Source organism: Streptomyces sp. NPDC059861 (assembly GCF_042731435.1).
GTDB lineage: Bacteria > Actinomycetota > Actinomycetes > Streptomycetales > Streptomycetaceae > Streptomyces.
The window spans coordinates 1-56,575 of record NZ_JBHWJQ010000009.1 but is presented as its reverse complement, the minus strand read 5'-3'; the positions used below and the strand labels follow the sequence as shown (position 1 = coordinate 56,575).

At 71.1% G+C, this 56,575-nt stretch carries 53 protein-coding genes (1 of these 53 cut by a window edge); 33 read left to right on the top strand and 20 right to left on the bottom strand.

Going from position 1 to position 56,575, the window contains the following annotated elements:
- The 3 genes in view from ACFV6X_RS10645 to ACFV6X_RS10635 are tightly spaced (at most 57 nt apart) and all read left to right on the top strand, a layout consistent with a single transcriptional unit that may run on beyond the window.
- On the top strand, positions 1-1,209 hold the 3' portion of the coding sequence (locus tag ACFV6X_RS10645; RefSeq protein WP_385380606.1) for a cytidylyltransferase domain-containing protein. 72 nt of this gene lie to the left of the window's left edge; only the last 1,209 of its 1,281 coding nucleotides appear in the window; its start codon lies off the left edge, out of view; its stop codon occupies positions 1,207-1,209.
- A 14-nt stretch (positions 1,210-1,223) separates the two neighbouring features.
- A complete protein-coding gene (locus tag ACFV6X_RS10640) occupies positions 1,224-2,162 on the top strand; it encodes an N-acetylneuraminate synthase family protein (protein ID WP_365449376.1) in 939 nt (312 codons plus the stop codon).
- A gap of 57 nt (positions 2,163-2,219) precedes the next feature.
- Complete coding sequence (locus tag ACFV6X_RS10635; RefSeq protein WP_385380603.1) at positions 2,220-3,284, top strand: hypothetical protein; 1,065 nt, start codon at positions 2,220-2,222, stop codon at positions 3,282-3,284.
- 25 nt (positions 3,285-3,309) lie between these two features.
- Here the strand turns inward: ACFV6X_RS10635 and ACFV6X_RS10630 are convergent, their stop codons facing one another.
- On the bottom strand, positions 3,310-3,969 hold the full coding sequence (locus ACFV6X_RS10630; RefSeq protein WP_385380601.1) for a class I SAM-dependent DNA methyltransferase: 660 nt from the start codon (positions 3,967-3,969) through the stop codon (positions 3,310-3,312).
- A gap of 265 nt (positions 3,970-4,234) precedes the next feature.
- On the opposite strand from ACFV6X_RS10630, the gene ACFV6X_RS10625 reads away from it, so the two are divergent.
- The 8 genes from ACFV6X_RS10625 to ACFV6X_RS10590 all read left to right on the top strand — a co-directional run bounded on the left by ACFV6X_RS10625 (position 4,235) and on the right by ACFV6X_RS10590 (position 14,105).
- On the top strand, positions 4,235-5,482 hold the full coding sequence (locus ACFV6X_RS10625; RefSeq protein ID WP_385380932.1) for an amidohydrolase: 1,248 nt from the start codon (positions 4,235-4,237) through the stop codon (positions 5,480-5,482).
- A 253-nt stretch (positions 5,483-5,735) separates the two neighbouring features.
- Positions 5,736-6,788 carry a BMP family protein gene (locus tag ACFV6X_RS10620; protein ID WP_385380598.1) on the top strand — a complete coding sequence of 351 codons (1,053 nt, stop codon included), beginning with the start codon at positions 5,736-5,738 and terminating at the stop codon, positions 6,786-6,788.
- A 330-nt stretch (positions 6,789-7,118) separates the two neighbouring features.
- On the top strand, positions 7,119-8,168 hold the full coding sequence (locus tag ACFV6X_RS10615) for a BMP family protein (RefSeq protein WP_385380595.1): 1,050 nt from the start codon (positions 7,119-7,121) through the stop codon (positions 8,166-8,168).
- 161 nt (positions 8,169-8,329) lie between these two features.
- The gene (locus ACFV6X_RS10610) at positions 8,330-9,973 is read left to right on the top strand and encodes an ABC transporter ATP-binding protein (protein ID WP_385380929.1); all 1,644 of its coding nucleotides are present in this window, start codon (positions 8,330-8,332) and stop codon (positions 9,971-9,973) included.
- Complete coding sequence (locus ACFV6X_RS10605) at positions 9,973-11,091, top strand: ABC transporter permease (protein ID WP_365449366.1); 1,119 nt, start codon at positions 9,973-9,975, stop codon at positions 11,089-11,091. The genes ACFV6X_RS10610 and ACFV6X_RS10605 overlap by 1 nt, the downstream gene beginning before the upstream one ends.
- Positions 11,088-12,353, top strand: a complete 1,266-nt coding sequence (locus ACFV6X_RS10600) for an ABC transporter permease (protein ID WP_385380591.1) — start codon at positions 11,088-11,090, stop codon at positions 12,351-12,353. Before ACFV6X_RS10605 ends, ACFV6X_RS10600 begins: the two co-directional genes overlap by 4 nt.
- Positions 12,350-12,751 (top strand): cytidine deaminase, encoded by a 402-nt coding sequence (locus ACFV6X_RS10595; RefSeq protein WP_385380588.1) that lies wholly within the window; start codon positions 12,350-12,352, stop codon positions 12,749-12,751. The genes ACFV6X_RS10600 and ACFV6X_RS10595 overlap by 4 nt, the downstream gene beginning before the upstream one ends.
- Positions 12,752-12,821: 70 nt before the next feature.
- Positions 12,822-14,105 (top strand): thymidine phosphorylase, encoded by a 1,284-nt coding sequence (locus ACFV6X_RS10590; RefSeq protein ID WP_385380585.1) that lies wholly within the window; start codon positions 12,822-12,824, stop codon positions 14,103-14,105.
- A gap of 103 nt (positions 14,106-14,208) precedes the next feature.
- Here ACFV6X_RS10590 and ACFV6X_RS10585 read toward each other — a convergent pair whose 3' ends face one another.
- Positions 14,209-15,132, bottom strand: a complete 924-nt coding sequence (locus ACFV6X_RS10585; protein WP_385380582.1) for an AEC family transporter — start codon at positions 15,130-15,132, stop codon at positions 14,209-14,211.
- 139 nt (positions 15,133-15,271) lie between these two features.
- On the opposite strand from ACFV6X_RS10585, the gene ACFV6X_RS10580 reads away from it, so the two are divergent.
- A complete protein-coding gene (locus tag ACFV6X_RS10580) occupies positions 15,272-15,652 on the top strand; it encodes an STAS domain-containing protein (protein WP_365449356.1) in 381 nt (126 codons plus the stop codon).
- Here the strand turns inward: ACFV6X_RS10580 and ACFV6X_RS10575 are convergent.
- Positions 15,536-16,552, bottom strand: coding sequence for a sigma-70 family RNA polymerase sigma factor (locus ACFV6X_RS10575; protein ID WP_385380579.1), 1,017 nt, complete (start codon positions 16,550-16,552; stop codon positions 15,536-15,538). The two genes, ACFV6X_RS10580 and ACFV6X_RS10575, sit on opposite strands and share 117 nt — an antisense overlap.
- Before the next feature lie 528 nt (positions 16,553-17,080).
- Complete coding sequence (locus ACFV6X_RS10570; protein WP_385380575.1) at positions 17,081-18,403, bottom strand: MFS transporter; 1,323 nt, start codon at positions 18,401-18,403, stop codon at positions 17,081-17,083.
- A gap of 63 nt (positions 18,404-18,466) precedes the next feature.
- Between ACFV6X_RS10570 and ACFV6X_RS10565 the strand changes: the two genes are divergently transcribed.
- Positions 18,467-19,420, top strand: a complete 954-nt coding sequence (locus tag ACFV6X_RS10565) for a LysR family transcriptional regulator (RefSeq protein ID WP_385380572.1) — start codon at positions 18,467-18,469, stop codon at positions 19,418-19,420.
- Between the two features lie 36 nt (positions 19,421-19,456).
- Here ACFV6X_RS10565 and ACFV6X_RS10560 read toward each other — a convergent pair whose 3' ends face one another.
- The gene (locus ACFV6X_RS10560; RefSeq protein ID WP_365449348.1) at positions 19,457-20,218 is read right to left on the bottom strand and encodes an alpha/beta hydrolase; all 762 of its coding nucleotides are present in this window, start codon (positions 20,216-20,218) and stop codon (positions 19,457-19,459) included.
- A gap of 113 nt (positions 20,219-20,331) precedes the next feature.
- Between ACFV6X_RS10560 and ACFV6X_RS10555 the strand changes: the two genes are divergently transcribed.
- Together ACFV6X_RS10555 and ACFV6X_RS10550 are read left to right on the top strand one after the other, a co-directional pair.
- On the top strand, positions 20,332-21,489 hold the full coding sequence (locus tag ACFV6X_RS10555; RefSeq protein WP_385380569.1) for an adenosine deaminase: 1,158 nt from the start codon (positions 20,332-20,334) through the stop codon (positions 21,487-21,489).
- Between the two features lie 157 nt (positions 21,490-21,646).
- Entirely contained in the window at positions 21,647-22,003 is a 357-nt protein-coding gene (locus tag ACFV6X_RS10550) for an ATP-binding protein (protein ID WP_385380567.1), read from the top strand.
- Between the two features lie 92 nt (positions 22,004-22,095).
- Here the strand turns inward: ACFV6X_RS10550 and ACFV6X_RS10545 are convergent, their stop codons facing one another.
- The 5 genes from ACFV6X_RS10545 to afsQ1 form a co-directional block, all read right to left on the bottom strand.
- Positions 22,096-22,299: a PspC domain-containing protein gene (locus tag ACFV6X_RS10545; protein WP_385380566.1), complete on the bottom strand. Its 204-nt coding sequence runs from the start codon at positions 22,297-22,299 to the stop codon at positions 22,096-22,098.
- A gap of 76 nt (positions 22,300-22,375) precedes the next feature.
- Entirely contained in the window at positions 22,376-22,966 is a 591-nt protein-coding gene (locus ACFV6X_RS10540; RefSeq protein ID WP_385380563.1) for a VanZ family protein, read from the bottom strand.
- A gap of 81 nt (positions 22,967-23,047) precedes the next feature.
- Positions 23,048-23,650 carry a hypothetical protein gene (locus ACFV6X_RS10535; protein ID WP_385380560.1) on the bottom strand — a complete coding sequence of 201 codons (603 nt, stop codon included), beginning with the start codon at positions 23,648-23,650 and terminating at the stop codon, positions 23,048-23,050.
- Between the two features lie 14 nt (positions 23,651-23,664).
- Positions 23,665-25,230 carry an ATP-binding protein gene (locus ACFV6X_RS10530; protein WP_385380557.1) on the bottom strand — a complete coding sequence of 522 codons (1,566 nt, stop codon included), beginning with the start codon at positions 25,228-25,230 and terminating at the stop codon, positions 23,665-23,667.
- Positions 25,227-25,904, bottom strand: a complete 678-nt coding sequence (gene afsQ1, locus ACFV6X_RS10525) for a two-component system response regulator AfsQ1 (protein WP_365460417.1) — start codon at positions 25,902-25,904, stop codon at positions 25,227-25,229. Before afsQ1 ends, ACFV6X_RS10530 begins: the two co-directional genes overlap by 4 nt.
- A gap of 239 nt (positions 25,905-26,143) precedes the next feature.
- On the opposite strand from afsQ1, the gene ACFV6X_RS10520 reads away from it, so the two are divergent.
- Positions 26,144-26,923 carry a SigE family RNA polymerase sigma factor gene (locus ACFV6X_RS10520; RefSeq protein ID WP_385380554.1) on the top strand — a complete coding sequence of 260 codons (780 nt, stop codon included), beginning with the start codon at positions 26,144-26,146 and terminating at the stop codon, positions 26,921-26,923.
- Between the two features lie 192 nt (positions 26,924-27,115).
- On the opposite strand, the gene ACFV6X_RS10515 is transcribed toward ACFV6X_RS10520, so the two are convergent.
- Positions 27,116-27,751, bottom strand: a complete 636-nt coding sequence (locus ACFV6X_RS10515) for a uridine kinase (RefSeq protein WP_385380927.1) — start codon at positions 27,749-27,751, stop codon at positions 27,116-27,118.
- A gap of 349 nt (positions 27,752-28,100) precedes the next feature.
- On the opposite strand from ACFV6X_RS10515, the gene ACFV6X_RS10510 reads away from it, so the two are divergent.
- Together ACFV6X_RS10510 and ACFV6X_RS10505 are read left to right on the top strand one after the other, a co-directional pair.
- Positions 28,101-29,477, top strand: a complete 1,377-nt coding sequence (locus ACFV6X_RS10510) for an FAD-binding oxidoreductase (protein ID WP_385380551.1) — start codon at positions 28,101-28,103, stop codon at positions 29,475-29,477.
- A 72-nt stretch (positions 29,478-29,549) separates the two neighbouring features.
- Entirely contained in the window at positions 29,550-29,948 is a 399-nt protein-coding gene (locus ACFV6X_RS10505; protein ID WP_385380548.1) for a hypothetical protein, read from the top strand.
- Positions 29,949-30,113: 165 nt separating this feature from the next.
- Here the strand turns inward: ACFV6X_RS10505 and ACFV6X_RS10500 are convergent, their stop codons facing one another.
- Positions 30,114-30,386, bottom strand: coding sequence for a helix-turn-helix domain-containing protein (locus ACFV6X_RS10500; protein ID WP_385380545.1), 273 nt, complete (start codon positions 30,384-30,386; stop codon positions 30,114-30,116).
- A complete protein-coding gene (locus ACFV6X_RS10495; protein WP_385380542.1) occupies positions 30,386-30,883 on the bottom strand; it encodes a DUF2975 domain-containing protein in 498 nt (165 codons plus the stop codon). The genes ACFV6X_RS10500 and ACFV6X_RS10495 overlap by 1 nt, the downstream gene beginning before the upstream one ends.
- Before the next feature lie 130 nt (positions 30,884-31,013).
- Between ACFV6X_RS10495 and ACFV6X_RS10490 the strand changes: the two genes are divergently transcribed.
- The gene (locus ACFV6X_RS10490; protein WP_385380538.1) at positions 31,014-31,619 is read left to right on the top strand and encodes a class I SAM-dependent methyltransferase; all 606 of its coding nucleotides are present in this window, start codon (positions 31,014-31,016) and stop codon (positions 31,617-31,619) included.
- Positions 31,620-31,866: 247 nt separating this feature from the next.
- Here the strand turns inward: ACFV6X_RS10490 and ACFV6X_RS10485 are convergent, their stop codons facing one another.
- Positions 31,867-32,541 (bottom strand): PH domain-containing protein, encoded by a 675-nt coding sequence (locus ACFV6X_RS10485; RefSeq protein WP_385380535.1) that lies wholly within the window; start codon positions 32,539-32,541, stop codon positions 31,867-31,869.
- A gap of 217 nt (positions 32,542-32,758) precedes the next feature.
- On the opposite strand from ACFV6X_RS10485, the gene deoC reads away from it, so the two are divergent.
- Genes deoC through ACFV6X_RS10470 form a run of 3 tightly spaced genes read left to right on the top strand, consistent with a single transcriptional unit; the run spans position 32,759 to position 36,031 of the window.
- Positions 32,759-33,709 (top strand): deoxyribose-phosphate aldolase, encoded by a 951-nt coding sequence (deoC, locus tag ACFV6X_RS10480; RefSeq protein ID WP_385380924.1) that lies wholly within the window; start codon positions 32,759-32,761, stop codon positions 33,707-33,709.
- Between the two features lie 5 nt (positions 33,710-33,714).
- Positions 33,715-35,151: an aldehyde dehydrogenase family protein gene (locus ACFV6X_RS10475; RefSeq protein ID WP_385380532.1), complete on the top strand. Its 1,437-nt coding sequence runs from the start codon at positions 33,715-33,717 to the stop codon at positions 35,149-35,151.
- A complete protein-coding gene (locus ACFV6X_RS10470) occupies positions 35,144-36,031 on the top strand; it encodes an aldehyde dehydrogenase family protein (RefSeq protein ID WP_385380529.1) in 888 nt (295 codons plus the stop codon). Before ACFV6X_RS10475 ends, ACFV6X_RS10470 begins: the two co-directional genes overlap by 8 nt.
- A gap of 188 nt (positions 36,032-36,219) precedes the next feature.
- On the opposite strand, the gene ACFV6X_RS10465 is transcribed toward ACFV6X_RS10470, so the two are convergent.
- Positions 36,220-36,984 (bottom strand): DUF5707 domain-containing protein, encoded by a 765-nt coding sequence (locus ACFV6X_RS10465; protein WP_385380526.1) that lies wholly within the window; start codon positions 36,982-36,984, stop codon positions 36,220-36,222.
- A 670-nt stretch (positions 36,985-37,654) separates the two neighbouring features.
- Between ACFV6X_RS10465 and ACFV6X_RS10460 the strand changes: the two genes are divergently transcribed.
- The 9 genes from ACFV6X_RS10460 to pstB all read left to right on the top strand — a co-directional run bounded on the left by ACFV6X_RS10460 (position 37,655) and on the right by pstB (position 49,363).
- On the top strand, positions 37,655-37,918 hold the full coding sequence (locus tag ACFV6X_RS10460) for a hypothetical protein (protein WP_385380523.1): 264 nt from the start codon (positions 37,655-37,657) through the stop codon (positions 37,916-37,918).
- A 212-nt stretch (positions 37,919-38,130) separates the two neighbouring features.
- Positions 38,131-39,147 (top strand): phosphate ABC transporter permease subunit PstC, encoded by a 1,017-nt coding sequence (gene pstC, locus ACFV6X_RS10455; RefSeq protein ID WP_385380520.1) that lies wholly within the window; start codon positions 38,131-38,133, stop codon positions 39,145-39,147.
- A gap of 14 nt (positions 39,148-39,161) precedes the next feature.
- Positions 39,162-40,463 carry a phosphate ABC transporter permease PstA gene (gene pstA, locus ACFV6X_RS10450; RefSeq protein ID WP_385380517.1) on the top strand — a complete coding sequence of 434 codons (1,302 nt, stop codon included), beginning with the start codon at positions 39,162-39,164 and terminating at the stop codon, positions 40,461-40,463.
- Complete coding sequence (locus tag ACFV6X_RS10445; RefSeq protein ID WP_385380514.1) at positions 40,460-42,205, top strand: phosphate ABC transporter substrate-binding protein PstS; 1,746 nt, start codon at positions 40,460-40,462, stop codon at positions 42,203-42,205. The genes pstA and ACFV6X_RS10445 overlap by 4 nt, the downstream gene beginning before the upstream one ends.
- Entirely contained in the window at positions 42,202-44,625 is a 2,424-nt protein-coding gene (locus tag ACFV6X_RS10440; RefSeq protein WP_385380511.1) for a hypothetical protein, read from the top strand. Before ACFV6X_RS10445 ends, ACFV6X_RS10440 begins: the two co-directional genes overlap by 4 nt.
- 167 nt (positions 44,626-44,792) lie before the next feature.
- The gene (locus ACFV6X_RS10435; protein ID WP_385380508.1) at positions 44,793-45,845 is read left to right on the top strand and encodes a hypothetical protein; all 1,053 of its coding nucleotides are present in this window, start codon (positions 44,793-44,795) and stop codon (positions 45,843-45,845) included.
- A 117-nt stretch (positions 45,846-45,962) separates the two neighbouring features.
- Complete coding sequence (locus tag ACFV6X_RS10430) at positions 45,963-47,426, top strand: Ig-like domain-containing protein (protein WP_385380505.1); 1,464 nt, start codon at positions 45,963-45,965, stop codon at positions 47,424-47,426.
- An 87-nt stretch (positions 47,427-47,513) separates the two neighbouring features.
- The gene (locus ACFV6X_RS10425) at positions 47,514-48,455 is read left to right on the top strand and encodes a sortase (RefSeq protein ID WP_385380502.1); all 942 of its coding nucleotides are present in this window, start codon (positions 47,514-47,516) and stop codon (positions 48,453-48,455) included.
- A gap of 83 nt (positions 48,456-48,538) precedes the next feature.
- Positions 48,539-49,363: a phosphate ABC transporter ATP-binding protein PstB gene (pstB, locus tag ACFV6X_RS10420; protein ID WP_385380921.1), complete on the top strand. Its 825-nt coding sequence runs from the start codon at positions 48,539-48,541 to the stop codon at positions 49,361-49,363.
- Positions 49,364-49,686: 323 nt separating this feature from the next.
- On the opposite strand, the gene ACFV6X_RS10415 is transcribed toward pstB, so the two are convergent.
- The 4 genes from ACFV6X_RS10415 to ACFV6X_RS10400 form a co-directional block, all read right to left on the bottom strand.
- Positions 49,687-51,318: a phospho-sugar mutase gene (locus ACFV6X_RS10415; protein WP_385380499.1), complete on the bottom strand. Its 1,632-nt coding sequence runs from the start codon at positions 51,316-51,318 to the stop codon at positions 49,687-49,689.
- A 181-nt stretch (positions 51,319-51,499) separates the two neighbouring features.
- Positions 51,500-52,324 (bottom strand): purine-nucleoside phosphorylase, encoded by an 825-nt coding sequence (locus ACFV6X_RS10410; protein WP_385380496.1) that lies wholly within the window; start codon positions 52,322-52,324, stop codon positions 51,500-51,502.
- Between the two features lie 100 nt (positions 52,325-52,424).
- On the bottom strand, positions 52,425-52,703 hold the full coding sequence (locus tag ACFV6X_RS10405) for a hypothetical protein (protein WP_385380493.1): 279 nt from the start codon (positions 52,701-52,703) through the stop codon (positions 52,425-52,427).
- Between the two features lie 52 nt (positions 52,704-52,755).
- A complete protein-coding gene (locus ACFV6X_RS10400; RefSeq protein WP_385380490.1) occupies positions 52,756-53,193 on the bottom strand; it encodes a gamma-glutamylcyclotransferase in 438 nt (145 codons plus the stop codon).
- 106 nt (positions 53,194-53,299) lie between these two features.
- On the opposite strand from ACFV6X_RS10400, the gene ACFV6X_RS10395 reads away from it, so the two are divergent.
- Entirely contained in the window at positions 53,300-54,748 is a 1,449-nt protein-coding gene (locus tag ACFV6X_RS10395) for an NAD(P)H-quinone dehydrogenase (RefSeq protein ID WP_385380487.1), read from the top strand.
- A gap of 176 nt (positions 54,749-54,924) precedes the next feature.
- The gene (locus ACFV6X_RS10390; RefSeq protein WP_385380484.1) at positions 54,925-55,899 is read left to right on the top strand and encodes a DeoR/GlpR family DNA-binding transcription regulator; all 975 of its coding nucleotides are present in this window, start codon (positions 54,925-54,927) and stop codon (positions 55,897-55,899) included.
- Between the two features lie 241 nt (positions 55,900-56,140).
- Here the strand turns inward: ACFV6X_RS10390 and ACFV6X_RS10385 are convergent.
- Positions 56,141-56,575 (bottom strand): acetyl-CoA carboxylase biotin carboxyl carrier protein subunit (locus ACFV6X_RS10385; protein ID WP_385380481.1); only part of this gene is annotated, 435 nt, incomplete at its 5' end.

Sequence of the window (56,575 nt, the reverse complement as noted above, 5' to 3'; positions counted from 1 at the left end):
TCCAAGGGCGTGCCCGCGAAGAACCTCGCCCCGGTCGGCGGCGTACCGCTGGTGGCACGCGCGGTGCGCGAGTGCCGGGCCTCCCGCCTCGTGACCGACGTCGTCGTCTCCACCGACGACCAGGCCATCGCCGCCGCCGCCCGCTCGGCCGGCGCCGAGGTCGTGCTGCGTCCCGCCGCTATCGCCGGTGACACCGCCACCTCCGAGGCCGCCGTCCTGCACGCCATGGACGCCCACGAGGCGCTGCACGGCTCCCAGGTCGACGCGGTGCTGCTCGTGCAGTGCACCAGCCCGTTCGTGATCCGCGAGGACATCGACGGGGTGGCCGGCGCGGTCGTCGAGAACGGCGCCGACACCGCGGTCACCGTGGCGCCCTTCCACGGCTTCATCTGGCGGGACGCGGACGCCGAGGCGGCCGCCGACGACGTGGTCACCGCGGCCGACTCCCGCAGCACCGGCGGCGGCTACGGCGTCAACCACGACAAGTCCTTCCGCCCGCGCCGCCAGGACCGCCCCCAGGACCTGCTGGAGACCGGCGCCGCCTACGCGATGGACGCGGCCGGCTTCCGCGAGCACAAGCACCGCTTCTTCGGCCGCACCGAGCTGGTGCGCACCGACCCCGCCCGCGTGCTGGAGGTCGACGACCCGCACGACCTCGCGCGCGCCCGCGCCCTGGCCCCGCTCTTCGACGCGGACCGGCCCGGCGCCCTTCCGACCGCCGCCGACATCGACGCGGTCGTACTCGACTTCGACGGCACCCAGACCGACGACAGGGTGCTGATCGACGCCGATGGACGGGAGTTCGTCTCCGTGCACCGCGGTGACGGTCTCGGCATCGCGGCCCTGCGGCGCAGCGGTCTGAAGATGCTGATCCTGTCCACGGAGCAGAACCCGGTCGTCGCCGCCCGGGCCCGGAAGCTGAAGATCCCGGTGCTGCACGGCGTCGACCGGAAAGACCTCGCGCTGAAGCAGTGGTGCGAGGAGCAGGGCATCGCGCCGGAGCGCGTGCTCTACGTCGGCAACGACGTCAACGACCTCCCGTGCTTCGCCCTCGTCGGCTGGCCCGTCGCGGTCGCGAGCGCCCACGACGTCGTACGCGGCGCCGCACGCGCGGTCACCACCGTCCCCGGTGGTGTCGGCGCGATCCGAGAGATCGCCGGCTGGATCCTCGGTCCCTCTCTCGACTCTCTCGACCCCTCCACCAAGTAAGGAAAGTTCCTGCCATGAGCACCAACTCCCGCCTCCGTACCTTCGGTTCCCGCGAGGTCGGCCCCGGCAAGCCCGTCTACATCTGCGGCGAGATCGGTATCAACCACAACGGTGACCTGGAGAACGCCTTCAAGCTCATCGACGTGGCCGCCGAGGCGGGCTGCGACGCGGTCAAGTTCCAGAAGCGCACCCCGGAGATCTGCACCCCGCGCGACCAGTGGGACATCGAGCGCGACACCCCCTGGGGCCGGATGACCTACATCGACTACCGCCACCGCGTGGAGTTCGGTGAGGACGACTACCGCAAGATCGACGAGTACTGCAAGTCGAAGAACATCGACTGGTTCGCCTCCCCGTGGGACACCGAGGCCGTCGCCTTCCTGGAGAAGTTCGACGTCCCGGCCCACAAGGTCGCGTCCGCGTCCCTCACCGACGACGAGCTGCTGAAGGCGCTGCGCGCCACCGGCCGTTCGGTCATCCTCTCCACCGGCATGTCGACGCCGAGGCAGATCCGCCACGCCGTCGAGGTCCTGGGCAGTGACAACATCCTGCTCTGCCACGCCACCTCGACCTACCCGGCGAAGGCCGAGGAGCTCAACCTCCGCGTGATCAACACGCTGGAGAAGGAGTACCCGAACGTCCCGATCGGCTACTCCGGCCACGAGACCGGCCTGCAGACCACGCTGGCCGCCGTCGCCCTCGGCGCCACCTTCGTCGAGCGTCACATCACCCTCGACCGCGCCATGTGGGGCTCGGACCAGGCCGCCTCCGTCGAGCCGCAGGGCCTGCAGCGCCTCGTGCGCGACATCCGCACCATCGAGGCCTCCCTCGGTGACGGCGTCAAGCAGGTCTACGAGTCGGAGCTCGGCCCGATGAAGAAGCTGCGCCGCGTCCAGGGCGTCGTCGCCGAGGCGGAGATCGCCGCCGCGGCCGGCGAGCCCGTCCAGGTCTGACATCCACGTCAGCCCAACAACTCCCACAACGCCTGATCACGGGACGGTCGTACGCCGATGAGCCCCCGCGCCGGGAATGCCGGCCCTCGCACTCTCGCCTTCGTCGAGAGTCCGGTACAGCTCCTGAACGTGCTGGAGTGGGCACATGCCCACACGCCCGGCGCGGGGCTCACCCTTGTCGTCCTCTCGCCCGTCGATCCGATGACCCGCGGCCAGCTGCGGCGGATGGCGGAACTGGCGCGCGAGGAGGGCTACGAGGTCCGCTGGGAGGAGGCGCGCGGCGGCGCGTCCGCACCCTTCCAGACGATCGGCGGGCTCATGGGAGTGCTGCGCCGCGCGGACCGGATCGTGATGGGCGATCCGTTCTCGCGCTACGTGCAGCTGCTGCTCACCATCACCCGGGCGAGCGAGCTCGTGGTCGTGGACGACGGGACGGCGACGATGGAGTTCGTCACCCAGCTCGCCCGCGGCGAACGCCTGGTGCGCTGGCACCGGCGGGGCGCCCGCCCCGGCCCGCGTGATCTGCTCTTCGCCCCGGTGTCGTCCTCGGCCCGGCGTCGCCTGACGCCGGGCGGGGACCGCCGGGTCGAGGTGTTCTCCTCGATGCCCATCGAACAGACGCCGGACGGTGTCACGGTCACCGCGAACGACTTCGCCTGGACCCGGGCCCGCTTCGGCCCGCCGCGCATCACCAAGGGCGCGGACATGGTCGGCACGTCGCTGGTGGAGACCGGCGTCGTGGACGCCGACCGCTATCTGGAGGCGGTGAGCTCCCTCGCCAAGGCGCACGGGGCCCGCCGCTACTTCGCCCACCGCCGCGAGAGCGTCGAGAAGCTCCACCGGCTGGCGGTGGAGACCGGTCTGGAGGTGGTCCGCCCCGACCTCCCGCTGGAGCTCATCGCCCGGCGCGGCCCGGTGGGCCGCACCATCCTCAGCTTCCCGTCCACGGTGGTCCACACCCTGCCGCTCGCGCTGGCCGGCACCGAGGTCCGCGTCGCCGTCTGCGACATCGACCCCGACTGGCTCACCCGGACGGCCTCACCCCGCGCCCAGGGCTTCCTGGACGGCGTGACGGGGACGGCGCGGGACGTGCACCGCCTGTCCGCGGTGCAGGCCGTCTAGGGCCTCCGGAGCGCCCGCGGCGGGCCTAGCGCGGCTTGCGGACCAGCAGGAACGCCTTGGGATACCGCTCGTCCTCGTCCGGCTCGCGCAGGGCACGGGCGTACACGTCCAGCCCGGCCTTGCCGAGCAGCCGCGCCACCTTTTCGGGCGTACGCCAGTGATGGTCCAGGGCGATCTCGTGCCCGAAGCGCTCCGTCAGGTGGAGGCGGTCCTGCCCGTCGGCCACCTGGAAGGACAGCAGCACGGGGGCGCCGGGCCGCAGGACGCGGTGGAACTCGGCGAACGCGTCCGGCAGGTGGTCGTCCGGCACATGGATGATCGAGAAGAGCGCCAGGATGCCGCCCAGCGTCGCGTCCGGCAGGTCCAGACGGGTCATCGTGCCCACGTGGAAGCGCAGCGCGGGGTACGCGCGCCGGGCCAGCGCCACCATTCTGGGTGACAGGTCCACGCCGAACACCGGAACGCCGAGGTCGTGCACCAGCGCGGTGACATGCCCGGGCCCGGAGCCGAGGTCGGCCACCGGGGCGGGGGAGTGGGGCCGGGCCAGCTCCGCGAACGCGCTGACCAGGGCCCGGTCGAAGGGGACGCCGCCCATCGCCTCGGGGAAGGCGGACGCGTAGTCGGCGGCGATGGTGTCGTACCAGGTACGGGTGGCCTCCAGGAAGGCCGTGTCCAGATCGGTCACGGTCGCGCAGGCTACCGCGCGGGCGTGCGCCACGGGGGTCCGTCAGGTGAACGGAAGCGCGCGGGTGGGGCCGGGCGTGGTATGCGTGGAGGAGTGGTGGTACCCGTGATCTGCCCGACGGGAGGAAATCGGGCGAGTTTACCCACCCGAACCGATACCTATGCGCTCGACGGCCAGGTTTTCTTCCCCTAACGGGCTGAAGTTTTGTTGATCTCGGGTCAGTTGGCCGTCCGGGCGTCCTACCCTTCAGAGGGTGAAGCAACTGATGTCACTGGAGTCCGACGCCGACCTCCTCGGAGCCGCCGAAGCGGCGGGAGCCGGCCTTCCCGGCACGCTCCCCGAGCCGCTGCGTGCCGAACTCGTCGCGTTCCGACGCGACTTGCACATGCACCCGGAGCTCGGCAACCAGGAGTTCCGTACGACCGCCGCGATCAAGGCCCGGCTGGAGAAGGCCGGCCTCCGTCCGCGCGTACTCGCCGCCGGCACCGGTCTCGTCTGTGACATCGGCGTGGAAGGGGATCAGTGGCGCGACGGGCCCGAGATGCTCGCCATGCGGGCGGACATCGACGCCCTGCCCATCCCGGACGCCAAGACCGAGTGCCCGTACCGCTCGACCGTCCCCGACCGGGCGCACGCCTGCGGCCATGACGTACACACCTCCGTCGTCCTGGGCACCGGACTGATCCTCGCCGACCTGCACCGGCAGGGACTGCTGCCGCAGCCCGTGCGGCTGGTCTTCCAGCCCGCCGAGGAGGTGCTGCCCGGTGGTGCCGCCGAGGCCATCGACTGCGGGGTGCTCGACGGGGTGAAGCGGATCATCGCCGTGCACTGCGACCCCCGGGTGGACGCCGGGACGATCGGCCTGCGCGAGGGCCCGATCACCTCCGCCTGCGACCGGCTGGAGATCGCCCTGGACGGCCCCGGCGGCCACACCGCCCGGCCGCATCTGACGACCGACCTGGTCACCGCCGTCGCCCGCGTGGTCACCGACGTGCCGGCGCTGGTCGCCCGCCGCGTGGACACCCGCAGCGGCCTGGCGGTGACGTGGGGACGTATCGAGTCCGGGCACGCCCCGAACGTCATCCCGCAGCACGCCGAGCTCTCCGGGACCGTGCGGTGCCTGGACATGGTGGCGTGGCGGGACGCCCCCGACATCGTCCACGCGGCGATCGACGAGGTGGCCAACCTGCATCGCGCCAAGTCCGAGATCAACTACGTCCGTGGCGTTCCGCCCGTCGTCAACGAGCCCGGCGTCACCGAACTCCTCGCCGACGCCATGACCGCGCGCCGCGGCGCCGCGTCGGTCGAGGGCACTGACCAGAGCCTGGGTGGCGAGGACTTCTCCTGGTACCTGGAGCAGGTCCCCGGTGCCATGGCCCGCCTCGGCGTCCGCACCCCGGGCGAGCGCACGGTCCGCGACCTCCACCAGGGCGACTTCGACGTGGACGAGTCCGCGATCAAGGTGGGCGTGGAGCTGTTCACGGCCGCGGCCCTGCTCGACGCCGGCCGGTAGTTCCGGGGTCGTTCCGGTTGCGGCCCCCGGGCCTGCGCGGCAGCCTTGCGCGTAGCGGTCGGACCCGCCCTGAAGCACGCCGGGATCGCCCCAGGCGCACACCATTCGAGCCGGTGGTTCACACGCATGTAACCGGCCACCGGCACGAATGGATAACGGCCACGAGGAACCCCGTTCCCAGGAGTGTCTACGCGCGTTAATGTGCGCCGAACCGAGCGCCCACTGCGGGGCTTTGGAGAATGGGGAACTTCAGATGCGTCGGATATCCAGACTGACCCGCGTCGCGGTGGGGGTCGCGTCGCTCGCCCTCGCCGCCACGGCCTGCGGCGGTACCAGCAGTGACAGCGGCGGAGACAGCGACACCAAGGAGGACCTCGGCCTCGCCATCGCGTACGACATCGGCGGCAAGGGCGACCAGTCCTTCAACGACGCCGCGTACGCCGGCCTGAAGAAGGCCGCGGACGAGTACGGCTACAAGACCGCCGACATCGAGCCCACCGAGGGCGAGACCGACGCCGACAAGGAACAGCGCCTGGCCTCCCTGGCCAAGCAGGGCTACAACCCCGTCATCGGCGTCGGCTTCGCCTACGGCCCCGCGATGACGGCCATCGCCGCGAAGTACCCGGACACCACCTTCGGCATCGTCGACTCCGTCGTCGAGGGCAAGAACGTCGCCTCCCTCGTCTTCGCCGAGGAGCAGGCCTCCTACCTCGCCGGCGTCGCCGCCGCCAAGGCCACCAAGACCAACACCGTCGGCTTCATCGGCGGTGTGGACATCCCGCTGATCCACAAGTTCGAGGCCGGCTTCAAGCAGGGCGTCGAGGCGACCGGCGGCGGCAAGGTCAAGGTCGTCTCGCAGTACCTGACGCAGACCGCCGAGGAGGGCGGCTTCTCCAGCCCCGACAAGGGCAAGGCCGCCGCCGAGGGCCAGATCGAGAAGAAGGCCGACGTCGTCTACCAGGCGGCCGGCCTGTCCGGTCAGGGCGTGATCGAGGCCGCCGCCAAGGCGAAGGTCTGGGCGATCGGCGTCGACTCGGACCAGTACCAGCAGGAGGCGCTGGCCACGTACAAGGGCTTCATCCTCACCTCCGCGCTCAAGGACGTCGGCGGTGCGGTGTACGAGCTGGCGAAGTCCGTCGAGGGCGGCAAGCCGCTGACCGGCGTCCAGACCTTCGACCTGAAGGTGGACGGTGTGGGCCTGTCCGACTCCAACCCGGAGTACGCGAAGGTCGCGGGCCTTCAGGACGCCGTGGAGGAGGCCAAGGCGGGCATCATCGACGGCTCGATCAAGGTCAAGACGGAGTAGCGGCCGGCTGCTGAGCAGGCAAAAAGAGCAGATCCGCACGAAGCGGGCGGGTGCCCTGAGCACCCGCCCGCTTCGCCGTCCCCGGCGGCCCCCGCACCCTTTGCGGGTGGCAAGCTTCTGACCTGGACCCGGAGTGCCGTTGGCCACGGCCGCATAACAAGGTGGACAGAAGGGGTTTTCAGGCTGGTCTACGCGCGTTAATCTGCGGCGAAGCCAGCGCCGAAGCTCAACCGTGCGGCGCTGCACCCCGGAGAAGTGCGGGCACGCACTGAACGGCGCGGGAACGCACCCGCACACTCCGGATCCGCCAGTACGACAGGAGCACCCCACATGCGCCGGGTTTCCCGCATCGCGGTCGCAGGCGCAGCGACCGCCTCCCTCGCCCTCGCCCTCTCCGCCTGCGGCGGTACCTCGACCGAGAGTTCGTCCTCGGACTCCAAGGGCGACAAGGGCCTCGCCATCGCCTACGACGTCGGCGGCAAGGGCGACCAGTCCTTCAACGACGCCGCGTACGCCGGCCTGGAGCAGGCGAAGGCCGAGTTCAAGTACGAGACGGCCGACATCGAGCCCACCGAGGGCGAGACGGACGCCGACAAGGCGCAGCGCCTCGCGTCGCTGGCGAAGCAGGGCCACAACCCGGTGATCGGCGTGGGCTACGCGTACGCGCCCGCCGTGAAGGAGGTCGCGGCCAAGTACCCCGACACCACCTTCGGCATCGTCGACGACTCCCAGGTCCAGGCGGACAACGTGGCCGACCTGGTCTTCTCCGAGGAGGAGGCCTCGTACCTGGCCGGTGTGGCCGCCGCCAAGAGCACCAAGACCGATGTCGTCGGCTTCGTCGGCGGCGTGGACATCCCGCTGATCCACAAGTTCCAGGCGGGCTTCGAGCAGGGCGTCAAGGACACCGACCCGAAGGTCAAGGTCCTCTCCCAGTACCTCACCCAGACCGCCGAGGAGGGTGGCTTCTCCAGCCCCGACAAGGGCAAGACGGCCGCCGAGGGCCAGATCGAGAAGAAGGCCGACGTCGTCTACGCGGCGGCCGGTCTGTCCGGTCAGGGTGTGATCGAGGCCGCCGCCGCCAACAAGGTGTGGGCGATCGGTGTCGACTCCGACCAGTACAAGCAGGAAGCCCTCGCGAAGTACAAGGACTCGATCCTCACGTCGGCCACCAAGGACGTCGCCAAGGCCGTCTACCACCTTGCGAAGTCGGTTGAGGACGGCAAGCCCGAGACCGGTATCGTCAGGGGCGATCTGAAGAGCGGCGAGGTGGGCCTCGCGGACTCCAACCCGAAGTTCGCGGACGACGCCGAGCTCCAGGAAGCCATCGAAGCGGCCAAGGAGAAGATCATCAACGGCGAGATCAAGGTCAAGAGCAGCTGACAAGCCGTTGCCGAGCAGTCGGTAACCGCGGGGTTACGTCCGCTCAACGGGGTACGGGGAGTCGGCCTCCCTGTACCCCGTTGTCCCGGCGCGTCGCCCCGCTTTGTATGCCGTAGGGGCACTACGCGCGTAGACGGCCCCCGTCCCCAGGAGAGTGCGCCATCAACGCGTCCAGCAGCCCTCCGGCCGGAGCGGCGGTCCACGGTCAGGCGACCGCCGTCGAACTCGCCGGGATCACCAAGCGTTTCCCGGGAGTCGTGGCCAACCACGACATCCACCTCAGCGTCCGCAAGGGCACCGTGCACGCCCTCGTCGGCGAGAACGGCGCCGGCAAGTCGACGCTGATGAAGATCCTCTACGGCATGCAGAAGCCGGACGAGGGCACCATCACCATCGACGGCGAGCAGGTCTCCCTGCACAGCCCGGCCGACGCCATCACGCGCGGTATCGGCATGGTGCACCAGCACTTCATGCTGGCCGACAACCTCACCGTGCTGGAGAACGTGGTCCTCGGCAGCGAGAAGCTGTACGGCATCGGCGCCAAGGCCCGCCGCAAGATCAAGGAGATCTCCGAGCGTTACGGTCTCGGCGTGCGCCCCGACGTCCTGGTCGAGGAACTCGGCGTCGCCGCCCGCCAGCGCGTGGAGATCCTCAAGGTCCTCTACCGCGGCGCCACCACGCTGATCCTCGACGAGCCGACCGCCGTGCTCGTGCCGCAGGAGGTGGACGCGCTCTTCGCCAACCTGCGGGAGCTGAAGTCCGAGGGCCTGTCGGTCATCTTCATCTCGCACAAGCTGGGCGAGGTCCTCTCCGTCGCCGACGAGATCACCGTCATCCGCCGTGGCACGACCGTCGGCACGGCCGTCCCCGCCGAGACCACCCCGCGCCAGCTCGCCGAGATGATGGTCGGCAGCGAACTGCCCACGCCGGAGACCGCCGAGTCCACGGTCACCGACCGCCCGGTCCTGACCGTCGACAAACTGCGCCTGGCCGCCCCCGGCGGCAAGGCCCTGCTGGACGACATCACCTTCACCATCCACGCCGGCGAGGTCCTGGGCATCGCGGGCGTCGAGGGCAACGGCCAGACCGAGCTGGTCGACGCGCTGATCGGCCTGCGCCACGCCGACTCCGGCACGATCGCCCTCACCGACGAGGAGATCACCGGCTGGCCCACCCGCAAGCGCCGCGAGCAGGGCGTCGGCTACATCCCCGAGGACCGCCACCGGCACGGCCTGCTCCTGGAGGCCCCCCTCTGGGAGAACCGCATCCTCGGTCACGTCACCGAGAAGCCCAACGCCAAGGGCGTCTGGCTGGACCCGAAGGCCGCGCAGGAGGACACGCGCCGCATCGTCGAGGCCTACGACGTCCGCACCCCCGGCATCGACGTCACCGCCGCCTCGCTCTCCGGCGGCAACCAGCAGAAGCTGATCGTCGGCCGCGAGATGAGCCACAAGCCGCGCTTCCTGATCGCCGCCCACCCCACCCGTGGTGTGGACGTCGGCGCGCAGGCCGCGATCTGGGACCACATCAGGGAGGCCCGCCGCGAGGGCCTGGCCGTGCTGCTGATCTCCGCCGACCTGGACGAGCTGATCGGCCTGTCCGACACGCTCCGGGTGATCTACAACGGCCGACTGGTCGCCGACGCCGACCCCGCCACCATCACCCCGGAGGAGCTGGGCTCCGCCATGACGGGTGCCGCGACCGGTCACCTGGAGCACGAAGAGACCCCCGAGACCCCGGCAGACACCCCCGAGACCCCCGAGATCCGCAAGTCTCCCGAGGCTCCGGAAGACGAGGCCCGCTGATGAAGAAGTTCGACAAGGAGCGCGTGCTCCTCGCGGTGGCCGGACCGGTCATCGCGCTCGCCGTGGCCTTCGTGCTCAGCGCGATCGTGCTGATCGCCTCCGGCAAGAACCCGGTCGAGCCGTTCGCCGTGATGTTCGAGCAGGCCGGCTTCTCCGACATCCAGGTCCTGATCATCAACCAGGCCTCGATGTACTACATCGCGGCGCTCGCGGTGGCCATCGGCTTCCGGATGAACCTGTTCAACATCGGTGTCGACGGCCAGTACCAGCTCGCCGCCATGATGGCCGCCGTCGTCGGCGCCCACATGAACCTGCCGGCCGTGATCCAGATCCCGCTGCTGCTCCTCACCGCGCTGTTCACGGGCGCCTTCTGGGCCGGTATCGCGGGTGTCCTGAAGGTCACCCGGGGCGTCAGCGAGGTCGTCGCGACGATCATGCTGAACGCGATCGCCACCTCCGTCATCGGCTACCTGTGGCTGCCGAGCGTCTTCGGCGTCAAGGTCGGCAACAACAACACCACCGGCGAGATGCACTCCTCGGGCTGGGTGCCCGGCATCGACATGGGCGCGGCCGGCGAGATCTACGGCCTGGTCGTACTCGCCGTGCTGCTCGGCATCGGCTACTGGGTCGTCCTCAACCGCACCCGCTTCGGCTTCGACCTGCGCGCCTCCGGCGCCTCCGAGTCCGCCGCCGCGGCCTCCGGCGTCGACCCCAAGCGGATGACGCTGACCGCCATGCTCATCTCCGGCGCCCTCGCCGGTCTCGCGGGCCTGCCGATCCTGCTCGGCGACACCCACACGTACAGCCTCAACTTCCCCACCGGCATCGGCTTCCTGGGCATCGGCATCGCCCTGCTCGGCCGTAACAGCCCGGTCGGCATCGCGTTCGCCGCCCTGCTGTGGGCCTGGCTCGACAAGGCCTCGCCCGAGCTGGACTTCCACGGCTACGACAAGGAGATCGCGGTCATCATGCAGGGCCTGATCGTGCTCTCGGTCGTGGTCTCCTACGAGGCCGTCCGCGAATGGGGTCTGCGTCGCCAGCAGCGCCGCGTCGGCGCCGAACTCGCCGCCGGTCACGTCCTCGGCGCCCACAACACGAAGGAGGTGGCTGGCCGATGACCACCGCGACCGACGTCAACCAGCCCACGCTGCAGCCCGCGGCGCCGACCGGCCGCCGCCTGTCGTGGCCCGTCCTGCTGCTGATCATCGCCGGAGCCCTGGCGCTGACCTCGCTCGTCCGCATCATCACCGGCGCCGACGGCATCACCAACGTCAGCCAGATGTCCACCGCGCTCCAGCTCGCCGTGCCGATCGGCCTCGCCGGCCTCGGCGGCCTCTGGGCAGAGCGCGCGGGCGTGGTCAACATCGGCCTCGAAGGCATGATGATCCTCGGCACCTGGTTCGGAGCCTGGGCGGGCTTCCAGTGGGGCCCGTGGACGGGTGTCCTCGTGGGCGTGCTCGGCGGCGCGATCGGCGGCCTGCTGCACGCCTTCGTCACCGTCACCTTCAACGTCAACCACATCGTCTCCGGTGTGGCCATCAACATCCTCGCCCTCGGCGCCACCCGCTACCTGGCCCCCCTCGCCTTCGAGGGCCACGCGGGCGGCTCCGCCAAGCAGTCCCCGGCGGTCGACTCCCTCGGGCACTTCACCGTGCCGGGCCTGTCCGACGGCCTGAGGGAACTCAACAACCAGGGCTGGTTCCTGATCTCCGACCTCGCAGGCCTGCTCGGCGGCCTGGTCACCAATGTCTCCTGGCTGACCCTGGTCGCCATCGCCCTGATCCCCGCCACCTGGTGGATCCTGTGGCGCACCCCGTTCGGCCTGCGGCTGCGCTCCTGCGGCGAGAACCCGGTCGCGGCCGAGTCGCTCGGCGTGAACGTCTACAAGTACAAGTACATCGCGGTCGTCATCTCCGGCGGCCTGGCCGGCCTCGGCGGTGTCTTCCTCTCCATCGTCGCCAACCCCTTCTACCTGGAGGGCCAGGTCAGCGGTCGCGGCTACATCGGTCTCGCCGCGATGATCTTCGGCAACTGGATGCCGGGCGGACTCGCCATCGGCGCCGGCCTGTTCGGCTACACCGACAGCCTCAACCTGCGCGGCGGCTCCGAGAACGTCCACGCCCTGCTGCTGCTCGGCGCGCTGCTGCTGATCATCGGCGCCGTCTGGATGGTGATCCGCAAGAAGTACGTCAACGCGGCCATCACCCTCGTCGCCGGCGCCCTGGTCTTCGCCTGGTACGCCACCACCAACGAGGTCCCCAACCAGGTCGTCTCCGCCACGCCGTACGTCATCACGCTGGTCGTCCTCGCGCTCTCGGCGCAGCGACTGCGGCCGCCCAAGGCCGACGGTCTGCCGTACCGGAAGGGACAGGGCAAGTGACGCCGCCCGCCGATGTCGACTGGGAGGCGCTGCGCACGGTGGCCCGCGAGGCCATGACCCACGCGTACGCCCCCTACTCCGGCTACGCGGTCGGCGTCGCCGCCCTGGTCGACGACGGGCGTACCGTCGCCGGCTGCAACGTCGAGAACGCCTCGTACGGCATCTCCCTGTGCGCCGAGTGCGGGCTGGTCTCGGAGCTGCACCGCACCGGCGGGGGCCGGCTGACGCACTTCACGTGCGTGGACGGCCGGGGCGAGCTGCTCGTCCCGTGCGGCCGCTGCCGCCAGCTGCTGTACGAGTTCGGCGGCCCCGGCCTGCTGCTGGACACCCCGGCGGGCATCCTGCCGCTGTCCGAGATGCTGCCCCACGCCTTCGGGCCGGAGCACCTCTCCTCGTAACTCCCGTACGGCCCCTGGGACCCCGTCCGCAGGGGCCGTACTCTTCGCAATCCCCGGAAGGAAAGCCAGCATGGCCATGGACGCCATCTCCGTCATCCGCACCAAGCGGGACCGCGGTGAACTCAGCGACGAGCAGATCGACTGGGTCATCGACGCGTACACGCGCGGCGAGGTGGCCGACGAGCAGATGTCGGCGCTCGCGATGGCCATCCTGCTCAACGGCATGAACCGCGGCGAGATCGCCCGCTGGACGGCGGCGATGATCGCCTCCGGCGAGCGCATGGACTTCTCGTCCCTGTCCCGCCCCACGGCGGACAAGCACTCGACGGGTGGCGTCGGCGACAAGATCACCCTTCCGCTGGCCCCTCTCGTCGCCGCCTGCGGCGCGGCCGTCCCGCAGCTCTCCGGCCGGGGCCTCGGCCACACCGGCGGCACCCTGGACAAGCTGGAGTCGATCCCCGGCTGGCGGGCGCTGCTCTCCAATGAGGAGATGCTCTCGGTCCTGGACGGCGTGGGCGCGGTGATCTGCGCGGCCGGCGACGGCCTCGCCCCCGCCGACAAGAAGCTGTACGCGCTGCGCGACGTCACCGGCACGGTCGAGGCGATCCCGCTGATCGCGTCCTCGATCATGTCGAAGAAGATCGCGGAGGGCACGGGCTCGCTGGTGCTCGACGTGAAGGTGGGCACCGGCGCGTTCATGAAGACGCTCGAGGACGCCCGCGAACTGGCCTCCACCATGGTGGGCCTGGGCACGGACCACGGCGTGAAGACGGTCGCGCTCCTGACCGACATGTCGACGCCGCTCGGCCTGACGGCGGGCAACGCGCTGGAGGTCCGCGAGTCCGTGGAGGTCCTGGCCGGCGGCGGCCCCGCCGACGTGGTCGAGCTGACCGTCGCGCTGGCCCGCGAAATGCTGGACGCGGCGGGCGTCCGGGACGTCGACCCGGCCAAGGCGCTGGCCGACGGCTCGGCGATGGACGTCTGGCGCCGGATGATCGCGGCCCAGGGCGGCGACCCGGACGCCGCGCTTCCGACGTCGAAGGAACAGCACGTCGTCAAGGCCCCGTCGTCCGGTGTCCTCACCCGGCTGGACGCCTACGACATCGGCATCGCCGCCTGGCGCCTGGGTGCCGGCCGCGCCCGCAAGGAGGACCCGGTGCAGGCCGCCGCGGGCGTCGAGCTCCACGCCAAGCCCGGCGACACCGTGACGGAGGGGCAGCCCCTGCTGACCCTGCACACCGACACCCCCGAGCGTTTCGACTACGCCCTCCAGGCAGTCGACGGCTCGTACGACGTCGCGGCCCCCGGCACGGACTTCACGCCGTCCCCGGTGGTGCTGGAGCGCATCGCCTGACCCGCGCTTCTTCTGTCGGATGAACGGGACCGGTGGAGCACCACCGGTCCCGTTCGGCATGCCGGATCCGGCCCGCGCCGAACGGGCCCCCGGGAGCAGGGACTCACCCGAGCAGCGTCGCCACCACGACCAGCGCCGGCACCGACAGCACCGTGGACAGCAGGATCGCCTCGCGTGCCAGGACCTCGCCCACCCGGTAGCTGCTCGCGTACGTGAACAGATTCTGGGCGGCGGGCAGCGCCGACGTCACGACCACGTCGAGCAGGGCCGCGCCACGGAGACCGAAGACGCCCGCCGCCAGCACCCAGGCGATCAGCGGCTGGGCACCTGCCTTGAGCGCCACCGCGAGCAGCACCGGCCCCCGTTCCCCGCCGCGCAGCGGAAGGGTGCTGCCGCGCAGCGAGATACCGAAGGCCAGGAGGACGGCCGGGACGGACATGTTCCCGATCAGCGTCAGGGGGTCCATGACCGGGCCGGGGACACGCAGACCGGTCGCCGACACCGCCACCCCCGCCAGCGAGCCGAGGGCGATCGGATTGCGCAGTGGAGTGAGCAGACGCTGCCACAGCGGCCGTTTGCCCCCGCCCCCGGCCGAAAGGTCCAGGATCGTCAGCGCGATCGGTGTGACCCCGACCAGCTGGAACAGCAGCACCGGCGCCACCAGCGACGCGTCACCCAGCACGTACACCGCGATAGGGATCCCGAGGTTGCCCGAGTTGACGTAACTGGAGCACAGCGCCCCGACCGTCGTACGGCCCACCCCCCAGCGGCGTACGACACCCACCGCCACGAACACTCCCGCCACCGCCGCCGTGCTCAGCGCGGTGACCAGGAGCCGGCTGGAGAAGACCACCGACAGGTCGGCGCCCGCGAGAGTAGTGAAGAGCAGGGCGGGCGAGGCCACATGGAACGCGAGCTTGGTGAGCACCTCACGCCCCTGCTCACCGAGGTGACCCCGCACCCCGATCGTGTAACCGACGGCGATGACCACCGCGATCACCGCGAAGCCGCTCAAAACCCCCTGCACGACGCCCCCTTGAGGGGGAGACGTATTCCGGCTGCGGGCGGGGGTGTTCCATGGCGCATACACCCAACCCTCTGCGTCAGCCCTGGCCCAGGTCAATGTGATCCTCGCGGCGCGACGAGAAGCCCGTCGGCGATGAGTTATGGCGGCCCCGCCGGTCTACCGGTTCGTGGATGCCATGACCCCTGCCGAAATCGTGCTGGCCGGCCCCGTCACCCGGGACGAGGTGACAGGGCTCTGCGATGACGTGCGGGCGTTGCTGGAGGACACGGGGGCGCCAGTGGTCGTATGTGACGTCGGAGCGATCGGGCCACCAGGTCTGGGGACCGTCGACCTGCTGGCCCGGCTGGCGCTGACGGCCAAGCGGGCCGGAAGCGGCATCCGGCTCCGCGACCCCGACCCGGCCCTACACGCCCTCCTCGACCTGGTCGGCCTCCGCTTCGAGGTGGAGGGGCAGCCCGAACAGCGGGAACCACCGCTTGGTGTCCAGGAAGCAGTGGAACCCGGTGATCCGTCCGTCTGAGATCTCCAGCACCTGCACCGCCCACGGCACGAAGCCGCCCGACTCCGGGTCCGGCTTGTAGTGCGCGAAGCCGGGCAGGCCGTTGACCTCGACGGGACGCAGCCGGGAGTCGGCGCAGGCGGAGCCGATGGTGGTCATGAAGCCGGTGATGTCGGCCGGGCCGCGCAGCCACAGGTCGAACGGCGGCATCGTCATCACGGCGTCCTCGTGGAGCAGGGCGGTCAGCGCCGTCATGTCGTAGCCCTCGAACGCCGCGACGTAACGCTCCAGGAGCTTCTGCTGCTCCTCGTCCAGCGCGTCGGACACCACCGCGTCCGAGCCGGTGTCCTCGCGCTCGGCGAGCGTGGCGCGGGCCCGCTGCAAGGCGCTGTTCACCGACGCCACCGATGTGCCCAGCAGCTCGGCGACCTCGCTCGCCTTCCATGCCAGCACCTCGCGCAGGATGAGCACGGCGCGCTGCTTGGGCGGCAGTTGCTGGAGGGCGGCCATGAACGCCAGCCGCACGGACTCCTTGGCGACGGCCGCCTCCGCAGGGTCGGCGGTCGAGGGCAGCACACGGGCGTCGGGCATCGGCTCCAGCCAGGTGTGGTCGGGACGCGGCGACAGCGCGGCCTGGGCGAGCGGGGTGGCCTCCGACAGGTCCATCGGCCTGGCGCGCTTGTTGCCCGCGTTCAGCATGTCCAGGCACACGTTGGTCGCGATCCGGTAGAGCCAGGACCGGACGCTGGAACGTCCTTCGAACTTGTCGTAGCTGCGCCAGGCGCGGACGAGGGTGTCCTGGACCGCGTCCTCCGCCTCGAAGGAGGAGCCGAGCATGCGATAGCAGTAGCCCGTCAGCTCGACCCGGTGTTTTTCCAGTGTGGCGTCGAGATCTGTCGTCGTCGCCGTGCCGTTGCTCATCGTCCACCCACCCCTGTGGCCGTTCCCTGTGCCGCGCACCATTGCACCCAGCACTTCGGAAGCTACCGCAGCCCACTGACAATGGCGCCCCGAGTAGGAAAAGGGGCTGTTCAGACGGGGTGCGTCAACAGTTCCCCGACGCATGGCGCTGCCGGCCGCACGGCGCCGCACCCGCCCACGGACAGAAAGGGGCGATGCCCGAAGCCGTGCCCACGGAGCCGCACCCGTGAACGGCGCGAAGGGGCCGTCTCCGGAGCCGGTCGCACGGCGCCGCACCCGCCCGCAGTGAGTAGGGGCCGGCCCACGGAGCCGCAGTCGCGCGCGGCGCGAAGGGGTCGTGTCGGGGGGTGTCCGCCCGCAGCGGTTGGCGCGTCAACACGGGTGCGTCGGTGAGTGACCGATTCCGCGCCGTTCCGAGGACGGACACCCCCCGGCACGGCCCCGACCCACCCCCCGGACAGAAGGCGCTACCCGCACCCTCACGGCACCCCACCGCGCCCGCACAGGCGCCGCAGGCATGGCGGCGCCCTACGCGGTCACCCGCGCCGCAGCCACCCGAGCCACCCGAGCCGCCCGCGACCCCAGCAGCGTGATCCCCACGACCCCCAGCACCGCCAGCAACCCCACGCTCACTGTCCCGCTCCAGCCGCCCGCGTGGAAGGCCATCGCCCCCACCGTGCTCCCCGCGCTGGAACCCACGTAGTACGCCGACTGGTACAGCGCGGACGCCTGCGCCCGCCCGTGCGTCGCCGTCTTGCTGACCGCCGACGAGGCCACCGCGTGCCCCGTGAAGAACCCCGCCGTGATCAGCACCAGCCCCAGCAGCACCAGCGCCAGCGAGTCGCCCAGCGACAGCACCAGCCCCACCGCCGTCGTACCGCCGCCCAGGTACAGCGCACCCCTGCGCCCGAGCCGCTCCACGATCCGACCCGCCGTGGACGCCGACACCGTACCCACCAGGTAGACCAGGAAGATCGAGCCCACCACACCCTGCGGCAGCCCGAACGGCTCCTCCGTCAGCCGGTACCCGATCACCGTGTACACCCCGCCGAACACCGTCATGAACAGCGCACCGATCGCGTACAGCCGACGCAGCAGCGGATCGCCCAGGTGCCCACGCACCGTCCCCCACAGCACCCGCGGCCGCAGCGACTCCGCGGAGAAGTGCCGAGGCGCCGGCAACAGCAGCCGGAACGCGACCGCACACCCCACGGCCACCACACCGAGCGCACCGACGGCCACCCGCCAGCCCCACTCCTGCGCGACCCACCCGGTGATGACCCGACCGCTCATCCCCCCGACGCTGTTGCCCGCGACGAACAGCCCGATCGCCGTGACCAGCGCCTTCGGCCGGACCTCCTCCGCCAGATAGGCGGTCGCCACCGCCGGCACCCCCGCCAGCGCGGCCCCTTGCACCGCCCGCAACGCCACCAGCGTGGTCAGCGACCCGGCGAACGGCACCAGCAGCGCCACGCCCACCGCCACCGCCAGCGACACCGTCATGACCGTACGGCGGCCGAATCGCTCGGACAGCGCGCTCATCGGGATCACGAACAGCGCCAGACCACCCGTGGCCGCCGCCACGGTCCAGCTTGCCTCGCTCGCCGTCACCCCGAGGTCCCCCGAGATCAGGGGGAGCAGTGCCTGTGTGGAGTACAGCAGCGCGAAGGTGGCCACGCCCGCGAGGAAGAGGGCGAAACTCATCCGCCGGTATCCGGGCCCGCCCGGCGCCATACGCGAGTCGGAGACAGGAGCGGAAGGAACAGAAAGAGCGGAAGGAGCGGAAGGAGCGGAAGGAGCGGAAGGAACGGCGCCCACGACGGTGGACGCCCCGGTACTGGCGGGAGTCATGCTTCGAAGCTACGTACGCGCCCGCTCATCCGTCCAATGCATGGAATCGTCATAATCGATCCCATGGTGCATCAACAGAGCTCACAGCCCCGGCTGTCACCGACCAGTGACACACGAGACATCGTCACACTCCTCGCCCCACGCCTCGCGCACTTCGCCGGCGTCGCCCGCACCGAGCACGTCACCAGGGCCGCGCAGGAGATGAACGTCCCCCAGTCCACCCTCTCCCGCGCCATGGTCCGCCTCGAACAGGACCTGGGCGTGGACCTGTTCGCCCGCCGCGGCCGGACGGTCTCCCTCACCGCCGCCGGCCGCACCTTCCTCGCGTCCGTGGACCGCGCCCTCGCCGAGATCGAGCGCGCCGCCGACGAGGTGCGCGCCGACGCCGACGCCACCACCGGCAAGGTCGCGTTCGGCTTCCTGCACACCATGGGCGCGGAGACCGTCCCCGGCCTGCTGCACGCCTTCCGCGCGGACCACCCCCGGGTCCGCTTCAGCCTGGTCCAGAACTACGGCGAGGCCATGCTCGAACGCCTCCGCACCGGCGAACTGGACCTCTGCCTGACCTCACCGGTCCCCGACGCCCCCGACCTGGTGGCCCGCCGTCTCGACGAGCAGAAGCTCCGTCTCGTCGTCCCGGCCGAGCACCGCCTGGCCACCCGCAGGCGCATCCGCCTCGCCGAGGCGGCGGAGGAGAACTTCGTCACCCTGGAGCCCGGCTACGGCCTGCGCCGGATCACCGACGACCTCTGCCGCGAGGCAGGCTTCAAGCCGCGTATCGCCTTCGAGGGCGAGGAGGCGGAAACCCTGCGCGGCCTGGTGGCCGCGGGCCTGGGTGTGGCGCTCCTCCCGCCCCCGGCGGTGGCCCGCCCGGGCGTGGTGGAGCTGACGGTAACGGCCCCGCGCGCGGCCCGCGAGATCGGCGTGGCCTGGCTGGAGGGCCACCCGGACACACCCCCGGTGGCGGCCTTCAAGAAGTTCCTCCTCTCCAGAAGAGGCAACTTGCTCCCGACCTGAACGAGCCGCAGCCCGGACGACCCGACCCGAACTCCGCTACCGCCGCAACGACCGCCCGAACCCCGCGGCCAACGGCATCCGCAACCCCAACGGCGGCGGCGCGGCCAACGCGTCCTCCACCGGCCGCGAGAACCCCCGCCCGAAGAGCACCCCCATCACGAAGTCCTCGGCCAGAGCGAGCACTTCGTCGCGGTGCTGGTGCAACCCGTGCCGATCCGAGTGCACTTCGAACCGGCAGACGTCCCGGTTGACCTTCTTCACCCGCGCCGCGTACCGGAACGACAGCTCGGGATCGGTCCGCTGGTCGTTCGTGCCGTGCGCGATCAGCACCCGCCGCCCGACCAGCTGTTTCACCGGTTCGGGTGAGGCCGCCACGTCGTCCTCCGGTAACCAGGGAGCAAGGGACAGCACGGAGTTGACGGCCTCGTGCCCACCCGCGTGCAGCGCCGCCCGCCCGCCCATGTCGATCCCGGCCAGGCAGACGGGGACGTCACCGTAGCGTCGTACGGCCTCGTCGGCGGCCCAGGAGGCGTCCCGGGCCAGATGCGCCTCGCTGCCGTTCCACCCCCGGTAGCGGTAGTGCACGACATGCGCGGCCAGCCCTTCCCCCCGCCCCGCGCGTACCAGCCGGCGTCCCAACCCCCGTACGGACGCGGCCGCGACCAGTGGAGAGGGTCTGCGGGCGGAGCTCGGCTCACCGCCGGGGAGCAGCAGCACCACTGCGCTCACCGCCGTCGGTTCCGGACCGAACGCCCGTCCCAGCCGGGCCGTGCGAACCGGCGTCGCTTGCTGTGCCATGACAGAACAGTGTCAGAAGCGCCGGTGTACGCCACCCGTCCGCACGGTCACCGTTACGTATCGACGGAAACGTACACCCGGCGATCTACGCGCGTAGGAGCTAGAGTGCGAAAATGACGAGCCAGACTGACCGGATGGGGCACACCCCGAGCCCGGACCAGATCCGCCGGGCACCCAAGGTTCTGCTGCACGACCACCTCGACGGCGGGTTGCGTCCCGGCACCGTCGTCGACCTCGCCCGTGACAGCGGCTACTCCCAACTCCCCGACACGGACCCCGGGAAGCTCGGCCTGTGGTTCCGCGAGGCCGCCGACTCCGGGTCCCTGGAGCGGTATCTGGAGACCTTCTCGCACACCGTCGGCGTGATGCAGACCCGTGAGGCCCTGGTCCGGGTCGCCGCCGAATGCGCCGAGGACCTCGCGCAGGACGGTGTCGTCTACGCCGAGGTGCGCTACGCGCCCGAGCAGCACCTGGAGGGCGGGCTCACCCTCGAAGAGGTCGTCGAGGCCGTGAACGAGGGCTTCCGGGAAGGGGAGCGGATCGCCCGCGAGAGCGGCCACCGCATCCGCGTGGGCGCCCTGCTCACCGCGATGCGGCACGCGGCCCGCGCCCTGGAGATCGCCGAACTCGCCAACCGCTACCGCGACATGGGTGTCGTCGGCTTCGACATCGCGGGCGCCGAGGCCGGCTACCCGCCCACCCGGCACCTGGACGCGTTCGAGTACCTCAAGCGCGAGAACAACCACTTCACCATCCACGCCGGCGAGGCCTTCGGGCTGCCGTCCATCTGGCAGGCCCTGCAGTGGTGCGGCGCCGACCGGCTCGGTCACGGCGTGCGGATCACCGACGACATCGAGGTCGCCGAGGACGGCAGCGTGCGGCTCGGCCGGCTCGCCTCCTACGTCCGGGACAAGCGCATCCCGCTGGAGCTGTGCCCCAGCTCCAACCTCCAGACCGGCGCCGCCTCCTCCTACGCCGAGCACCCCATCGGACTGCTGCGGCGGCTGCACTTCCGGGCCACCGTGAACACGGACAACCGGCTGATGTCGCACACCAGCATGAGCCGGGAATTCGAGCACCTTGTCGAGGCATTCGGTTACACGCTCGAAGACATGCAGTGGTTCTCGGTCAATGCTATGAAGTCAGCATTCATTCCTTTCGATGAACGACTGGCTATGATCAATGACGTGATCAAGCCCGGATACGCCGAGCTGAAGTCCGAATGGCTGTTCCAGCAGACCGCGTCCACCAGGGACTCCACGGCTTCCTAGGGCTCGACGGGGATCAGGGAATGCGGACGGGCGTTCACAATTCGTCCGCATTTCGATGTTTGCGGCGGGTACCCCGGGGTGTTTACGTTCTTGAGCCGCCCCCCTGATCCGTCATCCCGTTTATCCCATTTCAAGTCAGTCAAGGACGCAATTCACCATGAAGCAGTCTGCTGCCAAGACCCTCGGTGTCGCCGCCCTCGGTGCCGCCTTCGCCGCCACTGGTGCGGGCGCCGCCGACGCCGCTCCGGCCACCCTCCCCGACGCCGGCCAGACGCTGGACACGGTCACGAGGACGCTGCCGGCGGAGAACCTCAACCAGGCGGTGCCGGGTTCCTCCGCGGCGCTGACCCAGGGGCAGACCGCGCTCGGCGTCGGGCTGCGGGCGGTCCAGCCGGCCGCCGAGTCCGTGCTGGCCGGGGGTCCCACCGGTCCGGCCGCGAAACTGCTCGGTGGACTGCCGGTGCAGGGCCTGCCCACCCATGGCACCCCGGTGAACGGCATCCCGCTGGGCTGAGCCGCACCATGTGAACATGCCGATGGGGCGCACCCTGGTATGGGTTGCGCCCCATCGGCACGTGCCCCTGAGGGAGGGCAGTCAGGTGGCTGTCACCAGGCCGTGCGGGCGGCCTTGCCGTCCGCCGGGAGCAGGATCCACAGCGCGATGTAGAGCAGGAACTGGGGGCCGGGCAGCAAGCAGGAAACCAGAAAGATCACACGCATCGTGGTCGCGGAAGTGCCGAAGCGCCGTGCCAGCGCTGCACACACTCCGCCGATCATCCGACCACTGGTGGGGCGGGCAAGGCGGCTCATCAGGACTCCTTCGTCTTTTCGGCTTCGCGGTGCGTCTTTCCGGGGCTTCTTCCGGCTGCCCCGTCTGATGACAACGCTACGGTGACGAAGGGGGCAAAGCGTCGCTCCATGGGGCGATACCGACCCTGGGAATCGTCGGGGTACGACCCTGAGACGCTTCCGCCCTGGGGAGGGCAGGCAGGGCCGCCCGGCGCCGGGCCCGGACCCTGCGGCGCAGCCAGGAGCGGCCCACGGGGACCAGGGCGACATGCGTGAGGGCGACGCCCACGGTGTTCAGCAGCAGGGAGTCGACGTCCACGACCTGACCCGGCACGCCGGTCTGGAGCAGCTCTATGCCGAGTGAGATCAGCGCCCCGGCGGTGACCGTGCGCACCAGGCTGCCGAGCGGCGAGACCCGCAGTCTGCCCCCGGCCAGCGGCAGCAGCACGCCCAGCGGCGCGAGCAGCGCCAGTCCGCCCCCGATGCCGCGGGCCGCCTCCGGCCAGCCCAGCGCGAGATCGGCGCGGATACCGGCGAGCGGACGCAGATTGGCGGGCATCACCCAGGGCACGTCCAGCGGACGCAGCGTGTACCAGGCGACGAGGGCGAGGTGCGCGGCGAGGAGGACACCCCCCGTCACCCGCATGTGGATCGCGGCGCTGCCGCCCCTGGAGCCTTGACGCTGCACGCCCCCCAAGACGCGGCCTGCGGCGCGATCGGTTCCGGGTCGGACCCCCCTACCCGGGTGAGGCCTGCGCCACACCCGCCGTCAGCCGCCCTTGACCTCCGCCGACGGCGGATCCACCTCGCCCGGACGGGCGCGGACGTCGTCCGTGCACTCGTAGCGGCGGGGCGGCGCGGTACCGGGGCCGCCGAGAATCACCGATCCGTCGCCCTCGGCCGCCGCCGAGTCGGAGAACGTGCACACGATCTGGGCGAGCGCGTAGGAGGCCAGGTCGTCGGGGGCGGTGGACAGCCGCAGGGTGTCCTGGGGATCCCGCCGGCCGGGCCCGCCGACCGTCGTACCCGCGCGTACGTCCGTCGAGTAGCCGGCCTGCTTCTCGGCCGTCGGCGGCGTCCGGGCGAGCTCGTCCAGCAGGCCCTGTGCCACCAGCACCCGGCGTTCGGAGTCCTCCGCGACCTCGGGTACCCGCACGGCCCGGTCGACCGCGACCAGCGACGAACCGCAGAGCAGGAACACCCGCACCGGCATCCCCGCCGAGGACCGCGTGGCGATGTCCGAGCCGGCGAGCGAACAGTGCGCCCGCGAGGGCGCCGCGCCGAAGTCCGTCGGCACCTCGGTGGCCCGGATGCCGCAGCCGGCGAGCAGCGCCGCGAACACGGGCACCACCAGGAGACGAGCGTTGCGCACGCGTCCCCCCTTCCTCACGTGTCTTCCTTCTCCGAGCGCTTCTCCTCCGCCGCGCGCACCACGTCCGACCCGTCGCGCGGCAGCCGCAGCGTGAACACCGCCCCGCCCTCAGGCGAGTTGGCGGCGGTGATGTCACCGCCGTGGATGTGGGCGTTCTCCAGGGCGATGGACAGGCCGAGGCCGCTGCCCTCCGAGCGCGGGCGGGAGGCGCTGGCCTTGTAGAAGCGGTCGAAGACGTGCGGCAGGACGTCCTCGGGGATGCCGGGCCCGTGGTCGCGCACCTGGATGACGACCTCGCTGTCCTCCTCGCGCACGGCCACCCGCACCGGCGAACCGCCGTGCTTGAGCGCGTTGCCGATGAGGTTGGCGAGTATGACGTCCAGGCGGCGCGGGTCCAGGCGGGCGTGGATGCCCCGCGCCGCGTCCAGCTCGACCGCGTCCAGCCAGGCGCGGGCGTCGATGCAGGCGGTGATCTGGTCGGCGACGTCGACGTCGTCCAGGACCAGCCGGGCGGTGCCCGCGTCGAAGCGGGTGACCTCCATGAGGTTCTCGACCAGGTCGTTCAGCCGGCGTGTCTCGCTCACCACCAGCCGTACCGCGGGCTCGATCATCGGGTCCAGGCTGCCGCTCTCGGACTCCAGCTCCTCCTCCAGCACCTCCGTCACGGCGGTGATCGCGGTGAGCGGTGTCCGTAGTTCGTGACTCATGTCCGCCACGAACCGCCGGGACGCGTTGTCCCGCGCGGCCATGTCCGCGACCCGCTTCTCCAGCGCCTCGGCGGCCTTGTTGAACGTCCGTGACAGATCGGCCAGTTCATCGGTGCCCGAGACCCTGAGCCGGGTGTCCAGCTTGCCCTCCCCGAGCCGCCGCGCCGCGACACCGAGGCGGTGCACGGGCTTCAGCACGGTCGTGGCGGCGGCCTGCGCGAGCAAGGCCGAGCCGATCAGCGCGAGGCCGGTGGCGATACCGAGCGACCAGGCCAGCGAGTTGAGGTCCTTGGCCTCCGGCTCCAGCGACTTGACCATGTAGCCGGTTGGCCCGCCACCGATCACCCGGGTGCCGGCCACCAGATACGGCGTGCCGCCGTCGACGATCCGCTGCCAGTACAGGTGGTACGGCGACTTGTTGTTCGAGGTGAGCGGCTGCTCCTTGTTCACGGCCGTGCGCAGCGACTTCGGGACGTCGGCCAGCGCGAAGCCGTCGTTGAGGCCGCCGGAACTGCCGTAGACCGGCTTGCCGGCCGCGTCCTCGGCGACGAGGAGCACGCTGAAGCGCTGGCTGCTGCTGGCCATCTGACCGGCGGTGCGCTGGAGTTCGTCCTGGCTGGGATGGGCGGGCAGGGCGCCGGCGCGGTTCTCCATCTCCTGCTCGAAGTCGCGAAGCACCGCGTCCTGGGTGCGGGTGAGCACGGCCTCGCGGTTGAGCCAGTAGGCGATCCCGGACGCGGAGACCGCAGCCGTCAGCGCCACCAGCCCGAACACGACGACCAGCCGCAGCCGCAGACTGGTGAAGCGCAGCGTCGACAGAGCTCCCTTGCGTGCCGCGGCCCAGCCGCGGAGACCTTTTTGCGCGTCGGTCACTGAGGCGGGTCCAGCCGGTAGCCGACACCCCGCACGGTACGGATCAGGGTCGGGGAGGACGGCACGTCCTCGACCTTGGCGCGCAGCCGCTGGACACAGGCGTCCACGAGCCGGGAGTCACCGAGGTAGTCGTGCTCCCACACCAGCCGCAGCAGTTGCTGCCGGGACAGCGCCTGACCGGGCCGCCGGCTCAGTTCGAGCAGCAACCTCAGCTCCGTCGGGGTGAGCTGGAGGTCCTCGCCGTTCTTCGTCACGGTCATCGCCGCGCGGTCGATGACGAGGCTGCCGAAGGCCGCGGCGTCGTTCGCCTCCCGCTCGCCGCGCCGCAGCACAGCGCGGATGCGCGCGTCCAGCACCCGGCCCTGCACCGGTTTGACGACATAGTCGTCGGCGCCGGACTCCAGCCCCACGACCACGTCGATGTCGTCGCTGCGGGCGGTCAGCAGGATGATCGGCAGCTGGTCGGTGCGCCGGATGCGCCGGCACACCTCGAACCCGTCGATGCCGGGCAGCATCACATCCAGCACGATCAGATCCGGCCGCTGCTCACGCAGCAGCTTCAGACCGTCCTCACCGCTGGCAGCGGTCGCCACGCGGTGTCCCTGGCGCGTCAGTGAGAGCTCCAGGGCCGTGCGGATGGCGTCGTCGTCCTCGATCAGCAACAGGGAAGGCACGGGCTCATTCTGGCCCATGGTGGGCCGGCGTTTCGACACTCGGGCGGCTGCGTAGCCGTAGCGCTCTTCTCCGTGACCGTACCGGGTGTTCCGTGAAGGACGCGGGGACCACCCCTGTGACACGTCTGTGACAGTCGGCGGACACGGCGATGATGTCGGCTCGGCAAGCTTTTCGGCACAGGCAAGGAAGCAGGACGAGCAGGGCCGAACACCGGCAAGTACACGACGGGGGGCGCGAGATGAACACGCTGCACGGCACCAGCACCAGCGCAGTGGTCACGCGTCTGCACGACGTGCACGCGGGCCGGGGTTCCGAGAAGTCCGGCGCCGATGGGGGCCCCTCCCGCGCGAGTGGGTTCGAGCGTGGGGGAGGGCGGGGGTGCGCTCGCGGCGCCGGGCGTCAGCACACCGCCTACATGAAGGTGGTTGACGGTCTCACGGGGGAGACGCACGGGGGAGCCGCGTACGGGGAGGACTCGGGGGAGCGTCGCTCGCTGACCGAGGCGGAGTTCACCGCCTACGTCCAGGAGCGCCGCGCCTCCCTGTACGCAACCGCCTACCACCTGACCGGCGACCGCTTCGAGGCCGAGGACCTGCTGCAGAGCGCGCTGTTCTCGACCTACCGCGCGTGGGACCGGATCAGTGACAAGGCGGCGGTCGGCGGATACCTCCGCCGCACCATGACCAACCTGCACATCAGCGCCTGGCGGCGCCGCAAGCTCAACGAGTACCCGACCGAGGAACTGCCGGAGACGGCCGGCGACACGGACGCGATGCGCGGCACCGAGCTGCGCGCGGTCCTGTGGCAGGCGCTGGCCCGGCTGCCCGAACTCCAGCGCACCATGCTGGTCCTGCGCTACTACGAGGGCCGCACGGACCCGGAGATCGCGGAGATCCTCGACATCAGTGTCGGCACGGTGAAGTCCAGCATCTGGCGCTCCCTGCGCCGGCTGCGCGAGGACGAGGTCCTCAGCTTCGGCCGTGACGAGCAGCACGCCTTCGGGGAGCTTGTCGCCTGAAGGCAGGGCCCCAGGGGGAGTACGGGGGAGAGTACGGGGCCGGGGGGGGGAACACGGGGGAAGTACGGGGGAACGGGGGGAGCGGGGCTGGAGGGCCGGGGGGTCCGTCCAGTCCCGCCTTCGTGTGTCCGGGGTCCGAGTGTCCGGGCGCCGTGCGTCCGGGCGGGAGCCCGGCCTCGTGCGACCGGGGTGCTACGCGGCCGTACGCGCCGTCGTGCAGCGGCCCGCCGCCGCGGCGGCCAGGCGGCCCATCGCCTCGTCCCGGTCGCAGGCGTACGCGCCGAGCGCGGTCTGACGGGCGACGATGGAGCGCTCCGCGCGCATCAGGCGCCAGCCGCGGCGCAGCAGGAACGGCACCGACTTGCGGCCCTCCCTCAGATCGCGCACGAAGCGGCGCCGGAAGGTGCGCACCGGACCACGGCTCAGGCACAGCGCGTCGGCCAGCAGGCCCAGTTCACGGCAGCGGGTGACGACTTCGGCGGCGAAGACGCCCTCCGCGATGAACAGCGGGGTCCGCCCGATGTCGAGGGTCTCGGCGCCGGTGCGGGCGCTGAGCGAGATGTCGTAGACGGGGATGTCCGTACGGCCCGTGCGGCACAGGTCCTCGATCGCGGCGACGGCGGCGTCCGCGTCCCACGAGGCCGGGTGGTCCCAGTCGATGTCGGAGCTCCCGGCGACCTGCGGCAGCGTCGGGTCGGTGCCCTCCTTGTAGAAGTCGTCGAGCCGCAGCACCGGCAGGCCGGAGCGGGCGGAGAGGAGGGACTTGCCGGAGCCGGACGGGCCGCACAGCAGCACGACCCGGGTGGGTATGGGCGGATGGGAACCCAATGTGTCGTCCTTCTCACCGGCGGTCTCGGGGGCGGCGCGAGCGGGACTCCCGCCCGCGCGCATCCCGTCATTATCCCTGCCGCCGTCCGGCCCCGGGAGCCCGCGTCAGGAGGCGACCGGATCGGTGTCCGGTGCGGGCGCGGGCTCCGGGGCGGCCGTATGCCGGTTGTTCCCGGGGTGAGGGCGCCCCGGCGGGCGCGGCGGCCACGCCCCGCACCGCGCTGAACCACCAGGGAGTCCCTGTCCGGGGCCCGCCGCTCCGTAGGATTCCGGGCGTCGGCGGGCGGGCGTCGACAGGTCTGCCGCCTCGCCCGCGAGTCCTACGCACGACGAGGAGTGGCCGGCACCCGTGGATACCGATCGTCTCGCCCAGCAGTTGTCGGCCGTGGTCGGACCGGCCCATGTGCTCGCTGATCCCGCGCTGCGCGCCTCGTACGAGACCGACTTCACCGGCCGCTACCGGGGCCGGGCCCGCCTGGTGGTACGGCCCGCCGACACCGCGCAGGTGGCCGAGGTGCTGCGGCGGTGTCATGCGGGCGGTGCGCCGGTCGTGGCGCAGGGCGGCAACACGGGGCTCGTCGGTGCGTCGGTGCCCACCCCGGACGGCGGCGAGGTGGTGTTGTCGCTGCGGCGGCTGGACGGCATCGGGACGGTCGACCCGGCCGTGGGACGGGTGACGGTGGGCGCCGGGGTGGTGCTCTCGGACCTGCACCGAGATGTCGCCGCGCACGGGCTGGAGTTCGGCGTCGACCTCGCCGCCCGGGACTCCGCGACGCTGGGCGGGATGATCGCGACCAACGCGGGCGGTGAGCGGGTCGTGCGGTACGGCACCACCCGCGCCAACGTGGCCGGGCTGGAGGCCGTGCTGGCGGACGGGACCGTGCTGGACCGGCTGGCCGGGCTGCCCAAGGACAACACCGGGTACGACCTGACCGGCCTGCTGATCGGCAGCGAGGGGACGCTCGCCGTGGTGACACGGGCCCGGCTGCGGCTGGTGCCCCGGCTGCCGGAGCGGGTGACCGCGTTGGTGGGGCTCGACTCGCTGGAGACGGCGCTCGCTCTGGTGGCGCGGCTGCGGGTGCTGGAGTCGCTGGAGTTGGCCGAGTTCTTCATGGCCGAGGGGCTGGCGCTGGTGCTGGAGGCGAGCGGGCTGCCCGCGCCGTTCCGTACCGCGTACCCGGTGTATCTGCTGGTGGAGTGTGCCGGGCGGCGCGATCCGGCCGAGGAACTGGCCGGCGTGCTGGACGAGGCCGGGCCCGGGGACACGGCGGTCGCGCTCGTGGACGCGGACCGGCGGCGGCTGGCCGCCTATCGGGAGCGGCACACCGAGTCGATCAACGCGGCGGGCGTGCCGCTGAAGCTGGACGTGACGGTTCCGCTGGCCGAGGTGCCCGGCTTCGTCGCCGATCTGCCGGGGGTGCTGGCGGGGCGCGGGCGACCGTATCTCTTCGGGCACCTGGCCGAGGGCAACCTGCACGTCAACCTGCTGGACGTGGCGGCGGAGGACGAGGAGGCGGTGACCGGCGCGGTGCTCGGGCGGGTGGCGGCCGTGGGCGGCAGCATCAGCGCCGAACACGGGGTGGGCCGGGCCAAGGCCCGCTATCTGCACCTGAGTCGGTCGCAGGCGGAGATCGCGGTCATGCGGTCGGTGAAGGCGGCACTGGATCCGGCGGGGCTGCTCAATCCGGGGGCGGTGCTGCCTGGGGAGGGGTGGGTCGCTGATTGAAGCGCACAAGCGCTCTCAACTACCCTGCGTGCTGAACTGCTTACTCAGCGCGATCACAAGGTGGCACCAACGATGGCTCGTAACTCCTCCCCCAGGCCCACCACCCGGCGAGCCCTCGCCGTGCTCGCGACGGCGGGGGCGGCCCTGAGCGTGTCCGTGACGCCGGCCGCCGCGGACGCCGAGTCGGTCCTGGGCATGGTGCACACCCGCCCGACCTCCCTCGGCGACGTCGACCCCGAGGCGGGCGCGGCGGCCCTCACCGGCTCCGTCGGCTACGTGGCGGGCCCCGTCGCCGGCCTCAAGCCCAACCCCCTCGCCGGCACCGGCGTCGACCCCCTCAACAACGGCGTCGGCACCCAGCTCGCCGACTTCAAGCCCATGTCGTCGGAGTCCCTCACGGACCCCCTGACGCAGGCCGAGTCGCTCGCCGCGGTGCCGGTGGTGGGGCTGGCGGCCCGGTTGCTGAGCTGAGCCGAGGGGCGGGGTCGGGTGGGCGCTGTCAGGGGCGCCGCACGGCGAAGGGCCGCGCTCCCTCGTGTGGGGCGCGGCCCTTGGTCTGTCGGGGTGCGGCACCGGACCGCCGCGGCGGGCGCGGCTGTCGCGCGGAGCGCGCGGGCCTAGGGCCTGTCGTTTGGTTCATGTCGGCGTCGCGGGGGCGCGATCCCCGTCGGCCCCGGCTGCCGCAGGCTCACGTTCCGCGTCCTCCCCGGCCTCCCACCGCAGCAGGTCCCCCGGCTGACACTCCAGTACCTCGCACAGCGCCGCGAGCGTGGAGAACCGTACGGCCTTCGCGCGACCGTTCTTGAGCACCGCCAAATTGGCGGGCGTGATCCCGACGCGCTCGGCGAGTTCGCCCACGGACATCTTCCGCTTGGCGAGCATCACGTCGATGTCGACGGTGATCGGCATCAGATCACCCCCTGCAACTCGGCCTCCAGCCGCGCCGCCTCGACCTCCCGCGCGACCGCCTGCGCGAGCAGCATCCGCAGCACGAGCACGATCAGCGCTACCCCCAGCGCGGCCACGACGACCCCGCCGACCAGCAGGACGACGCCCGGCGCGACGGCCTCACCCGGCGCGAGCATGTACCCGAACGCGCTCAGCAGTACGGCGGCCGCGGCGATGGCCCAGAGCACGACGTCCACGTAGCGGAAGGCGGCGGGCGAGAACACGGTGCCCCTCCGGACCATGGTCACCAGCCGCCACACACAGACGAGTACGACCTGCACGGTGACCACGCCGAGCACCAGCACGACGAGGAACGCCGCCCGCGGATACGCGAGCTCCGAGGCACCCTCCTCCAGATCGGCCCCGATCAGCGGCACCAGCACGGCCTGCACGAACACGGACCCGGCCAGCAACACCACCAGCACGCCACGCAGAGCGAGCGTCGTCATCTGCCCCACAGCCCCTCCTTCAATCGACCCACGATAGGAATCTATCGATTCTCGATAGGTGGGGCAAGTGGCACCGCTGAAGCCGACGCACATCTCGTCCCCGCATGCGCCGGTCGCGGGCCCGTGTTCGGATGCGGACGTGGAGAGGATCGCCCGGCAACTCCTGGCCAAGTGCTTCGGCCGCCCCAGCGGACCGCTCGGCCGCCTCGGCGGCCGGCTCATGGCCCACGGCAACGCCGCGACCGAACGCCACGCCGTGATCCTCGCCGCTCCCGCCGAGCAGGACGTCGTGCTCGTCGTCGGCCCGGGCCCCGGCGTCGGTCTGGCGGCCGCCGCCGAACGCTCGGCCCACGTCATCGGCATCGAACCCTCCGACGTCATGCTCGCCATGGCCCGGCGCCGCTGTGCACCGCTGATCCGGCGGGGCCGCCTGCGCCTCAGCCCCGGCACGGCCGCGCGCACCGGCCAGCCGGACGCCTCCGTCGACGTCGTGATCTCCGTCAACAACCTTCAGCTCTGGCCGGACGTCCCCGCCGCCCTCGCCGAGCTCCACCGCGTGCTGCGCCCCGGCGGCCGCCTCCTCCTCTCCGTCCGCGAGAAGTGGCTCCCCAGCGGCCTGTCCGCCCTCGCGGCCATGATCCACGCCGCCGGCTTCGACACCGTCCGCACCTGGACATGGCACCCCCCGACCCGCATGGCGCCGGCGGCAGCCCAACTGAGCGCGATCCGCACCCCACGCCCCTGACAGCACCTGCCCGGGCCGTGCTCAGGGAGCCGGAGCCGGGGGGCTACCGCGGGTGCGCCGACGGGCGGCCTGTCGCCGGGTGCGGAATGGGCGCCAGGGCTCAGGTACGGGTCCGACCGGACGGTCGGCCGTCGCAGGCCGGCAGGTCGTCCGCCGCGTACGCGCTGCGCCGGGGCCCGTGCCGGCCTACCTCGTCTGACTGTCCGAGACGCCCCGGCCGGGTTCGGCCTCGCCCGGAGGGTTGTCGCTAGCCGATCGCCAGCAGTACCGCGAGCAGCACCGCTCCGGCCACCGCCGGGGCGAGGAGTTCGTACGCCCAGCGGACGGTCACCTCGCCCTGGGCCGTACTCGCCTGCTCGCGGGCCTCCAGCGTCTGGCGCAGGTTGTGGATGATCTGGTCGCTCTCGGCGCGGACCGGGCCGTCATGGACGTCGACGTCCGACAGCCCGCCGAGGCCACGGGAACGGCCCCTGCCGCCGCCGGAGGCCTGTGCCGTGCGCCGTGCCTCCTTGCGGGCTGCCCGGCTGCGGGCGCGCAGGGAGACGGGTATGGCCCACATCTGGTACGTGTCGCCCGCCTTGCTGACGACCTCGTTGGTGTACCCGGCGCGCAGCGAGGCGACCTCTCCCCAGGGGAGCACGATCAGGCGGAAGGGGTTGCGGACGCGCAGCCGGTCCTCACCGGCGTACACGGCGGGCCGCAGGGTGAAGGCGACGACCAGCGGCACCACGAGGAGGAGCGTGGCGAGCGCCAGCCACGGTGTGCTGCCCTCGCCCGAGATGATCGCGTCCACGCCGAGCCACCCGGCGAGGCCGAGCACCAGGACGCCGCCGACGAGGCCCATGGGCGACCGGTAGATCCGGTCCCGGGTCGTGGGGCGCGGCGGCTGCGGCGCGGGTGACTGCTGGTCCGGGGTCGTCATGTCTTCGATTCTGCCGTATGCCCGCGGCGCCCCGCCGACCGCCTGAGCGCGGCAAGCTCCGCAGGCCCCGCGGTTACCGCGGCCCTGCATGTACCGCGAGCCGCTGCAGGCCCCGCAGGGACCCGCCCCCGGCCGTCCCGCCATCTTCCCCCACCGACCCGCTCTCTTTACGGGGCTGTACAGCTGCTACGCGCGTAGATATGCTCGTCTGGTGACCATGCCCACCACTGCACACACCCTCTCGGACGCGGCGGCCTCCGACGGCACGTTGCGCCGCTTCCTGCACGGGCTGCCCGGCGTCGACGCGGTCGGCCTGGAGGCGCGCGCCGCCTCCCTCGGCACCCGTTCCATCAAGACCACGGCGAAGGCGTACGCCATCGACCTCGCCATCTCGATGGTCGACCTGACGACGCTGGAAGGCGCGGACACCCCGGGCAAGGTCCGGGCGCTCGGCGCCAAGGCGGTCCACCCGGACCCGACGGACCGTACGACCCCGGCGACCGCGGCCGTCTGCGTCTACCCCGACAGGGTGGCCACCGCCAAGCAGGCCGTCGCCGGCTCCTCCGTCAAGGTCGCCTCGGTCGCCACCGCCTTCCCGGCCGGCCGCGTCCCGCTCTCCGTCAAGCTGGCGGACGTGCGCGAGGCCGTGGCCGCCGGTGCCGACGAGATCGACATGGTCATCGACCGCGGCGCCTTCCTCGCGGGCCGGTACATGAAGGTGTACGACGAGATCGTCGCCGTGAAGGAGGCCTGCGGCACGGCGGCCCGCCTGAAGGTCATCTTCGAGACCGGCGAGCTGTCGACCTACGACAACATCCGCCGCGCCAGCTGGCTCGGCATGCTGGCCGGGGCCGACTTCATCAAGACCTCGACCGGCAAGGTCGCCGTCAACGCCACGCCCGCGAACACGCTCCTGATGCTGGAGGCCGTGCGCGACTTCCGCGCCCAGACCGGCGTCCAGGTCGGCGTGAAGCCCGCCGGCGGCATCCGCACCTCCAAGGACGCCATCAAGTTCCTCGTCCTGGTCAACGAGACCGCCGGCGAGGACTGGCTGGACAACCACTGGTTCCGCTTCGGCGCCTCCTCGCTTCTGAACGACCTGCTGATGCAGCGCCAGAAGCTGGCCACCGGCCGCTACTCCGGCCCCGACTACGTGACGGTGGACTGATCACCATGGCTTCCGTGTTCGAGTACGCACCCGCGCCCGAGTCCCGCTCGATCGTCGACATCGCCCCGTCCTACGGCCTGTTCATCGACGGCGAGTTCGCCGAGGCGGCCGACGGCAGGGTCTTCAAGACGGTCTCCCCGGCCACCGAGGAGGTCCTCTCCGAGGTCGCGCATGCGGGCGAGGCGGACGTCGACCGTGCCGTGAAGGCCGCGCGCAAGGCCTTCGAGAAGTGGTCGGCGCTGCCCGGCGCCGAGCGCGCCAAGTACCTGTTCCGCATCGCCCGCATCATCCAGGAGCGCTCCCGCGAGCTGGCCGTCCTGGAGACCCTGGACAACGGCAAGCCGATCCGGGAGACCCGGGACGCCGACCTGCCCCTCGTCGCGGCGCACTTCTTCTACTACGCGGGCTGGGCCGACAAGCTCGGCCACGCCGGCTTCGGGCCGTCCCCGCGGCCGCTGGGCGTGGCCGGCCAGGTCATCCCGTGGAACTTCCCGCTGCTGATGCTGGCGTGGAAGATCGCCCCGGCGCTGGCGACCGGCAACACGGTCGTGCTGAAGCCGGCCGAGACGACCCCGCTGTCCGCCCTGTTCTTCGCGGACATCTGCCGCCAGGCCGGTCTGCCGAAGGGCGTCGTCAACATCCTCCCGGGCTTCGGCGACGCGGGTGCCGCGCTCGTCGCGCACCCGGACGTGAACAAGGTCGCCTTCACCGGCTCCACCGCCGTCGGCAAGGAGATCGCCCGCACGGTCGCGGGGACGCAGAAGAAGCTCACGCTCGAACTCGGCGGCAAGGGCGCCAACATCGTCTTCGACGACGCCCCGATCGACCAGGCCGTCGAGGGCATCGTCACGGGCATCTTCTTCAACCAGGGACAGGTCTGCTGCGCGGGCAGCCGGCTGCTGGTGCAGGAGTCGATCCAGGACGAGCTGCTGGACTCGCTGAAGCGCCGGCTGTCGACGCTGCGCCTGGGCGACCCGCTCGACAAGAACACCGACATCGGCGCCATCAACTCCGCCGAGCAGCTGGCCCGGATCACCGCGCTCGCCGACCAGGGCGAGGCGGAGGGCGCCGAGCGCTGGTCCCCGGCCTGCGAACTGCCGTCGTCCGGCTACTGGTTCGCCCCGACGCTCTTCACGAACGTCACCCAGGCGCACACGGTCGCCCGCGACGAGATCTTCGGCCCGGTCCTGTCGGTGCTGACGTTCCGTACGCCGGACGAGGCCGTGGCCAAGGCCAACAACACGCAGTACGGCCTGTCCGCCGGCATCTGGACGGAGAAGGGCTCCCGGATCCTGGCGGTCGCGAACAAGCTGCGCGCGGGTGTCGTCTGGTCCAACACGTTCAACAAGTTCGACCCGACCTCGCCGTTCGGCGGCTACAAGGAGTCGGGCTTCGGCCGCGAGGGCGGCCGCCACGGCCTGGAGGCGTACCTCGATGTCTGAGCGACTTTCTGTCTTCAAGACCTACAAGCTGTACGTCGGCGGGAAGTTCCCGCGTTCCGAGAGCGGCCGGGTGTACGAGGTGTCGGACTCCAAGGGCAAGTGGCTGGCCAACGCGCCGCAGTCGTCCCGCAAGGACGCCCGTGACGCGGTCGTCGCCGCCCGCAAGGCGTTCGGCGGCTGGTCCGGCGCGACGGCGTACAACCGGGGCCAGGTCCTCTACCGCGTGGCGGAGATGCTGGAGGGCCGCAGGAGCCAGTTCGTCCACGAGGTGGCGGACGCCGAGGGGCTGTCGAAGTCCAAGGCCGCCGAGCAGGTCGCGGCGACGATCGACCGCTGGGTCTGGTACGCGGGCTGGACCGACAAGATCGCCCAGGTGGTGGGCGGCGGCAACCCGGTGGCGGGCCCGTACTTCAACCTGTCCTCCCCCGAGCCGACGGGTGTGGTGGCCGTCCTGGCTCCGCAGGCGTCGTCCCTCCTGGGACTGGTCTCGGTGGTCGCCCCGGTGATCGCGACCGGCAACACCGTGGTCGTGATCGCGTCCGAGAAGGCCCCGCTCCCCGCCTTGTCGCTCGGCGAGGTGCTGGCCACCTCCGACGTCCCCGGAGGTGTGGTCAACGTGCTGTCCGGCCGTACGGCGGAGCTCGCGGCGCCCCTGGCCTCGCACCAGGACGTCAACGCGATCGACCTGGCGGGTGCCGACGAGGTGCTGGCGAAGGAGCTGGAGATCGCCGCGGCGGACAACCTCAAGCGCGTGCTGCGTCCACAGCCTGTGGACGACTGGTTCGCGACTCCGGGGATCGACCGCATGACGGCCTTCCTGGAGACCAAGACGGTCTGGCATCCGACGGGCTCGCTGGGGGCGTCGGGGTCGGCGTACTGATCGGACGCGGCAGGTGGCGTGAGTCCGACGGGCGGTCTTGACAGTCGCGCGCACTGGCTCGGCGCGTCCAGGCTCCGGGCGCTCGGGCTCCGCGTGCCCGGGGCCCCCGTCCATGCGGCACGTGAACGTCACGGCGCCGGGCCGCCCACGCGGGCAGCCCGGCGCCGGTCGTTCAGGGGGCCGTGTGCTCAGGGTCGGCGCACGTCGACGAAGTCGCCCACGGACACCACGGCCGCCGTGGTGGACGAACCGGCGTACGACCAGCGGTAGGTGCCGTCGTCGTACGCGCGGACGGAGGTGGAGAGGGAGCCGTCGGCGTCCGTCCGGACCGTCTTCAGGGTCTTGAACTCCTCGCAGCCCTCCTGACGGAACTGCAGCTTCACCGGCTGACCGGCCTGGGCGGCCACGTTCGTGCCGGTCGCCCAGTCGACGTGCTGCAAAGCGCCCTTGATGGTGAGGTTCTTGCCCCACCTGACCGGCTCGGGGGTGGCGTCGACAGTCAGGTTGCCGGCGCGCTGCACGGCGAACGTGGCGGCGCTGTCCAGGAAGATGGCGTCGCTGTCGGGGGCGATCGCGAAGGCGCTGACCTTCCAGGTGCCGGCCTGCGCGTCGTCGGCCGGGGCGGTGCCCGGGGTGAGGTCGAAGGTCAGGGTGCAGGTGCTGGTCGTGTCGGCGGTCGGACCGCAGGCCGCGGACGAGGACACGGCGGCGTCGGGGGCGTCGATCGAGCCGTGGTACAGGGTGGCGTTGATCTGCTCCAGACCGGACGGGTCGGTGGCGGTGACCTCGACGGTCACGGTTCTCGCGCTCGTACCGACGACGACGGGCCTGCCGTCGTTGACGACGACGCCGGTGATCTCGGTGTCGCCGAACTGCTCGTCCGCGTGCGCGGGCGGAACGGCGAGGGCGGACAGGGCGACGACGCCGCACGCAGCGGCGACAGCTGAGCTCATGCGCATGCGAATTCCCCAATGTGAATGCCACGGCCCGTCGACAACCCCCCGGCGGGCCCGAATTGACGTGTGCAGCGTACTCATTCCGTGGAGATTTCGGAACGTTTTCGTGGAGCACGTCATCGGGTGCCGATTTCTCTGCGAAGAAATGCGCGCGGAATATCCGGTGGGTTGATTCCATGGAAAACCGACGGGGAAATTCGGTCCGAATTCCAGCGGGCCTGGAGCCCACCTACGCGTACTGCCGTTCCGGGCCGGCGGTCGGCGCGCCGGGGAAGCGCGGCCACGTCGGCCACCACAGTCGGCCGTTCTCACAGCCCATGTGCGGCAGCCCGACAGGGCCTCGATCCTGCCCGACAGGGGCCACCGGTCGCACGCGTGAACGAGGGGCAACATTCGCATGAAGCATGTCGAATGCACTTACCGACGGCGATCGCTCATCACTCACGTATCACTAACCTGCCTGTGCCGCACGGTCGACGAACCAGCGCTGACTCGTGCAGCTTCCTGATGTCGGGAAACAGGGGAAACGCAGGGGTGGGGATGGATGGCGGGAAGAAAGGGCGGCGCTGCTGTACCCGGCACGCGCTGTCAAATAGACATAGGGGCAGACGGTACCTACTCGTGGCGTCTGACCGCCACGAACGGGCGGGTCATCGCGGTGGCCGCGATGACGTATCAGGGTTACGACGAGTGCCGGGCGGCGTTCGAGCGACTGTGCCTCGACGTCACGGACTTACCGGGCGCCGTCCACCACACGTCGGAGGGGAGTGGCTGGGTGTGGCGGATGCGGGACCGGGCCGGCGGTGCCGTGGCCGTGTCGTCGCGCGCCTACGAGCGGCACTCCACGTGTCAGGCCGCCTATGAGCGTTTCAGGGCGCTGCTGACCGACCTCGGGTCGGGCGGGGCGATCCCCTGGGACGACGCGGAATGAGCGCGGAACCACCGAGCATGTGACAACGCCGTCGGGGCCGAGGTCTCGGCGTGCGACGCAGCGGGGCCCGCTTCGCCACACCGGCGGAGCCGGGCCCCGTACGCGTTCTGTCGTCGCAGCGTTCACGTCAAACCCCGAAGTTGCCCCTCGGGGGTGCCTGGTTCACATTCGTGTGCGCAGGCGTCCACCGTTCCTCAGCAGCGTCGACACATGTGACGACGCGAAGAGATGAGCGACCGGTGGTGCCGGCGGACGACCCTCCGAGACGCCTGTACGTCGACCCCGGCGTGCCCGACCGGATCTTCCGGAGCGTGCTGCGCGGCGGTGGCTCCCTGGTCCTCGCGATCATGCTGCTCGTCGGCGGTTTTCTCACGTACCGGGCCTGGCAGGCGCTGGAGGTCGCGCAGTGGGACTTCATCACCACCGAGGCGTGGGAGCCGGAAGGCCGTAACTTCGGCATCGCGGCGGTGCTGGTCGGCACGATCCTGATCGCGCTGGTCGCCATCGTGTTCGCGGTACCGCTGGCGCTCGGCACGGCGCTCTACATCTCCGAGTACGCCCCGGCGCGGATCAGACAGACGCTCATCAGCGTCGTGGACCTGATGGCCGCCGTGCCGTCGGTGGTCTACGGCCTGTGGGGGCTGTTCTTCTTCCAGGGGCACGTGGTCACGGTGTCGCGCTGGATCTCCACGTACCTCGGCTGGATCCCGGTCTTCAAGGTCGACGGCGCCGACCCGACGGACCCGCTCGCCACCGCGACGGTCTTCACGTCGTCCACGTTCATCGCGGGCATGGTGGTGTCCCTCATGGTCGCGCCGATCATCTGCTCGGTGATGCGGGAGGTGTTCTCGCAGGCCCCGGTCGGCGAGCGGGAGGGCGCCTACGCGCTCGGCGCCAACCGCTGGGGCATGATCCGCAGCGTCGTCCTGCCCTTCGGCAAGGGCGGCATGATCGGCGGCACCATGCTGGGCCTGGGCCGGGCGCTCGGCGAGACCATCGCCGTCTACCTGATCATCTCGCCGGTCTTCCAGATCCAGCCGCACATCCTGCAGAACGGCACCAACTCCGTCTCCTCCCTCATCGCCCTGCGCTACGGCGAGGCGACCGAGTTCGGCATGTCCGCGCTGATGGCCGCCGGCCTCGCGCTCTTCCTGATGACCCTCGTCGTCAACTTCGCCGCGTCGTCGATCGTCGCCCGCAGCCGTTCCGGCGCGACGAGCGACTCCTGAGGAGACCGAGCCTGATGACCGTCACCACGCCACAGAGCCCGCCGAGCGACCAGGAGCCGCCAGGCGGGCCGAGCCCGGCGGCGCCGAAGCGGCCCGCCGGGCGGGGCACGATCCTGCCCGGACGCCGCAGCGGCGGCCGTACCCCCCGCACGGAGTCCCGCAGGAACCTGTCCACGCTGCGCGCCACGGACGTCTACGCGATGCTGGGCGCCGGCGCCGCGTCGCTCTCCCTCACCTGGCTGTTGTTCGACCGGCTGCTGCCCTTCAACGGCGTCCTGGGCTTCGTCGTCATCGCCTACGTGTTCTTCATCGGCCTGTACGCGCTGGTGGTCTCCTTCGACGAGGACGGTCCCGCGGTCCGCGACCGGGTGGCCGCCGCCGTCGTGCAGAGCCTCGGCTTCGTCATGCTGGCGGCACTCGCGTTCGTGGTCGTCTACACCCTTTACGAGGGCCGCGAGGCGCTGCCCCACCTGAACTTCTACACGGAGTCGATGGCGGCGGCGGGCCCGCTGGAACCGCTCGGCGTCGGCGGCATCCTGCACGCCATCGTCGGCACGCTGTGGCAGATCGGCATCGCGCTCGTGATCTGTATCCCGACGGGCCTCGTCTGCGCGGTCTTCCTCAACGAGATCCCGGGCCGCTTCAGCCGGTTCGTGCGCACCATCGTCGAGGCGATGACCGCGCTGCCGTCCATCGTGGCCGGCCTGTTCATCTACGCGACCTTCATCCTGGCGCTCGGCTTCGACCGCTCCGGCCTGGCCGCCGCGCTCGCGATCTCCGTGATGATGCTGCCGATCATCATCCGCGCCGCGGACGTGGTGATCCGGCTGGTCCCCGGCACGCTGCGGGAGGCGTCGTACGCGCTCGGCACCTCGCGCTGGCGCACGGTGTGGCACGTGGTGCTGCCGACCTCGCGGTCCGGTCTGACGACGGCGGTCATCCTCGGCACCGCGCGCGGTGTGGGCGAGACGTCGCCGGTGCTGCTGACGGCCGGTTACACCGCCGAGCTGAACACCAACCCGCTCCAGGACCCGATGGTCTCGCTGCCGCTCGCGGCCTTCGAACTCGTCAAGTCCCCCGAGGCCACCTACATCGCCCGCGGCTTCGGCACCGCGGCGGTCCTGCTGGTGCTGGTGCTCATCCTGTTCGTCCTCGCCCGCTTCTTCGGCGGCCGCGGACCGGGCCGGCTGACCCGCCGCCAGGAACACCGCCGTGTGCGGGCCTCCCGCCGCGACGCCAAGCGTTTCGCCGCGTACGCCAACGGCACGTCCGTCCCGCCGTCAGTCAGTAACGCACCGACGAGGAGCAATCCGTGATATCCGCACCTGTCCGACGTCCACGCGCCCTGCGCGTGTACCAGGCGCCGGCGCTGTTCGTCGCCTTGGTCTGCGCGCTGCTGGCCCTCGATCCGCCGAACGCGGAGGCCGCCACCTACACCAAGATCAGCGGCTCCGGCTCGACCTGGAGCGCCAACGCCATCGAGCAGTGGCGGCGTAACGTGCGCCAGCAGGGCATGACGGTGAACTACGCGTCGGTCGGTTCGACGATCGGCCGCAACCAGTTCCGCGACGGCACCTCGGACTTCGGCGTCTCCGAGATCCCCTACGGACTCAACGACCTCGGCAACACGGACTCCCCGCCGTCGCGCAAGTACGCGTACATGCCGATCGTGGCCGGTGGTACGTCGTTCATGTACAACCTGAGGATCGGCGGCCGGCGGGTCACCAACCTCCGGCTCTCGGGCGACGTCATCACCAAGATCTTCACCGGCGGGATCACGATGTGGAACGCGTCGGAGATCAAGCGGGACAACCCCAAGCTGAACCTGCCGGCCCGCCGCATCGTGCCGGTCGTCCGCTCCGACGGCTCGGGTACGACCGCGCAGTTCACCCTGTGGATGTCCAAGCAGTACGGCTCCCTGTGGAACGACTACTGCCGGCGCGCCGGCAAGCCCACGCCCTGCGGCCTGACGTCGTACTTCCCGAACATCCCCGGCTCCGGCTTCGTCTCCCAGTCCACGTCGCTCGGCGTCGCGGGCTACACGAGGCAGCCGCAGGCCGAGGGCGCCATCACGTACGTCGAGTACTCCTACGCGCGCAACGCGGGCTTCCCGGTGGTGAAGGTCCTCAACAAGTCCGGCTACTACGTCGAGCCGACCGCGTCGAGCGTGGCGGTGGCGCTGACCAAGGCCAGGATCAACGACGATCCCCGCTCGGCGACCTACCTGACCCAGAACCTGGACAGCGTCTACACCTTCGGCGACCGCCGCACCTACCCCCTCTCGAGCTACAGCTACATGATCATCCCGACCAAGGAGGAGGCGGGCTTCACCAAGGCCAAGGGCCGGACGCTGAGCGCCTTCAACAACTACTTCCTCTGCGAGGGCCAGCAGCAGGCCGACCGGCTCGGCTACTCGCCGCTCCCGAAGAACCTGGTCGAGGCCGGCATGGAGCAGACGAGGAAGATCCCCGGGGCCGAGACGGGCGACATCGACATCAACAAGTGCAACAACCCGACGTTCTCCGGCGGCAAGAACCTGCTGATCCAGAACGCCCCGTACCCGAAGGCGTGTGACAAGCAGGGCTCGGACCAGTGCGCCACGGGTACGGGCGGGGCCAAGCAGCCCACCACCCAGACCGGCGGCAGCTCCGGCGGTGGCTCCGGGACGGGCGGCGGCGGGAGCTCGACCGGCGGCAGCGGCTCGACCGGTGGCTCCGGCGCGACCGCAGGGTCCGGCGGGTCCGGCTCGACGGGCTCGGGCGGTGCCACGGGCGGCTCGGACGGCGGCACGGAGGGCGGCGGCACCGGCGGTACGGCCGGGACGACCGGCGGCACGGTCGTCGACCCGGACACGGGCGAGGTCCTAGGCGCCGACCAGACGGCCGGCGACGGCTCCGTGGCGGCCAGTCCCGTGTCCCTCGGTTCGGGCGACTCGCTGGGGCTGCGTACGGCTCTGATGGCCCTCTCCGCCGCGTTGCTGGTCGGCGTCGTGGTCGGGCCTCCGGTGCTCGCGCGGGTGATGGGCAACAGGACCCGCCGTAAGGGGAGTTCGGTATGACCGCCGTACTGACGCGGCGTCGGCCGCGGATCCTGATCGCCGTGGGGTGCCTGCTGGCCGCGATGGTGGTGGCCCTGCTGCCGATGCCCGCGGCCACTGTGCAGGCCGTGGCGGCCGAGGGGGCGCAGTCCTCGGCGGTCACCAAGTCGGGGACCAAGGGGAAGTACGACGACTTCTCCGACCTCCGGGTGACGGTGCATCAGACCGAGGGACTCCGGTCCCAGGGGGTGCGGGTCACCTGGGAAGGCGGGAAGCAGACACAGCCGGGCAACGGCCAGTTCAACGTCGACTATCTGCAGATGATGCAGTGCTGGGGCGACGACCCTGACGGGCCGGACCGGGAGCAGTGCGTCTACGGCGGCTCCGAGGCCGTGGTGGCGGACACGCGGGGCCGCAGGCTCGACGGCTCCCAGGACCCGGACGAGACCGGCGGCTCCTTCGTGCCCTTCCGCCCGGCCAACGGTGAACCCCCCACCACGGACGCGTACGACAAGACCTACTTCGGTCCGCTGGACACCAACGAGCAGCAGGCCAACCTGACCTTCGCCAACGGCAAGGGCGAGACGGAGTTCGAGGTTCAGGACGGAATCCAGGCCGACTACCTCGGGTGCGGTGTGAACACGGCGGCCGCGGGGAGCGCGGCGGCTTTGCGCCCCTGCTGGTTGGTGGTCGTGCCTCGGGGCAACCACGAGCCGAACGGACGGGAGATCACCCAGCCGGCGAGCGACAGACTCCTCACCTCTCCGCTCTCCGCCACGAACTGGGCCCAGAGGATCTCCTTCCGCCTCGACTTCCTCCAGGTCGACAACTTCTGCCCGGAGGGGCAGCCGGAGCGGCCGACCATCGGTTCCGAGCTGATGACGGACGCGGTCACGTCGTGGCAGCCGAAGCTGTGCGGTTCCACGGACAGCACGTTCGGCTTCACTTCGGCGGGCGAGGAGCAGGCCAGAAGCCAGGTGATGGGCACCTCCGACGAGGCACCCACGCTGGGCTTCACCGTCGACCCCGTGGAGCAGGCGGAAGGCGGACCGGCGGTCGTCCATGCCCCGGTGGCGGTATCGGGGCTGACCATCGCGTTCTTCGTCGAGGGCCCGTCCGGCGTGATTCAGGAGATGAGACTGAATCCGCGGATCGTGGCGAAGATGCTCACGCACTCGTACCGAAGCGACGTGCCCTCCCAGGAGCACATCAAGAACAACCCGCTCGACTACACCGAGGATCCGGAGTTCAAGGCGCTCAATCCGGAGTTTCCCGACATCCCCGGTTCACCCATGAGTCTGATGGTCCCCATCGGGAACTCCGACACCGCGAGAGTGCTGTGGAGCTGGCTCCAGTCGGATGCCGAAGCCCGTGAATTCCTCGCCGGGAAGCCGGACCGTAATGGAATGACGGTCAACCCCTATTTCGAGGAACTGGAGCTGGACCAGAACACGGGGCTGAACGAATATCCGAAGGTGGACCCGACGAGAGGGATTGCCGCGGGCAGCGGGGGAGCGTCTCTCGAATACACGATCACTGATCTGTCTCCCTACACCTCCGATCTGCACGACGGGGCGGTGCGTACCCGCCGCGGCAACAACAACCGCACCATTCAGTGGCAGGCGGGAAACGGAACGCCGGACAAGCTTGTCAACGACCCCTTCTGGCCGGGGCGACGGGCCGTGATGGCCATCGTCGACGCCGCTTCGGCGGCGCGCTACGGGTTGCCCGCGGCGGCCCTGCGCAACGCCGACGGCAACTACGTGAAGCCCTCGGACGACACGCTCCTGGCCGGCGTGAACGCGATGCGGCCACGGTCCGGTGATTCCCCGGTGCTCAAGCCCGACCCGGCGCGAGCCAAGGGCCAGGCCTACCCCCTCACGGCGGTGACCTACGCCGCTGCCTCCGTCAACCAGGACGCGGCAGCCCGCAAGGCCTACGCCAAGTTCATCCGATACGCCGCAGGTCCGGGCCAGACGTCGGGTCTGTCGGCGGGTGAGCTGCCCCCTGGCTACGCACCGCTGCCGGCGAAGCTGCGCGCGCGGGCCGAGACCGCCGCGGACGACCTGGAACGCGGAGCCGTCCCCGACGGCCCCTCGGACGGGCCGGGCCCTGACGATCCCGGCGCCGCCGGATCGGCCGTGGCCGGTGGTGCCGGAGGGGACTCCTCCGGTGCCGGTATCGGGGGAGCGGCTTCGGGAGCGGGTGGCGCAGCCGGCGGCAGCACCGCTGCGGCAGCGTCGGAGCCGGCCGCCGTGAACGCTTCGGGGGCGCCCTCCTCAGGGCCTCAGCAAAACGTTGCCGAAGCCAAGGGCGGATTCACTCCCGGAGAGATTATGGGAGTCATCCGCTGGGTTCTTGTCGTCGTCCTCGTCCTCGGTGGAGCGGCAGGAATTTCCGGTCCGATAATGCTGCGTCTCGCCCATCGGCGGACTCCCTAGGAGACACCTAGGAAGCCTGCTCGTAACCTTTCCCTCGCTGGGAATTGGTGGCCCCTGTCAGGAAATCACGGAAATGTATGAAGTGGCCGATCGACGGGTCGGCAGCACGACAATCCGGATTCAGCTTGAACGTCCAGCCTTCGAAATCCGAAACAAGGAGATCAGAAGTGAACGTCAAGTCTCGCGCCAAGGTCGGCGCCGCGGTTCTCGGTGCCGCGGCCATCGGTGTCGGCATCCTGGCCACCCCGGCGTCCGCGGACTACACGACTCCGCCGTTCCGCGCGCTGGCCGGTGTCGGTTCCGACACCACGCAGTACGTGGTGAACGGCCTTGGCGAGGTCGTGGTGGACGCCGGCGGCAACAAGATCGTCGGTTCCTGGAACGCCGCCGGTTCCGCCACGATCACTCCGAAGGACCCGTCGGTGGCGGCGACCGCGCACTGCGCGAACATCGCCCGCCCGAACGGCTCCTCGGCCGGTATCGACAGACTGATCGCCGACATCAACAACACCGCCGCCGACTGTGTCGACTTCGCCCGTTCGTCCCGGGGCCCGTCCGCCCAGGGCAACCTCCTCACCTTCATCCCGTTCGGCAAGGACGCGGTCACCTACGCGACCGACCTGGGCAGCAGCCTGCCGACGAACCTGTCCGTCGCGCAGCTGCAGTCCATCTACCGGAACTGCACCTTCGTGGACGCCGGTGTCACCAAGACGGTCTCGAAGGCGCTGCTGCCGCAGGCCGGCTCCGGTACCCGCACCTACTGGCTGTCGTCCATCGGTGTCACCGAGGCGGAGATCACCGCGGCCAAGCAGGCCGGCTGCGTCGACGACTCGATCCAGGAGCACGACGGCGTCGCGCTCGCCAACGGCACCCAGATCATGCCGTACTCGGTCGCCCAGTGGATCGCCCAGGGCAAGGGCTTCGCCGACGTTCCGAACCGCCGTGGTGAGTCGCGTCTGCGCAGCATCGCGGGCGTGGCCCCGACCACCGGTTCGGGCACCGCGCTGGCGCTGAACCCGAACTTCACCTTCGCCCGCGACGTCTACAACGTCGTCCCGACCGCCAAGCTCGGTGACGCGAACGTGGCGCGTGCCTTCGTCGGTGCCAACTCCCAGGTCTGCCAGAACATCGCCACCGTCAAGAACTACGGCTTCGGTGACCTCAGCGCCGACTCCGGTGCCTCCAACTGCGGTGACACCAACACCGTCGGCAACCGGTAAACGCTGATCGTCGACCGATCCATGGCGTGACGGCCGGGCACCCACCAGGTGCCCGGCCCCACGCGCTGTCCAAGAGTCCGCAAGCCAACAGTCCCCCGGGGGGCAACCGTAATGACAGTGCTCCAACCCTTCCGAAGAGCGGCCGCGATCCTGGCCGCCTGCGCCGTGCTCGCCGCGGGCGTCGTGGCCCTGGGCGCGTCCCAGACCCAGCCTGCCCGGGCGGCGTCCATCGGGGAATTCACCATGGCGTCCAGCGGGAAGCTGAGCGATCCCGAGCCGTTCGGCGCAGGCATGGGGATTCCCGACAAGTGCCCGGACTTCACGCTTGAGGACATCAACTGGAACAGCTTCCTCAACCTCTACGTCGTCAAGGCCGGTGACCCGGAGACCGAGGTCGCGGCGATCCGGGCCATCAGCAACGGGGGGCCCTACACCCAGGCGACCCCGACGATCTCGCTGACCGCGGCGGACAACCCGGGCATGGAGCTGGTCGACCCCTCCAGCGTCATCTCCAGTGACGGCACCTACGAGCTGCGCGTCTACTGCGTGGACAACTGGGACCTCGCAAAGCCGACCGAGGAGCAGGTGCCCGGCAACCCGTACTGGTCCCAGAAGATCACCGTGACCGGTGACAACTGGGTGGTCGGTGAGGGGGCGGAGGCGACCAGCACCCAGCTGACGTACAGCCCCGCCGTTGTCGAGCCCGAGCAGACGGTGAAGCTCACCGCGACCGTCACCCCGTCCGAGGCGGCCGGGACCGTCACGTTCCTGGACGGCGAGACCTCGCTGGGTCAGGCACCGGTCGCCGAGGGGAAGGCCGAACTCACCACGGCGCCGCTGGACGAGGGGCAGCACAGCTTCGTCGCTCGTTTCACCCCCACGAACACCGGCGAGTGGGGAGCCTCCGAGTCCCAGCCGTCGTCGCTGACCGTGGAGGCCGCCAGGGCCGAGCTGCAGGATGCCTCGGGGCAGCGGCTGGAGGGCACACCCGAACTCCAGCGGGGCCAGCAGGTGAAGCTCATCGTCCGTGGCTGCGAGCCCGGTGGAACTCACGTCCTGTCGATCGACAACAACGAGACCGAGTTCCCCAACGGCACGGCCGACGCCACCGGGACGGTGACCTGGGCCTCCCTCACCGTCCCCGAGGACACGGTCGCCGGCGCACGCGTCTTCCAGTGGACGCCGGAATGCGGCCGAACCACCGGCGGATCGGTGAACGACCGCATCCCCTTCACCGTCGCCGAGCCCTCCGGGGACCCGAGCGACGACCCCTCGGACGACCCCTCCGGTGACCCGTCCGACGACCCCTCCGACGACCCCACCGACGACCCCTCGGGTGACCCGGCCGACGACCCGGGTGACACCTCCGGCACCACGTCCGGCACGACCGGGGGCGACAGCGGCGGCACCAGCGGCGGCTCCACCGGCGGCACCTCGCCGCAGGGCGGCCTCGCCTCCACCGGCAGCCAGATCGCGCTGTTCTCCGGCATCGGGGCGATCATCCTCGTCGCGGCCGGCATCTTCGCCGTACGGTTCGGCCGCCGCAACGGGCTGCTGAGCTTCGGCGAGCCTCGCGCCTGACGGCCACACGGAGCACGGGCGGCGGGTCCTCACCGCCGCCCGCGCCTCCGTATCTCCACCCGACACCTCTCCACAGGAGCGCTCCCCGTGACCGTGCTGTCCCCGCCCCCGCCGGCCGTGGCGCCGCCGGCAGCGGCGCCCTCACCCGAGCCCGAACCCGCCTCCGGGCCGCCGCCGGCCGAGCGCGCCGGCTTCGCGTTCGCCGGGGCCGCGCTGTGCGTGCTCGCCGCGCTGCTGCTCGGCTTCGCCGCCGACCTGACGATCGTCGGTCACCTCCAGCACGCCCGCGACCAGCAGACGGCGTACGACGAACTCCGCCGTCAACTCGCCCTCGGCATCGCACCCGTGGGCCAGCAGACCTACGAGGGCCAGCTGCTGGGTCCCGGCGCCCCGGTGGCGCTGCTGCGCATCCCGGCCCTCGGCCTGAAGGAGGTCGTCGCGGAGGGCACGACGTCCGGCGTGCTGATGTCGGGGCCCGGTCACCGCCGGGACACCCCGCTGCCGGGACAGGCCGGCACCAGCGTGATCATGGGCCGTCAGTGGGCGTACGGCAGCCCGTTCAACGACCTGCACCAGTTGCCGCCCGGCACCGAGATCCGGGTGACGACGGGGCAGGGCACGGCGACGTACGAGGTCTCGGCCGTCCGCCGCGAAGGCGACCCGCTGTCGCCCACCCTCAAGGACGGCGCGGGCAGGCTCACGCTCATCACCGGCGACGGCGGGCCGTACACCCCGTCCGGCACGATCCGTGTCGACGCGGAGCTCACGAGCGACGTGATGCCCGCCCCGCCGCGCCCCCTGGCGCCCGGCTGGATCGACCGGTCCGAGCAGGCCATGGGCACGGAAGGCGCGGCCTGGCTCTCCGTCTTCCTGTGGTCGCAGGGCCTGCTGCTCGCCGCCCTGCTGACCATGGCCGCCCACCGCGCCTGGGGCCGCTGGCAGACGTGGATCGTCGGCGTACCCGTCCTGGCCGCCTTCGGCCTCGCCGTCTCCGGCGCGGCCGCGCGCCTGCTGCCCAATCTGCTGTGACCGACGAGGAGTTCAGCCACATGTCCGACACGACCGACACGACCAGCACCCTCGTCGAGGAGATTCTCGACCCGACGCGGCAGATGACGGCGGTGAAGCCGCGCGAGCCGGGCGCGGCGACGGCGGAGAGCGACCCCGCCACCCTCGAGGCCGACGCCATCTCGGCGTGGTTCGGGGACCACAAGGTCCTGGAGCACGTCTCGCTGACGATGCCGGCCCGCAGGGTGACGGCGCTCATCGGCCCGTCCGGCTGCGGCAAGTCGACGTTCCTGCGGATTCTGAACCGCATGCACGAACTGGTCGGCTCGGCGTCCCTGGCCGGCCGTGTGCTCCTCGACGGCGACGACATCTACGACCGCGGCCGCCGCATCACCCACGCCCGCCGGAACATCGGCATGGTCTTCCAGAAGCCGAACCCCTTCCCGGCGATGTCGATCTACGACAACGTCACCGCCGGTCTCAAGCTCGGCGGCATCAAGGCCGGCCGCGACGACAAGGACCGGCTGGTCGAGGAGTGCCTGAGCAAGGCGGGCCTGTGGAAGGAGGTCCGGGACCGGCTCCGGCAGCCGGGCGGTGCGCTGTCCGGCGGTCAGCAGCAGCGTCTGTGCATCGCGCGGTCGCTGGCGGTACGCCCCCGGGTCCTGCTGATGGACGAGCCGTGCTCGGCCCTCGACCCCACCTCGACGCGCCGCATCGAGGAGACGATCCACGAGCTGAAGGAAGAGGTGACGATCGTGATCGTCACCCACAACATGCAGCAGGCGGCTCGCGTCTCCGACCAGTGCGCCTTCTTCCTCGCCGAGCAGGGCACGCCGGGCGTGATCGTCGAACACGGCGCCACGGAAGAGATGTTCAACAGCCCGCAGGACCCGCGGACCACGGACTACGTGAACGGCCGCTTCGGCTGAGAGGTGGCAGCCGGGCACCCCACGTGCCCGAGTCCCACCTCTGGGGCGCGGTCGCAGGGGCCCCGGCACGGGATCCGGGGGCTGATCCGCCGTCGAATCCCGTGCCGGGCCTGCGCTCGGCGTCCCGCTTGGGGTGGTGTTCGGGGGTGCGGGACACGAGCGGGCGGATGCGTCCAAGGGGGGGGTGAGGAGCGCATCCGCACTCCCCCACAGCGTGGGGCGCGCGGGGGCGGAGCAGACAGCCGACGGGAGTGCTGGGGCCCAACTCCCGGTGAATCAGGAGACTTCGGTGAGAATTCGCCGCCGGTCCCTGCTTCGGCGAGTCAGATGCCCGCCGCCTCGGACAGGTCCCGCTTGATCGCCGCCAGCAGCTCCGTCGCCCTGGCGCGGGCCGCCGGGAGTCCGGCGTGGGCGGTGACGGGGACCACCACCTCCAGGTAGCACTTCAGCTTCGGTTCGGTGCCGCTGGGGCGGACGATGACGCGGGCGCCGTCGAGGGTGTAGCGCAGGCCGTCCGTGGGAGGGAGCTTGTCCGTGCCCTGGGTGAGGTCCTCGGCCCTCGTGATCGGCAGGTCCGCGAGGTGGGTCGGGGGCTGCTCGCGCAGGCGGCGCATGGTGTCGGCGATGACCGAGAGGTCCTGGACGCGGACCGAGAGCTGGTCGGTGGCGTGCAGGCCGTGCTCCACGGCGAGGTCGTCGAGGAGGTCGGCGAGGGTGCGACCCTGCGACTTGAGGACCGAGGCGAGTTCCGTGATCAGCAGCGCGGCCGTGATGCCGTCCTTGTCGCGTACGCCGTCCGGGTCGACGCAGTAGCCGAGCGCCTCCTCGTAGCCGTAGCGGAGGTTCTCGACGCGGGCGATCCACTTGAAGCCCGTGAGGGTCTCCTCGTGTGCCAGACCCGCCTTCGCGGCGATCCGGCCCAGGAGGGAGGAGGAGACGATCGACTCGGCGAACGTGCCCTGCGCCCCGCGGTTCACCAGGTGGGCGGCGAGCAGCGCGCCGACCTCGTCGCCGCGCAGCATCCGCCAGTCGCCGCCGTCCTTGACGGCCGCGGCGCAGCGGTCGGCGTCCGGGTCGTTGGCGATGATCAGGTCGGGGTCCGTCTCGCGGGCCTTGGCGAAGGCGAGGTCCATCGCGCCGGGCTCTTCCGGGTTGGGGAAGGCGACGGTGGGGAAGTCCGGGTCGGGGTCGGCCTGCTCGGTGACGAGCGCGGGAGCGGGGAAGCCCGCGCGGGCGAACGCGGCGAGGAGGACGTCCTTGCCGACGCCGTGCATCGCCGTGTAGACGGTGCGGGCGGTGCGGGGGGAGTCCTTGGCCAGTACGGCGTCCGTGCGGGCGAGGTAGGCGTCCAGGACGCTGTCGTCGAGGGTCTCCCAGCCTTCGGTGGGGCGCGAGACCGTGGTGAGGGACGGGACCGCGGCGATCTCGGCGGCGATGTCCGTGTCGGCGGGCGGGACGATCTGGGAGCCGTCGCCGAGGTAGACCTTGTATCCGTTGTCGCGGGGCGGGTTGTGGCTGGCGGTGACCTCCACGCCGGCGACCGCGCCGAGGTGCCTTATGGCGAAGGCGAGGACGGGGGTCGGCAGGGGGCGGGGGAGGACGGCGGCGCGGAGGCCGGCGCCGGTCATGACGGACGCGGTGTCACGGGCGAAGTCGGCCGACTTGTGGCGGGCGTCGTAGCCGATGACGACGAGGCCGCCCTCGTGGCCCTGCTTCCTGAGGTACGCGGCGAGCCCTGCGGCGGCGCGGATGACGACCGTGCGGTTCATGCGCATGGGGCCGGCGCCGAGTTCGCCGCGGAGGCCGGCGGTGCCGAACTGGAGGGTGCCGCCGAAGCGGGCGGCGAGTTCGGTGACGTCCTTGGCGTCGATCAGGCGGGCGAGCTCGGCGCGGGTGTCCGGGTCGGGGTCCTCGGTGAGCCATGCCTGGGCCTGTGCGAGGAGGTCGTCTTGCACGGTCGGTCAGCCTCTCGTCGTGGGGGGCGCGCCGTGCCTGCGGCGGCCTGTGCGGGTGGGTGCCTGGTGGCTGGGGCGCCTTGTGCCGGCACGGCCCCTTCCCGCCGTGGGCGGGTGCGGCGCCGTGCGCCCGACCGTAGACCGCCGCGGGTGCGGGCGGGAGCGTGGCGCGGCGGCGGGGCTACAGGCGGTCCAGGACCTGGGTCAGGAGGGAGCCCATCCGGGTGGCGGAGTCGCGGCCCGCCTGGAGGACCTCCTCGTGGTTGAGGGGCTCTCCGGTCATGCCCGCGGCGAGGTTCGTGACGAGGGAGATGCCGAGGACCTCCGCGCCCGCCTCGCGTGCCGCGATGGCCTCCAGGACCGTCGACATGCCCACGAGGTCCGCGCCGATCACGCGGGCCATGCGGATCTCGGCCGGCGTCTCGTAGTGCGGGCCGGGGAACTGGGCGTAGACGCCCTCCTCCAGCGTGGGGTCGACCTCCTTGCACAGGTTGCGCAGGCGCGGGGAGTAGAGGTCGGTCAGATCGACGAAGTTCGCGCCGACGATGGGGGAGGTCGCCGTGAGGTTGATGTGATCGCTGATCAGCACCGGCTGGCCGGGGCGCATGCCCTCGCGCAGGCCCCCGCAGCCGTTGGTGAGGACGATCGTCTTGCAGCCGGCGGCGACGGCGGTGCGGACGCCGTGCGCGACGGCGGCGACGCCGCGGCCCTCGTAGTAGTGCGTACGGCCGAGGAAGACCAGGGAGCGCTTGTCGCCGGTCCGGTACGAACGGATCTTGCCGCCGTGCCCGGCGACCGCCGGCGGCGGGAACCCGGGCAGCTCGGTGACCTGGAACTCGGCCTCGGGGGCGCCCAGCGCGTCCACGGCCGGTGCCCAGCCGGAGCCCATCACGAGGGCGACGTCGTGGGACTCGGCGCCGGTGAGTTCGCGCAGGCGCGCGGCGGCGGCGTCGGCGGCGGCGTAGGGGTCGCCCTGGATGTCGTCCGGAAGAAGAGATGCGTTCACGCGGACGAGGGTAGCCGGTCTGGTCCTACGCGCGTAGATGACGGAGGTCACGGGATTGCGATCGTTGTCTTGTCGTTTCCGACGAGGAGGGCCGTCACGGTCATTCGTCGGTGATGAGGACGTCCTTGTCGTTGAAGACCTCGACGATGAAGATGAGCAGCCGGCCCCGGCTGACCGTGTACTCCACGATGATGTTCTGCGTGAGCCGGATCGTACGGTCGTCGCCGGTGGCGCTTATGGGGCGCGACACCGAGAGGAAGGGGTCGCGGGCCAGCAGGGCGATGCCCTTGTCGAAGGCGATGCGCTGCCGGTCCTCCAGCCGGTCACGGGCCTCGGCCGCCTGCACCGTGAAGTAGACGTCGTACGTGGTGGGGGACATGCGATCTCCCGTTGGGCGTCGATCCCTCAAGTCTAGGAGCGGGAGGCCTGCGTCAGCAGGGCCTTTTCCGCAGCTCCATCACGTAGTCGTGCGGCGCGCCGGCCGATTCCGCGGCGTCCGCGATCTCGCCCAGGTAGCGGGCGGAGGGCAGACCGCCCTCGTAGCCGTTGAGGACGTAGACCCAGGCGCCCTCCTCGCCCTCGAGGGTGTGGACGCGGATGCGCATCCGGCGGTAGACGCCGAGGCCGACACCCACCCACCGGTCGAGTGACTCCTCGTCCATGGGTGCGATGTCGTAGAGGGCGACGAAGACCTGGGAACCCGGTGATTCGACGAGCGTCGAGAGCGCGCCCTCCCAGCCCATGTGCTCGCCGCCGAACGTCAGCCGCCAGCCGTTCATCCACCCCGTGGCCCGCATCGGCGAGTGGGGGGCGCGGCGGGACATCAGCCGCGCGTCGAGGTTGCCGGCGTAAGCGGCGTAGAGCGACATGGGTCGAGAGTACGGCAGTCGGCCAGCGCGTCACTTCCGTGTCAGGGGTACCTGTGGTAGCTCGGGCAGCCCCCCGGGGCAGTCGCACATTGAAGGGTGCGGGACAATGGAGTACGTGACTCGGATCGTGATCATCGGTGGCGGACCCGGCGGATACGAGGCGGCCCTTGTAGCCGCCCAGCTCGGTGCGGAGGTGACCGTCGTCGACTGCGACGGTCTGGGCGGAGCGTCGGTGCTGACCGACTGCGTGCCGTCGAAGACCCTGATCGCCACGGCCGAGGTGATGACCACCTTCGACTCCTCGTACGAGGAGCTGGGCATCATCGTCGCCGACGACACCCCGCACGTGGAGCAGGCCGCCCGCGTGGTCGGTGTGGACCTCGGCAAGGTCAACCGACGGGTGAAGCGGCTCGCGCTCGCCCAGTCGCACGACATCACCGCCGCGGTGACGCGGGCCGGCGCGCGGGTGATGCGCGGGCGGGGGCGGCTGGAGGGCATGCAGGCGCTCGACGGGTCGCGCAAGGTCGTCGTGCGGGCCGCGGACGGAACCGAGGAGACGCTCGTCGCGGACGCGGTGCTCATCGCCACCGGTGGGCATCCCCGTGAGCTGCCCGACGCCCAGCCCGACGGGGAGCGGATCCTGAACTGGACGCAGGTCTACGACCTCGACGAGCTCCCCGAGGAGCTGATCGTGGTCGGATCGGGTGTGACCGGTGCCGAGTTCGCGGGCGCCTACCAGGCGCTCGGGTCCAAGGTCACGCTGGTCTCGTCCCGGGACCGGGTGCTGCCGGGCGAGGACCCGGACGCGGCCGCCGTGCTGGAGGACGTCTTCCGGCGACGCGGCATGAACGTCATGGCGCGCTCGCGGGCCGCCTCGGCCAAGCGGGTCGGCGACCGGGTCGAGGTCACCCTCTCCGACGGCCGGGTCATCACCGGCTCGCACTGCCTGATGGCCGTCGGCGCCATCCCGAACACCGAGGGCATGGGGCTGGAGGAGGCCGGGGTCCGGCTGAAGGACTCCGGGCACATCTGGACCGACAGGGTCTCGCGCACCAGCGCCCCGGGCGTGTACGCCGCCGGTGACGTCACGGGGATCTTCGCCCTGGCGTCCGTCGCCGCCATGCAGGGCCGTATCGCCATGTACCACTTCCTCGGCGACGCGGTGACCCCGCTGAACCTGAAGACCGTCTCGTCCAACGTCTTCACCGATCCCGAGATCGCCACCGTCGGCTACAGCCAGGCCGACGTCGACGGCGGTGTCATCGACGCCCGGGTGGTGAAGCTGCCGCTGCTGCGCAACCCGCGCGCGAAGATGCAGGGCATCCGGGACGGCTTCGTCAAGATCTTCTGCCGTCCGGGTACGGAGATCGTGGTGGGCGGTGTGGTGGTGGCGCCGCGCGCTTCCGAACTCATCCATCCGATCTCGATCGCCGTCGACAACAATCTGACGGTCGAACAGATCGCGAACGCGTTCACCGTCTATCCCTCCCTTTCGGGGTCGATCGCGGAGGTGGCCCGCCAGCTCCACACCCGGAAGGCCACCGGCGAGGGCTGACGTTTCCGGCGGCCGAAAGCGACTCCTCCCTGGTCACGGGGAGTTGCCGACCATGCGTTCGGCATAGGCGGCGTGGGTAGGCTGCTATACCACTTCCCGTAGACGTGTGCGAACAACTTCTGTTATTCGGCGCAAACTGCTGAAAGCAGACGGTCGTTGGGGTTACTGTCAGTTTCGTGTTCGCTGCAGAACGTCGCCAGTTGATCCTCGAAATGGTGCGCGCCAACGGGGCCGTGTCGCTCCGTGAGCTCGCCCGCGTCGTCCAGACCTCCGAAGTGACCGTACGGCGGGACGTGCGCGCACTCGAGGCAGAAGGACTCCTAGACCGTCGGCACGGCGGTGCGGTATTGCCGGGCGGATTCACGCGGGAATCCGGCTTTCCGCAGAAGTCGCATCTCGCGACCGCCGAGAAGACCGCCATCGCCGACCTCGCCGCGAACTTCGTGGAGGAGGGCGAGGCGATCGTGGTCGGGGCCGGTACGACGACCCAGGAGCTGGCCCGCCGGCTCGCCCGGGTCCCCGGCCTGACCGTCGTCACCAATTCCCTGCTCGTGGCACAGGCCCTGGCCCATGCCAACCGGGTGGAGGTGGTGATGACCGGCGGCACGCTCCGCGGTTCCAACTACGCCCTCGTAGGGTCGGGCGCGGAGCAGTCCCTCCAGGGGTTGCGGGTGTCCCGGGCCTTCCTCTCCGGTAGCGGCCTGACCGCCGAACGCGGTCTGTCCACGTCCAACATGCTCTCGGCCTCCGTCGACCGGGCTCTCGTCCAGGCCGCCGCCGAGGTCGTGGTCCTCGCGGACCACACCAAGCTCGGTACGGACACGATGTTCCAGACCGTCCCGACCGATGTGATCACCCGCCTCGTGACGGACGAGCCGCCGGCCCACGACGACCGAGCCGCCACCGAGCTGCAGGCGCTGGCCGACCAGGGCGTCCAGATCGCCGTGGCCGGCACGGGAGCCTCGGGAAACTCCGGTACCGCGGGCGGTGAGGGCACCCCGGCGCGCCAGCAGCGCCGGGACGTCCCGCTCCCGGGCCCCCGGCGCGGCCAGGTCCCGGGCGCCGGGTCGCCGCTGCGCCAGGCAGCCGTCCTCGGCGAGCAGTCGCCGGGCGGGGAACGGGCCAGGGTCGCCGATCTGCGGCGCCGGTGACAGGCCGTGACCCGCGACTGAGCGGGCTGCCCTGAGAGGCGGTCCGTCAAGTCTTCTCGGCGCCGTCGTGTGCGGCTGCGCGGGGGACGGCGACGAGCGCCCCACCCCCGGCCTCCGTACGTCCGGTCCACGGCGCCGGCTCACCGCCGGCACCGGCTTGCCCACGCCCGCGCGGGAAACAGAAGCGCCCGACGGACACGGGAAGCCGGTCCGCCGGGCGCTCAGGATGTCGTACGACCGCTCAGTCCTTGATCTCGCAGATCAGCGCGCCCGACGTGATCGACGCGCCGACGTCCGCGGTCAGGCCCTTGATGGTGCCGGACTTGTGGGCGTTGAGGGGCTGCTCCATCTTCATCGCTTCGAGTACGACGATCAGGTCACCTTCCTTGACGGCCTGACCCTCCTCCACGGCGATCTTGACGATGGTGCCCTGCATCGGCGAGGCGAGGCTGTCGCCGGACGCCACCGGGCCCGACTTCTTCGCGGCGCGGCGCTTCGGCTTGGCGCCGGCGGCGAGGCCGGTGCGGGCCAGCGACATGCCGAGGGAGGACGGGAGGGAGACCTCCAGGCGCTTGCCGCCTACCTCGACGACGACCGTCTCGCGGTCCAGCTCCTCCTCCGCCTCCGCGTCGGCGGGTGCGGTGAAGGGTTTGATGTCGTTGGCGAACTCGGTCTC

What these genes read in the sequence shown, in the direction of transcription:
- ACFV6X_RS10400 (WP_385380490.1), bottom strand. Translation starts at nt 53,193, where the DNA reads ATGTCGCTCTACGCCGCTTACGCCGGCAACCTCGACGCGCGGCTGATG.
- ACFV6X_RS10485 (WP_385380535.1), bottom strand. Translation starts at nt 32,541, where the DNA reads ATGACGACCCCGGACCAGCAGTCACCCGCGCCGCAGCCGCCGCGCCCC.
- ACFV6X_RS10505 (WP_385380548.1), top strand. Translation starts at nt 29,550, where the DNA reads ATGGCTCGTAACTCCTCCCCCAGGCCCACCACCCGGCGAGCCCTCGCC.
- ACFV6X_RS10625 (WP_385380932.1), top strand. Translation starts at nt 4,235, where the DNA reads ATGTCACTGGAGTCCGACGCCGACCTCCTCGGAGCCGCCGAAGCGGCG.
- ACFV6X_RS10560 (WP_365449348.1), bottom strand. Translation starts at nt 20,218, where the DNA reads ATGGCACAGCAAGCGACGCCGGTTCGCACGGCCCGGCTGGGACGGGCG.
- ACFV6X_RS10545 (WP_385380566.1), bottom strand. Translation starts at nt 22,299, where the DNA reads ATGAGCCGCCTTGCCCGCCCCACCAGTGGTCGGATGATCGGCGGAGTG.
- ACFV6X_RS10520 (WP_385380554.1), top strand. Translation starts at nt 26,144, where the DNA reads ATGAACACGCTGCACGGCACCAGCACCAGCGCAGTGGTCACGCGTCTG.
- ACFV6X_RS10605 (WP_365449366.1), top strand. Translation starts at nt 9,973, where the DNA reads ATGAAGAAGTTCGACAAGGAGCGCGTGCTCCTCGCGGTGGCCGGACCG.
- ACFV6X_RS10395 (WP_385380487.1), top strand. Translation starts at nt 53,300, where the DNA reads ATGGAGTACGTGACTCGGATCGTGATCATCGGTGGCGGACCCGGCGGA.
- ACFV6X_RS10460 (WP_385380523.1), top strand. Translation starts at nt 37,655, where the DNA reads ATGACGTATCAGGGTTACGACGAGTGCCGGGCGGCGTTCGAGCGACTG.
- ACFV6X_RS10580 (WP_365449356.1), top strand. Translation starts at nt 15,272, where the DNA reads ATGGCGGCCCCGCCGGTCTACCGGTTCGTGGATGCCATGACCCCTGCC.
- ACFV6X_RS10575 (WP_385380579.1), bottom strand. Translation starts at nt 16,552, where the DNA reads ATGAGCAACGGCACGGCGACGACGACAGATCTCGACGCCACACTGGAA.
- pstB (WP_385380921.1), top strand. Translation starts at nt 48,539, where the DNA reads ATGACGGCGGTGAAGCCGCGCGAGCCGGGCGCGGCGACGGCGGAGAGC.
- ACFV6X_RS10500 (WP_385380545.1), bottom strand. Translation starts at nt 30,386, where the DNA reads ATGCCGATCACCGTCGACATCGACGTGATGCTCGCCAAGCGGAAGATG.
- ACFV6X_RS10550 (WP_385380567.1), top strand. Translation starts at nt 21,647, where the DNA reads ATGAAGCAGTCTGCTGCCAAGACCCTCGGTGTCGCCGCCCTCGGTGCC.
- deoC (WP_385380924.1), top strand. Translation starts at nt 32,759, where the DNA reads ATGCCCACCACTGCACACACCCTCTCGGACGCGGCGGCCTCCGACGGC.
- ACFV6X_RS10405 (WP_385380493.1), bottom strand. Translation starts at nt 52,703, where the DNA reads ATGTCCCCCACCACGTACGACGTCTACTTCACGGTGCAGGCGGCCGAG.
- ACFV6X_RS10570 (WP_385380575.1), bottom strand. Translation starts at nt 18,403, where the DNA reads ATGACTCCCGCCAGTACCGGGGCGTCCACCGTCGTGGGCGCCGTTCCT.
- ACFV6X_RS10475 (WP_385380532.1), top strand. Translation starts at nt 33,715, where the DNA reads ATGGCTTCCGTGTTCGAGTACGCACCCGCGCCCGAGTCCCGCTCGATC.
- ACFV6X_RS10465 (WP_385380526.1), bottom strand. Translation starts at nt 36,984, where the DNA reads ATGAGCTCAGCTGTCGCCGCTGCGTGCGGCGTCGTCGCCCTGTCCGCC.
- ACFV6X_RS10640 (WP_365449376.1), top strand. Translation starts at nt 1,224, where the DNA reads ATGAGCACCAACTCCCGCCTCCGTACCTTCGGTTCCCGCGAGGTCGGC.
- ACFV6X_RS10565 (WP_385380572.1), top strand. Translation starts at nt 18,467, where the DNA reads ATGGTGCATCAACAGAGCTCACAGCCCCGGCTGTCACCGACCAGTGAC.
- pstA (WP_385380517.1), top strand. Translation starts at nt 39,162, where the DNA reads ATGACCGTCACCACGCCACAGAGCCCGCCGAGCGACCAGGAGCCGCCA.
- ACFV6X_RS10620 (WP_385380598.1), top strand. Translation starts at nt 5,736, where the DNA reads ATGCGTCGGATATCCAGACTGACCCGCGTCGCGGTGGGGGTCGCGTCG.
- ACFV6X_RS10470 (WP_385380529.1), top strand. Translation starts at nt 35,144, where the DNA reads ATGTCTGAGCGACTTTCTGTCTTCAAGACCTACAAGCTGTACGTCGGC.
- ACFV6X_RS10440 (WP_385380511.1), top strand. Translation starts at nt 42,202, where the DNA reads ATGACCGCCGTACTGACGCGGCGTCGGCCGCGGATCCTGATCGCCGTG.
- ACFV6X_RS10615 (WP_385380595.1), top strand. Translation starts at nt 7,119, where the DNA reads ATGCGCCGGGTTTCCCGCATCGCGGTCGCAGGCGCAGCGACCGCCTCC.
- ACFV6X_RS10600 (WP_385380591.1), top strand. Translation starts at nt 11,088, where the DNA reads ATGACCACCGCGACCGACGTCAACCAGCCCACGCTGCAGCCCGCGGCG.
- ACFV6X_RS10555 (WP_385380569.1), top strand. Translation starts at nt 20,332, where the DNA reads ATGACGAGCCAGACTGACCGGATGGGGCACACCCCGAGCCCGGACCAG.
- ACFV6X_RS10635 (WP_385380603.1), top strand. Translation starts at nt 2,220, where the DNA reads ATGAGCCCCCGCGCCGGGAATGCCGGCCCTCGCACTCTCGCCTTCGTC.
- ACFV6X_RS10590 (WP_385380585.1), top strand. Translation starts at nt 12,822, where the DNA reads ATGGCCATGGACGCCATCTCCGTCATCCGCACCAAGCGGGACCGCGGT.